We start from the raw sequence: 57,671 nt of genomic DNA, 5'->3' as shown, positions 1-57,671 counted from the left end.
CGGAACGGTCGCGGAGCAGCTGCGTGCGTTGGTCGAGGCCGACGACGGACCGAAGCTGTCAGCCTATCTGCGGCGGCACGCGACGCTCGAGCAGTTCCGCGAGTTCGTCGCGAACCGGTCGGTCTATCAGCTGAAGGAGGCTGACCCGCACAGCTTCGGCATCCCGCGGCTGGATGGTGCGGCGAAGGCTGCGCTGGTCGAGATCCAGGCCGACGAGTACGGCGGTGGCCGCCCCGAACGCATGCACGCGGAGCTGTTCCGGACCACGATGCGCTGGCTCGGACTGAATGATGCCTATGGCCACTATGTCGCGACCGCACCCGCGGTCACCTTGGCGATCTCCAACGTGATGTCGCTGTTCGCGATGCACCAACGGTGGACACCCGCGCTGCTCGGCCACCTGGCGGCCCTCGAGATGACCTCGACGCTGCCCAACCGCCAGTACGCCGCCGGTGCCGCTCGCCTCGGCGCGACGGAGGCGCAGGCCCGCTACTTCACCGAACATGTCGAGGCGGACGCCGTTCACGAGCAGATCGCTGCGCACGACCTCTGCGGCAGCTACGTCAGCGAGCACCCGGCCGCGGCTGGTGACGTGCTCTTCGGAGCCAGTTGTTCGCTGACCTTGGACCGCCTGTTCGCCGAGCATCTCTTGACCACCTGGAAAGTCGACACGTACGACGCGCCTGCGCCGTCTGCGATCGCACGGTGACCTCCCGGCCTTTCGGAGGCGTTGCTCAAAGCGCTTGCTTGAGGGTGGCTGCGCGGTCGTAGTCGCGCTGCCAGTCGCCGGAGGGAAAGAGGATGACACGCTCGACGCCGGCCTGCTCGTAGGTCGCGAGCTGCTCGGCGGCACGCGCCAGGTCGTCGTCCAACGGCGGTGCGACCACGGTCGCGCGCAGTGCTGGGCGACCGAGCTCTGTGGCCAGCTGGTTGATCGTGTCGAGGTTGGCGCGGACCTCGTCAGGTGACTGCGCGATCGTCGCCCAGCCATCGCCGTACCGGGCGGCTCGCCGATGGGCGCGAGCTCCACTGCCTGCCACAAAGATCGGTGGTACGGCGGAGCCCGGCGCCAGCGTCGCCTCGGTGCCGTCGGCAAGCGTCGCCGAGTGGCCGGCGATCAGCTCAGGCAGTACGGCGAGGGCCTCGTCGGTCAGCCGGCCGCGCTCGGCGTACTCGACGCCCGCAGCTCGCCAGCCGATGTCGCCGTGGGCCGGGTTGCCCGTCCCGATGCCGAGGACCAGGCGATTGCCGGACACCAACTGCAGGCTGTTGACCTGCTTGGCCGCCCACGCGACCGGACGCAGTGCCAGCAGCATCACGTTGAACCCGACCGTGATCCGCTCGGTGACCGCGGCCGCGGTGGCGAGCACGACCGTACTGTCGAGCATCGGTCCACTGGCGATCAGGTGGTCCGTCGACCAGACGGAGTCCAGTCCCACCTCCTCGGCGTACCGGGCGCCGGCCCGTACGTCGCCCAGGATCGGCCGGCTCGGATCGGGCGTGGACGTGGGCAGGATGACACCGATGTCGACAGTCATACCTGCGCCAACCCAGCCCGATCCGCGCGCATTCCCGGCTCAGTCCTTGAGGCCGGCGCCGATGTCGGCGCTCATCACGTACTTCTGGAAGACCAGGTAGAGGGCGACGAGCGGGATCATCGAGAGCACCGAGGCGCCCAGCAGGACCGACCAGTTGACGTTCTCGGCGCCGACGATGGTCGCGACGCCGATCTGGAGGGTGTACTTGCTCGGCTCGTTCAGCACGACCAGCGGCCAGATGTAGTCGTTCCAGCGCCACTGGAACGAGAAGATGGCCAGGGTCAGCATGATCGGCCGTGACAGCGGCAGCATGATGCGCCACAACGTCTGCAACTCACCGGCCCCGTCGATCCGGGCCGCCTCCAGCAGGTCGTTCGGGACCGTGAGGAAGAACTGCCGGAACATGAACGTACCGGTGGCCGTGATCACCGACGGTACGACGACCGCCGCCAGGCTGTTGTAGAGGCCGAGGTTGCGCACCACCAGGAACAGCGGCGCGAGGATGACCTCGCCGGGCAGCATCGTGGTCGCCAGGATGCAGACGGCGAACGCCTTGATCCACCAGTTCGTGTACTTGGCCAGTGCGTACCCGCAGGCGGCACTCGCCACGATCGTGAGCACGGTGGCCGAGACGGCGACGATCATCGTGTTGAAGAAGTACTGCGCGACGTCGAAGCTCGTCCAGGCCTGGGTGTAGCCCTTGATCGTCGGATGCTTGGGGAACACCGTCAGCGGATAGGAGAACAGTTCACCGGCCGGCTTGAACGAACTGAGCAGGAACCAGAGGACGGGAACGCCGTACACGGCGACCAGGAGCCACATCAGGGCGGTCGCCCAGATCTTCTTCGGGAGTTCGCCCGTGGCGGAAGCGGTGGCGGCCATGTCAGGATTCCTTCCGCCGGTTCAGGGCGAGCTGTACGAGCGCGATCACCATCAGGATCAGCATCAGCACGAACGACGCCGCGCTCGCATAGCCGATCTGGGCCCGCTGGAAGCCCTTGGTGTAGATGTACTGGACGAGCAGGTTGTTCGCCGTCCCCGGGCCACCGCCGTTGATGGCCTGGATCAGGGCGTACTCCTTCATCGAGCCGAGCACGCTCAGCAGCACCACGATGAAGGTCGTCGGCGCGATCGCGGGCAGGGTGATGTGCCGGAACTTGGCCCACCCACCGGCGCCGTCGAGGGACGCTGCCTCGTAGTACGCCGTCGGCACGTTCTTGAGCGCGGCAACGAACAGCAGCATGTTGAACGCCGTACCGCCCCAGGCCGCGGCCACGATGACGACCAGCATCGACAGGTTCGCGTTCGACTGCCAGGGCACCTCGCTCCCGCCGAGCGCGGTGATGACGTAGTTGACGAGCCCGAAGTTCTCGCCGAACATCCAGCGCCAGATGACGCCCGCGATGATCGGCGAGATCAGCCACGGCAGGAAGAAGATGATCCGGGCAACGGACTTGCCCTTGGTGTAGTTCGTGACCAGTAGCACCGCCGTGCTCAGCGAGAGCACGAGCGTCAGCGGGACGACGCCTGCCGTGAACACGAGAGTCCGGACCAGCGCCGCGTAGAACGCGTCGTCCTGCAACAGACGCTGGTAGTTGTCCATCCCGACGTACGGCGCGCTGCCGATGCCGGTGTAGCTCGTGAACGAGTAGAGCAGACCGGTCACCGCCGGCCAGACGAAGAACGTGACGAGCAGCAGCAGGTTGATCGAGATGAGCGCCAGCGGTGCCGCGGTGTAGCGGTTCAGGCGGCGTTCCGGCCAGAGTCGTCGCACCGGCGTCAGCCCAGCGTGGAGTTGAGGCCGTCGACGATGTTGGTAACCGTCTTCTGTACGTCCTGCTCACCGTTGACGAACTTCGCCAGCTCACCCTTCGTCGGGTCCTCACCGGCCTCCTTGCCCGCGAGCAACAGCTTCGTCCCGGCGGCCTGGCCGGACGACGAGATCGGGTCGGCGAGCTCGATCTCCTTGGTGTAGAGCGTGTAGGCGTCCAGCGCAGCCTTGGACTTGAACGGGTACTTCAGCGTCAACCCGGACTCGACCGGCAGGTAGCCGTTGGACTGCGCCAGCTTGGTGTAGTTGTCGCGCTGGAACAGGAAGTCGACCCATTTCTTCGCCGCCGCCGCAGTGTCCTTGTTGTTGAAGGCAACGACCTTGCCACCCAGGTTGATATCGGTCGCGTGCACCGGGCCCGGCGTCGGCGCGCTGGCCCACTCGAAGTTGGTGATGCCCTCGGCGAAGTCCGGGACCTGCCAGACGCCGGAGAAGTACGCGACCACCTGGCCGCTCTTGAACAGTGCGTTCGGGTCGCCGCCCGAGGTCCAGACCGACTTCGGCATCACCTTGTCGTCGTTCATCGCCTTGAACTTGGTCAGTGCGGCGACGGTCGCGGCGTCCGGCGTCTGGTACTTGTTGTCGGCGCCGAGCTGGAAGCCCTTGCCGCCGTTGTTGTAGATGAAGGCCCGGATCCGGGCCGCCGAGTTGTCGTAGACCAGGTCGTACTTCGCACCGGTTGCCGTCCGCACCTTGGTCGCGGCGGCGAGGAACTCGTCCCAGGTCCAGGTCTTGCTGGGATCAGCCGGTACGGCGACTCCGGCCTTGGTGAACAGGCTCTTGTTGATGAACAGACCGGCAGCGGTGAGGTCGGACGGGATCGCGAGCACCTTGCCGTCCTGCTCGGTGAGCAGGTCCTTGCGGATCTTGTTGGTCTCGTTGTTCGCGGTCGCACTCAGGTCCTGGAGCTGGTTGATCCACAGCGAGTCGAGCGAGGGGACGCTGGCGACATCGGGCAGCGAGTTCGCCTGGGCCGACTGCCGCAGCTTGTCCTGGTAGCCGTCGTACGGCTGGTTCACCACCTCGACGGTGATGCCTTCCTTGGCCTGGAACTCCTTGGCCAGGTCGGTGTACCCCTGGATCTGGGCGGCCGTGGACAGCCAGAAGGTGATCTTCTTCGCGTCACCTGAGGCGGCGTCGCCGGAGCCGGAACCGCACGCGGTCAGGACCGCCGCGGTCGCCATGCCTGCTGCCAACCACCGCCACCGCCGAAGGGATCCGCTCATCGTTTTCTCCTTGTGTTCAACGCAGCCTGGGTAGGCGACGCTCGGACGCTAGGAGGCAAGCGCTTACCGCGTCAAGAGCAAATGGTGTATCGATATACATTTAAGTCCTGACATAAGTCCCCTGAGCGTGAGGACACTGCGGTGGACCAAGAATTCGTCCGGTTGCTGACGGTTGCGAACGAGGCACAGATCACGCGGACGCTGCCTGCCGGGAGCGATCCCAGACGGGTCGGCCGCGAGCTCCGGCGGCTGGTGGCCGGGTACGTCGGGGAGTCGTCGTACCGTCATGATCCGGCGATTCTCGAGCGGTTGCGGGAGCTTTCCGGAGAACTCGTGGCGTCGCAGCACCCGGACGGGACCTACGACATCGGCAACCTGCACTCGCCGCCGGACACGGCCTTCCTGGTCCAGGATCTCTGTGTGGTCTGGGAGTTACTGGAGGGCAACGAACCAGCGGCTGGTGTTCGATCGGCCATTTTCGGGATCCTGCAGAAGGCCGGTCCCGCGCTGGCGAGTGGTGGTGTGCACACCCCGAACCATCGATGGGAGGTGTCGGCGGCGCTTGCCCGGATCAACCACATCCTCCCGGACCAGCGGTATGTCGACCGGATCGACGAATGGCTGGCCGAGGGGATCGACGCAGGCCCGGATGGGATCTACAGCGAGCGGAGCTCGATTTACGCCGCCGCTGTCACGAATCCGTCGCTGCTGACAATCGCGTGGCGGCAGGACCGGCCGGAGCTGATCGAGTACGTCCGGCGCAACCTGGAGGCGACGCTGCACCTGCTGGAGCCGAACGGCGAGGTGGACACGATCGCTTCCCGCCGGCAGGACCAGTTCGGTGTCTTTGACGGCTGGCCCTATCTCCTCCAGTTTCGCGAGCTTGCGCTGCTGGATGGTGACGGCCGGTTCGCGGCCGTTGCTCAGAGCATCGAGCGTCGCGGTAGTGGTGAGCTGGGTGCCAATGAATTAGGGGACAGTCTGGCCGAGGTCCTCGAACGTCCTGAGCTGGCCGCGCCGCTGCCGCCGGCGACCGAGCTGCCGGCGGACTTCGTCAAGGAGTTCCCGTCGCAGGCGTCGGTGCGGATCCGGCGGGGGAGCCGGACGGCGACGATCTTCGGCGGGACCGATTTCCACGAGGTGCCGGTGATTGCCTCCGGTCTCTCCGTCAACCCGACGTTCTTCAAGCTGCGCCACGGTGACGCGATCCTCGACTCCGTCCGGCTCGCACCACAGTTCTTCGGCACCGGGCACTTTCACAGCGAGTACCTGCGGCGGTGGTCGCAGTCCGTGGTCGAGCTCGGGGCCGAGCTCGCGGTGCCGTACTACCAGCCCTTGGCGCCGGAACGGCGTACCCCGGACGGCCGGTACGCGCTGACACCTGACGGCCGGTTCTACGCGTCCATGGACTTCGGCCAACGGTCCAGGGACTACCACAAGCTGCGTACGGCGATCACGGTGGCGGAGGTCGAGAACGGGTTCGACCTGACCTTCGAGTTGACCGGGTCCGAGGCGCCGTACGCGATCGAGCTCTGCTTCCGGCCCGGCGGAGTGCTGTCGGGGGTCGAGGAGCTCGATGAATCCGGCAACTACCAACTGGAGTCCGGGACGGGGGTGTACACGGTGGGCGAGGACCGGATCGAGTTCGGTCCGGGGTCGGGCGCGGCCCGCGTCATGATGGATCCGGGTGAGCGCTACCGGATGCTCAACGGCTCGCTGGTACCCGACGGACTGCGCGTCTATCTCACCGGCCGCGCTCCCGGCGTACAGAGACTCGCGATCCGTACGACGTAATGGTCCTTGACCAGGGCGTTGTTACCGCGAACACTGGCCTCTGGCGCACGTAAGCAGCAACCAGGGGGTTCGGATTGACCAGCGGTAAGCCAGCGAGCCTGACCGACGTTGCGGATCTCGCAGGCGTGTCGCACATGACTGTCTCCCGGGTGGTCAACAAGACCGGCCCGGTCAGCGCGGCGACCCGGGCCCGGGTGCTCGCGGCCGTCGAGAAGCTGAGCTACCGGCCCAACTCGGCGGCGCGCGCCCTGGTCACCGGCAAGACCGGCATCCTGGGCGTGGTCACGCTGGACTCGACCCTCTACGGGCCGGCCAGCACGCTGTACGGCATCGAGCACGCAGCCCGCGAAGCCGGGTACTCGGTCACGATCACGAGTGTCGGTACGCCGAACACCTCGGCCATCGCGGAGGCGATCGAAACCCTCCGGCGGCAGGCGGTCGAGGGGATCGTGGTGATCGCCCCGCACGCGGCCGCGAGCAAGTCCCTCGAGGTCGTACCGCGTGACATCCCACTGGTCGCAGTCGGTGGCGGTCAGCAGGCCCCGGTCCCGCTGATCGCCGTCGATCAGGTCGACGGCGCACGGCGCGCCACGGAGCACCTGCTTGCCCTCGGTCACAAGACCGTCTGGCACGTGGCCGGGCCGGTGGACTGGCTCGAGGCCCAGGATCGTGAAGCGGCCTGGCGGCAGACGCTGAAGCGGCACCGCGTGAGGGCGCCGCGTATCGTCCGCGGTGACTGGAGCTCGCGCTCGGGGTACGCCGCGGGCCAGGTGCTGGCGCGCGAGAAGGACCTGACCGCGGTGTTCGTGGCCAACGACCAGATGGCGCTCGGCCTGCTGCGGGCCTTCACCGAAGCGGGGATCGCGGTGCCGAAGGACGTGCACGTGGTCGGCTTCGACGACGTACCGGAGGCGGCGTACTTCAGCCCGCCGCTGACCACGGTCCGCCAGGACTTCATCGAGGTCGGCCGGCGAACGTTCCGGCAGCTGGCCGAGCAGATCGCAGGCCGCGAGCCGGCTGCTCGCGACCTGGTCCCTGCGGAGTTGATCGTGCGGGAGAGCACCGGACCTCGTTAGAGGTCGGTCGGGCCCAGATCCGCAGTTGGTGTGAAGCGGGCCGTGGTGTCAGCGAGCGTGTCCAGCTCCAGTACGACGAGTTCGTTGGCGCCTGCTCGCAGTGCGGGGCCGGGGATGTAGAGCGTGTGCTGGGGACCGCGCCGCCAGTAGCGGCCGAGGCAGAAGCCGTTGATCCAGGCGAACCCCTTGCCCCAGGCATCGGTCCGGAGGAACAGGTCGGCGGCTTGCTCAACGGTGAAGGTCGCCCGGTAGGCAGTGGGACCGACTCCTGCCGTAGAGGTCAGCGTTGCCTTCCACAGCTCCGGTACGGCGTCGAGGTCGATCGCCAGCGTCTGCCAGGCAGACGGCGTACTCGTGCCGACCAGAAGCGGCCCGATGAGCCCCTTGGCTTCGCCGATCCGCGGCCCGTAGTTGACGCGGCCCTGGTCCTCGACGATCAGGTCGAGCCGGCCGCTGCCACGGGGGAGCGTGATCGCGCGGTCGTGGTCCTCACGGCTCAGAACGCCGATCGGATCGCCGTCGAGGAACACGTGGGCCCGATCGCGGACCTCGTCGAGCTGAAGAACCACGGGACCGTCGAGGTCGAGCTGCGTGCGGTAGAGAGCGAACTGGGCGTCAAGGTCGTCCAGACTCGGGAGGTTCTCGTGTGCGCGCCAGGTACCCCAGCTGTCCGGCCGATCCAGCAGCCGGATCGGTTCGCCCAGCGTCACGCTGAACTCCGGCGCCGGCGGCTGCACCTCGAAGTCAGGCAGCGGCGGGACAGGCGCGTGCCGGGCGATGACGTCCCGGAACGCGTGAAACTTCGCCGTCGGTCGACCGGCCTCGTCGAGAGGGGCGTCGTAGTCGTACGACGTGACCGTCGGCCGGTAGACGCCCTTGTCGTTGGCGCCATTGGTCAGGCCGAAGTTCGTCCCGCCGTGGACCATGTAGATGTTCACCGAGGCGCCCGCCGTCAGGAGCGCGTCCAGCTCGGCGGCCGCCTCGGTGGCGGAGGTGGTGTGGTGCGGTCCGCCCCAGTGGTCGAACCAGCCGTCCCAGAACTCCATACACATCAGCGGACCGGTCGGTTGATGGGCCCGCAGTGTCGACAGGCGCTCGACACTGCGTGATCCGAACGAACCGGTCCGCAGTACGCCGTCGATCCCGCCCGCGGTCAGCATTGCGTCCTCGGGCTGGTCGACGGTGACCAGCGGCACCGTGATGCCCTGGGCACGGAACAGTTCGACCAGCCACTTCAGGTACGTCGAATCGTTGCCGAAGGCCCCGTATTCGTTCTCCACCTGGAGTAGCAGGACCGGTCCGCCTTGATCGACTTGCAGAGGGCGCACGATCCGCAGTACCTCGCTCAGGTACTCGCCGACCGCGGCGAGGTACTGCGGTTCGTACCGGCGAACCCCCACTCCTGGCTGCCGGAAAAGCCAGGCGGGGAGGCCACCGTTGTCCCACTCGGCACAGATGTACGGGCCGGGCCGGACGATCGCGTGCAGACCCGCTTCGGCGACCCGGCGCAGGAACAGCTCGAGATCGAGCATCCCGGTGGTGTCGAAGACACCGCGCCGGGGTGAGTGCGCGTTCCACGGGACGTAGGTCTCGATGGTGTTGAGACCCATCAGCCGTGCCTTCTCGATCCGGTCCGCCCACTGGTCCGGATGGATCCGGAAGTAGTGCAGCGCACCGGACAGGATCCGGAACGGCTTCCCGTCGAGCAGGAACTCGGACTCACCGATTGCGAAGTCTGGCATATCTCCCTCTTGTTAGTTGAGTAGCTAGCCGTTGACCTGGAAGCCCTGCTGGTTGCCATAGGCCACCAACGCGTCCTGCCAGGCCTTCAAGCCGGTATCGAGACCAGACTTGGCCTGGTACGACTTGCCGACGGTGTCACCGAAGATGCTGTTCGCGTACAGCTGATACGGCAGGTAGCTCCAGCCCGGCGCAACCGTGCCCGCGGCGCCGGTGAGCACCTCGTTGATCGCCTGACCACCGAAGTACGCGCTCTTCTTGCTGACGAACTCCGGCGCCTTCAGGTCGGCCGTGGTCGCGGGGAAGCCGCCGCTGGCCAGGAAGGTCTTCACACCGTCGCCGTTGTTGAGCCACCGGACGAACGCGGCGGCGAGGGCCGGGTTCTTGCTCTGCTTGAGCACGGCCTGCGTGCTGCCGCCGTTCTCCGCCGTCACCGGCTGACCGTCGTACGTCGGCATCGGGGCGACCCGCCACTTGCCGGCACCGGCCTTGACCGAGGACTCCATCACACCGGGCATCCAGGCACCGGTCGGCAGCGTGGCGATCGTTCCGTCACCGAGTGCCTTGAACCACGCGTCGGACCAGCCGGGGATGGTGGACACGAGCCCGCCTTCGACCAGCTGGTTCCACTCGGCGGTCCACTTCTTGGAGCCCTCATCGGCAAGGTTGATCGTGACGTTCTTGCCGTTGGTGCTGAACGGCTTGCCACCGGCCTGCCAGATCATGCTGGTCGTGAACCCGGCGTCACCGCTGTCGTTGGTGATGAACTTCTTCGGGTCGGCCGCGTGCAGCTTCTTCGCCGCGGCGATGTACTCGTCCCAGGTCTTCGGCACGGTCAGCCCGTACTTGTCGAAGACCTCCTTGTTGTAGAACAAGGCCATCGGGCCCGAGTCCTGCGGGAGGCCGAACAGTCCCTCACCGGCGTGGACCGCGGCCCAGGTCGACGGGGTGTACGCCGACTCGAACTGGTCGAAACCGTACTGACGCAGATCGACCAGCGAACCGGGCAGCGCGAACTGCGGCAGCGCCTGGTACTCGACCTGCGCGACATCGGGCGCGCCCGAACCGGCCTTGATCGTGTTCTGCAGCTTGGTGTAGTGGTCGTTGCCGGTTCCGGCGTTGACGTAGTTCACCTTGACGTTCGGGTAGGCCTTCTCGAACGCCGTGACCTGTGCCTGGGCGGACGGTGTCCAGCTCCAGTAGGTGAGCGTGCCGCCGGCCTTGAGCGCCTCGTCCACCGCAGCGGGGGAGCCCTGCTGCTTGGTGTCACCGCCACTGCCGGAGTCGTTGCCCGAACCGCAGGCCGCCAGGACGAGCGACAGCGCCGCGATCGTCGCACCGGCAACCACCAGCCGGCGTCGTTGGAATGACTTCATCTTCTTCCCTTTCACTGTTACGCCCGCACCCATTGCTGGTTCGGCTGCCCGCTACAGGGCTGGAGCTCGACCGGAGTGCCGTTCGCTGTTCCGGCGGCCTGCAGGCACACCGCCGGGTTGCTGATGCTGGAGATCGACTTGTCGTCGTTGAGTTGCCAGGTCTGGTTGGCAGCGCCGGTGCAGTCGGTGATGATCGCCGCGGTGCCAGTGCCTGGCGTCAGGCACTTGTCGGCGTAGATCGTGAGCTGCTTGCTCGCGGTCCAGTTCCAGCTCTGGTTGCCGCCGCCATTGCAGTCCCACAGGTCGAGCGCCGTACCGTTGGTCGTCGAGAAACCCGGTACGTCGACGCAGCGGTTGCTCTCGACTCCGCGCAGCGGCTCGCCGGGCGGGGCCGGCGGCAATGTGTTGACCGGCTCCTCCTTGAGCAGACCCCAACCCCATTGCAGCTGGGCCAGGCCGCTGGTGCTGTTCACCTTCAGATCGCGTTCGCTGACCTGGGTGGTCATCGAGTACGAGTCGCCGTTGCGCAGACCGGGCCAGTAGACGATGCCCATCTTCTGGGCGCGCGCTGTCTCGGTCAGAGCGCCCAGGTACGCCGTGGAGACGTTGCCCTCGTGGTTGCCGTAGTTCAGGCCGATCGTCATCGGGGAGCCGGCCTCGTCGATGATCGTGCGCCAGCCGTACTCGCCGATCCGCGGCTTCAGGTTCGCCAGCCAGGCGGCCTCGGTGGTGTCGGACGCCCAGAAGCCGTAGAAGTGCAGCGAGAGCAGCGTGCCCTTCAGCTCGGGCGCGGCACCGACACCGATGACGCTGTCGTTGTAGCCGGTACCGGAGATGACCAGGCGGCCGCGGGGGACGTTCGAGTGCCGGTCGGCCCAGGACGAGGCGAGCGACACCCAATCGGGAAGTGAGTAGCCGAACGGTTCGTTCATCGGCTCGAAGTAGACGCGCGGGTTCTTCCGGTAGGCCTTGAAGACCGTGTCCCACATCGCGGTGAAGGCGGCGGTGTCGTCGACCCGGCCGTCCTTGGCGTTGTCGGCCTCCCAGTAGCTCAGGATGACCTTGTAGCCCTGGTCGGTCGCGGCATCGATCGCCGCACGGTAGGACGACCACCAGTTCGTCCCGACGCTGGACGGGTTGATCGGCAGTCGCACGGTATTGGCGCGCAGCTCCTTACGGAACTCGCTGAGGATGCCGGTCGACTTGCGATACGTGGTCCAGTAGTTGTCCGCCGTACTGAGCCCGGAGGGGACGACCTCGTCGTCGGCGTAGTTGTCGCGGGGGTCGGCCCAGTTCACACCGCGGAAGTCGGCGGTGTTCGGCTGCGGTGGCGTCGCGGCCGCGGGAACCGTGAGGGTGGCGGCGACGGTGGCGAGGGCCACGGCGGCTCGCCAGAGTGTGGATTTCATCGGAACTCCTTTACTTGACGCTGCCGGCGGAGAGGCCGGACTGCCAGAAACGCTGGAGCAGCAGGAACGCCACGACGAGTGGCACGATGGTCAGCAGCGAGCCGGTGATCACCAGGTTGTAGATCGGGTTCGCGCCGACGCCGGTCGCCTGGCTGTTCCACTGGGTGAGGCCGACCGTGAGCGGGTAGAGATTCGGTTTGCTGAGCATGATCAGCGGCAGGAAGTAGTTGTTCCAGGTCGCCACCACCGCGAACAGCAGGACCGTCACGACCCCGGGCGCGAGCAGCCGAAGTGCCACCGTCGTGAAGATCCGGACCTCGCCGGCGCCGTCGATGCGAGCCGCTTCCAGCAGCTCGAACGGGATCGCCTCGGAGGCGTAGACCCACATCAGGTACAGGCCGAACGGGCTGATCAGCGACGGGATGATGATCGCCCAGACGGTGTTGGTGAGGCCGAGTTTCGAGAACAGCAGGAACGTCGGTACGGCGAGCGCCGTACCGGGGATCGCGATGGCACCGAGCAGTACGGCGAAGACTGCGCGTCGTCCGGCGAACTTGTACTTCGCCAGTCCGTAGCCGGCCGCGGTCGCGAGCAGGGTGGCGCCGCCGGCCCCGACCACGACGTACAGGAGGGTGTTTCCCAGCCAGCGCAGGAAGATGCCGTCGTTGTAGGTCAGCGTCTCCTTGATGTTGGCGAACAGCGCGAAGCTGTCGCCGAACCACAGACCGGGTGTCGACAGCAGGTCGTCCTGGGTCTTGGTCGCGCTGATCACCAGCCAGACGAGCGGTACCAGGGTGTAGATCAGGTAGAGCACCATCAGTCCGGTCAGCAGCCGTGATGGTTTGGTCCTGGTCACAGTGCCTCCCGGGATCCGCGGAGCTGGACGACGTACGCGATGATCGCCGTCAGGACGCCCATCACGATTGCGACCGTGGCGGAGTAGTTGAACTGCTGGCCGGCGAACGAGAGGTTGTAGGCGTACATGTTGGGCGTGTAGTACGTCGTGATCACGTTCGGCGCGAGGGTGCGCAGGATGTTCGGCTCGTTGAACAGCTGGAAGCTGCCGATGATCGAGAAGATCGTGGCGATCACGATCGCACCGCGCAGCGCGGGCAGCTTGATCGCCCGCACGGTCCGGATCGCGCCCGCGCCGTCGATCGCGGCGGCCTCGTACAACTCACCGGGGACCGTGCGCAGCGCCGAGTAGAAGATCAGCATGTTGTAGCCGACGAACTCCCAGGTGACGATGTTGGCGATCGACGGCAGCATCCAGGAACCGCTCAGCGGCTGGACCACCGTCGTACCGAACAGGTCGTTGAGATCGGCGGCCAGGCCGAAGGTGTCGCCGTACAGGAAGCCCCACATCAGGACCGCGACGACGCCGGGGACGGCGTACGGCAGGAAGAGGACGATCCGGAAGAAGCTCGCGCCGCGCAGCCGGGCGCTGTCGATCGCCAGCGCCGCGAGCAGCGCCAGGATCAGCATCACCGGGACCTGGACGACGAGGAACACGAGCACCCGGCCGGCCGACTCCCAGAACTTCGGGTCCCGCAGTACCTCGGCGTAGTTGTCCAGGCCGACGAAGACCGTACCGCCGAAGAACGCCTGGTCCCGGTACAGGCTCAGATACACCGCGTAGCCGATCGGGGCGAGAAACGTGAGCGCGAAGACGGCCAGGAACGGGCCGACGAAGACCCAGCCTTTCGCCTCCTGGCGGCGTGCCATCCGCAGCCTCCTTGCTGAATTGTTGACGTTAACACCGACGGCGGGGACGCTAGCTTGTTAACGTCAACATGTCTAGGGTGTGTCATCTATGAGACGGACGGGAGGTGCCGGATGCGCAGGCGAGGACCCTCGATAGCCGACGTGGCGCGGCTGGCCGGCGTCTCGGGACAGACCGTGTCCCGGGTCGCCAACGACCGGCCGAACGTCGACACCGCCACCCGCGACCGGGTGCTGGCCGCCATGCGTGAGGTCGGCTACCGGCCGAACAGCGCGGCCCGCGCGCTGCGCAACGGCCAGTTCCGGAACATCGGGGTGATCGTCTTCGAGCTGTCCAGCTTCGGGAACACCCGCACGTTCAACGCGGTCGGCCAGGCCGCGACCGCCGCCGGCTACGCCATCAACCTGATCCCGCTGCTGGACGCGGACCAGGGCAAGGTGACCGGCGCGTTCACCCGGCTCCAGGAGCAGGCGGTCGACGGAATCATCATCCTGATCGAGGCGCACCAGCTCGACGAGGCCGAGATCCATCTGCCGGAGGGGCTCCCGGTTGTGGTCGTCGACTCCAGCGCGCACTACGACTATCCGATCGTCGACACCGACCAGGCCCAGGGCGCCCGGATCGCGACCGAGCACCTGCTGGATCTCGGGCACTCCACGGTTTGGCATCTCGGTGGCCCGCCGACCTCCTTCGCGGCGACCCGTCGTCGCCGGTCCTGGGAGGAGACCCTGGCTGCGCGGGGATGCCGGGTCCCACCGCTCCTCGTCGGCGACTGGTCGGCAGCATCCGGGTACGACGTCGGTCGGCAGTTGGCCGCGGATCCGGCGGTCACGGCGGTCTTCGCCGCGAACGACGAGATGGCGCTCGGCCTGCTGCGCGCACTGCACGAAGAAGGCCGCGACGTTCCCGGTGATGTGAGCGTGGTCGGCTTCGACGATCAGGAATCCGCCGCGCAGTTCTGGCCGCCGCTCACCACCGTCCGCCAGTTCTTCCCGGAGGTCGGCCGGCGAGCTGTCGAGGCCTTGATCGCTGAACTCGGTGCCGAGGAACACCACCATCGGCCGGTCAGTGTGCCCACCGAACTCGTGATCCGGTCCAGCACCGCTCCGCCGCGGGCCGGCTGATGTCGCTTGCAGCTCGCTGGACTGCGCTGAGCCCGGCGATCCGCCAGGCTGCTGTGGATTCGGCGCGCGACCGAGTCGGCGTACCGGATCTGCTTGACCGTTCGTTGTGGGAGTCGCGCCCTGCGTTGGCTGTCTTGGCACAGGCTGCGGAGGATCGTGGTCAGCCGTGGCCGCGGCTGCTGCTCTCGGACTACGCGCGGTACTGGCGGGCCGGCGTACGGACAGCGTATGAGAATCCGGCAGGGGAGTTGCGGCGGCGGACGAGCACGGCGGTGCTTGCGGCAGTCTTGACGGCGGACGAGCGGTACGTCGATGAGGCGGCCGACGGACTGTTGTTGCTGTGTGAGCAGACGACGTGGTGCTGGGCTGCGCATGAGTCGTTCGCGACCGCTCGGGGTGAAGTCGTGGCGGATTCGAGTACGCCGTATCTCGATCTGGGTGCCGCCGAGACGGTTGAGATCCTGGCCTGGGCGGACCTCGTGCTCGGGCCGGCGCTCGATGATCGGGTGCCCGGACTGCGCCGGCGGTTGCGGGAGGAGGCCGATCGGCGGGTACTGCGGCCGTTCCTCGAGGATCGTCGGTGGCACTGGCTCGGGCTTGACGGGCACCTGCACAACTGGAACCCGTGGATCCACGGGCATGTGCTGGTTGCCGCGCTGTTCCTGGAGACCGACCCGGTACGGCGAACGCAGGTGGTGGACCTGGTTGTCGATGGCCTCGACCGCTACCTCCGCTCGCTCCCGGCCGACGGTGGTTGTGACGAGGGCTTCGCGTACTGGTGGAACGGGCCGGCGCGGCTCGCGAGCGCGCTGGAGGTGCTCGACCGGATCACGCTGGGCGCGCTGTCTCCGTGGTCTGTCGAGCCGTTGCCCGAGGTGGCCCGGTATCCGCAGCGGATGGCGCTCGGCGACGGATGGTACGTGAACGTCGGCGACGGATCGGCCCGGCCGAACCCCGACCAACCGTGGGATGTCCTGCATCGCTGGGGGCGCCGGACCGGTGACCGGGAAGTGATGGCCCAGGCGGCGGCACACCGCGATCAGTCGACCGCTGCCGTCGTGGGTCTCGGACGAGCCTTGGTCGCGCTGGTCGATGACGACTGGTTGCAGGCCACTGCCGCACCGTTGCCGTTGCCTCGATCGAGTTGGCTACCTGACGTGCAACTGCTGGTGGCGCGGCAGACCGATGGCTCGACCGAGGGCTGGACGTTGGCCGTGAAGGGTGGCCACAACGACGAGAACCACAACCACAACGACGTGGGCTCGTTCATTGCCGCGCTCGATGCCACGCCGGTGCTGATCGACCTGGGGCAGCCGACGTACACGGCGATCTCGTTCTCGGACCGCCGGTACGAGCAGTGGGTGGTTCGGAGCGAGTGGCACAACGTGCCGGTCGTCGATGGGCGCGAACAAGAGGCTGGTTCGCAATGGCGGGCAGCAGACTTCGCCGTACAGGGTGATGGCGTCGAGATTGATCTGTCGGATGCCTATCCGAGCGGGAACCTTCGCCGGGTGGTGACGCTGGATCGGTGCATCCGTGTTGTCGACACGTGGGCCGCGGGCAGCGAGGTTGTCGAACACTTCGTGATCGCCGGCGAACCGGTTGCGCACGAGCCGGGTCGACTCGTGGTCGAGACGCTCGGTGGCCGCATCGCCGAACTGCACTGGGACCCCGTTCTCGGCGCCGGGCAGCTGTCGCGGCGGGTCGTTGACGACGAGCTGCTGCACGCTGTCTGGGGTTCCGCAGTCCATCGCCTGATCATTGCGGCAGGCAACAATCGCTTCGAACTCAAGGTGACCTGATGACCGATGTTCCCTTCACCGGCCTGACCCGCGACTCGTGGGCTGCGGTCGCCGACCAACTGCTGCTGTCGCTGCGCGGTTGGGCCTCGCCCGAGCACGCCCGGATCGACCTGCCCGGACAGTCGAGCGCGTACGGGCCGGTGAGTGACTCTTTGGAAGCCTTCGCTCGGTCGTTCCTGCTGGCGGCGATCCGGCTGAAGGGGGAGGACGGCAAGGATCCGCATGATCTCGCCGGGTGGTACGCCGAAGGTCTGCGGGCCGGGACCGATCCCGCGTCACCACATGCCTGGCCGCGCCCCGACCAGCTCGGTCAGGCCAAGGTGGAGGCCTGCTCGATCGCGCTCGGCCTGCATCTGAGCCGGCCGTGGTTGTGGGACCGGCTCGACGACCGGGATCGTGTGCAGATCGTTGCCTGGCTGGCGACCGTGGTCGGTGAGCAGTACCCACCGATCAACTGGGTCTGGTTCCAGATCGTCGTGGAGACGTTCCTCAAGTCGGTCGGCGGGCCGTGGTCCCGCGACGACATCGAGAGCGGTCTCGCCGTGCACGAGGCGTTGTATCGGGGCCACGGCTGGTACGCCGATGGTCCGGAGCGCGCGTTCGATCACTACAACGGCTGGGCGCTGCACGTCTATCCGTTGCTCTGGGCATCGATGGATCCCGGGCTGAGTGACGTTGCGCTGCAGGATGCGTGGCGGGACCGGTTGTCCGCCTTCCTCGACTCGACCGTGCACCTGATCGGTGCGAACGGTTCGCCGCTGATCCAGGGCCGGAGTCTGACGTACCGCTTCGCCGCCGCGGCACCGCTGTGGATGGGCGCGATCACCGGCGCCACCTCGGTGACACCCGGTGTCCTGCGCCGGGCAAGTTCAGGAATCCTCAAACACTTCCTCGATCACGAGGTCCCCGATCAGCGCGGTCTGCTCACCCTCGGCTGGTACGGCGAGTGGCCGGCGATCGCCCAGTCGTACTCCGGCCCAGGATCGCCGTACTGGGCGGTGAAAGGCATGCTCGGCCTGATGCTGCCCGCGGACCATCCGGTATGGACTGCGGCCGAGGAGCCCTTACCTGTCGAGCGATCCGACTTCACCCGCGAACTCGCGGAGCCCGGCTGGCTGGTCAGCGGAACCCAGTCCGACGGCATCGTCCGCGTCGTCAACCACGGCACCGACCACTCGGTCCCCGGCGACGAACGCGCCGACTCACCGCTGTACGCCCGCCTCGGCTACTCGACCCACACCATGCCACCCCTGAGTACGCCGTACTGGGCCCAGCCGCTCGAGAACAGCATCACCATCGTCCACCCCGAACTGGGCCACTCTCACCGCAACGGCTTCACCACGGTCGGCCCGGGCAGCTCGGTTGCCTCGATGCACTGGGTCCGCACGACCGACGACACCGGCCCCGAACACGGCTCAGGCCGCGGGGGAGCAGTCGTGCCCGGCCCAGTCGTCGCCATGACCTCGGCCCTCCACGGCAGCCACGAAGTACGAGCCGCCCGCATCGACCCGAACGCCGAGCTAGGCCCCGACTGGCAGATCGAATTCTCCGGCTGGCCCCTCACCGCCGACCACATCACCACCGTCTCACCAGCCGAAGCCCGAGCCAACAACCTCACCTCCACCATCAAACCCCACACCCCCTTCACCTCCACCGCCATCCGCCGTACCGCCGACTCCGAAGCCCTAGGCACCCACACCGCAACCCCCTACCTACAAGCCCCCGCCACCCCCGGAACCCTCTACGTAGCAGTCATCTCCCTCTCCGGCCCCACCCCCGACCCCGAACCCCAGATCCACCTGACCCCCACCCACCTCCACATCACCTGGCCCAACAACACCCAAACCACCCACCCCCTCCCCACACCGGTCAGCGGGGGATGGTGGAGTCCCGGATCACCAGTTCGGGGACGATGAGGACTCGTTGGGGTGGGCGGCGGCGGCCTTCGGTGAGGCGGGCTACGAGTTGTTCGACGGCGGTGCGGCCGACCATGGGTTTGGGTGGGCGGATGGCGGTGAGGGCGGGTTCGACGAGGTGGGCTATTTCGTCGTCGTAGGCAATGATCGCGAGCTGGTTCGGAATGGCGATGCCCTGTTCGGCGCAGTACTGGGCGACTGCCATCGCATCGGGGTCGGAGTGGACGACGAGGGCCGTGGTGCCGGCCGAGCGGCAGCGGCCGAGGACGTGGGCGAGGATGTCGCGGTGGCGGGGCTGGTCCATGTTCACCGACTCGCGGATCACCAGGTCGGGTGAGATGTCCAGGTCCTGGCAGACGAGGGCCCAGCCGGCGGCCAGGTGGGCAGAGGTCGGGCTGCCCTTGGACAGCAGGAGCGCGAGGTTGCGGTGGCCTTGGGCGTGCAGGTGCCGTACGGCGAGTTCGACGCCGAGGGCGTGATCGCTGCGGACCCACTCGACCTGGTGCTGGGTGGGTGTCCAGCGTGGCGGCTGTCGTTCGACCAGGATCACCGGGACCGGGAGCTTGGCGATCCAGTCGATCATCTCGCCGACGTCGGCGCCTTCCAGGTTCGGTGCGAGAAGCAGGCCCTGGACCTGCTGGGCCTCGATCAGCCGGATGATCTGCCGGCGGTCCTCGGCCCAGTCGTAGCTCGACCCGCGGAGCTGGATCGCCACTCCCAGAGCGGCGGCGGCCGAGCGGGCGCCGCCGACGATCGGCGGCCAGTAGTAGTCGAGTGACGGCACCACCATGCCGATGGTGAACCGGGGTGAAGCCGCGGTACGGCGACGTGCCACCGGCGCGAGTTCGGTCGGCAGAGTCGCGCCGCCGTGCACCTTGGTCAGCAGGTTCTGCGCGGCCAGCGCGGAGATGTCGCGCCGGATGGTCAGCTCGCTGACGCCGAGCAGGTCCGCGAGCTCGCGGACCCGGACCGAGCCGTGCCGACGGAGCTCGTCCATCACCCGTTCATGGCGCTGGACCCCGAACAGCCGATCGTCCGACACCCGCCTCACCTCGATGTTCGAGTCTGAATGTTTCCGATCAACTGTGCATTTGCCGTAGCGGAGCTGAACACTCTAGTCATCTCATGTTCACATGACAGCAACGGTAACCGCTTACCGCCGCGAGGCGCTGGTCGTGATGGATCGCGAGGTGTTCGCTGCACACTTCGACCAGTCCCGGCTCGACCGGCTGGCGAGCTTGGTGGCGCTGCCCGATCCGATCTGGACCGACGAGCTCGACTCGCCCCAGGCGCGGGCCCGGCTGGCGACGGCGGAGCTGCTCGTCACCTCCTGGGGTGCGCCGAGGCTGACGGCGGAGCGGCTAGCGGCGGCGCCCCGGCTCAAGGCGGTCTTCCATGCGGCCGGGAGCATCCGGTCGGTGGCTGACAACAGTCTGTGGAGTCGCGATCTCGTCGTGACCAGTGCAGCCGACGCGAACGCCGTGCCGGTCGCCGAGTACACACTGGCGGCCATCATCTTCGCCGGTAAGAAGGCGCCCTTCCTGGCGGCCGATGCCAGTACGGCGTACCAGGGCTGGTCCCGCCCCCAGGGTTTCGGCGACCTCTCGAACTTCCAGCGCACGATCGGGGTCGTCGGCTTCTCACGGATCGGCCGCCGGGTCGTCGACCTGCTCCAGACTCTCGAAGGCACCACAGTCCTGGTCGCCGACCCGCATGCCGACCCGGCCGCCGTGGCCGCTGCAGGTGCGCAGCTGGTGGACCTCGACGAGTTGCTCTCCCGCTCCGACGTGCTCTCGCTGCACGCGCCCGAACTGCCGAGCACCCACCAGATGATCGGCGCCGCCGAGCTCGCGCAGCTGCCGGACCACGCGACGGTGGTGAACACGGCACGGGGGAGTCTGGTCGACTCCGCCGCGCTCGCGGCCGAGTGCCGCACCGGGCGGCTGTTCGCGATCCTCGACGTCACCGATCCCGAACCGCTGCCGGCCGAGTCCCCGCTGCGGGCAGTCCCGAACGTGATGGTCACCCCACACATCGCCGGCTCGCTCGGCACCGAGATCCATCGCCTGACCGATCACATGCTCGCCGAGCTCACCCGTTGGGTGGCCGGCGAACCCGTCCGCGGCCGGATCACGGCCGACGCCTTCCCGCTGACCGCCTAGTCCGCTGACCGCCTAGTCCGCCTGACCCCCTGCTCGCAGTTCCGCTCCACCGAAAGTCAAGGAGATCGTTGTGAGGCGACACCTCGTCACCACCCTGGCCGGCGCGGCAGCGCTGGCGCTGCTCACGGCCTGCGGCGGCAGCTCGCCGGAGCCGGCCGCCGACGGGCCGCAGACCATCAAGGTCGCGCTCTGGAACTACGCCACCACGCCGGAGTTCAAGGCGATCATCGACGGGTTCCAGGCGGCCAACCCGGAGATCAAGGTCGAACCGGTGGACATCCTCGCCGACGACTACGCCGAGAAGGTCACCACGATGCTCGCCGGTGGTGACACCACCGACGTACTGACGATGAAGAACGTCATCGACTACTCGCGGTTCGGCACCCGCGGCCAGCTGCTGCCGCTCACCGACGAGGCGGCCAAGCTCGACCCCGCGAAGTACTCGGGACTGAAGGCCTACGACCTGGAGGGCAAGTACTTCGCGCTGCCCTACCGGCAGGACTTCTGGGTGCTCTACTACAACAAGACGATGCTGAAGCAGGCCGGCGTGGCCGAGTCCAAGCTGCAGAACCTGTCCTGGGCGGACTACGCCACCTTGGCCAAGAGCCTGACCAAGGGTGACGGAGGCTCCAAGCAGTACGGCGCCTATCAGCACACCTGGCGTTCGATCGTCCAGGCGACCTCGGCCGCGCAGACCGGTGGCAACCTGCTCGGCGGTGACTACGGCTTCATGAAGGATCAGTACGCGATGACGCTCGGGCTCCAGCAGAGCGGCACGCTGTTGCCGTGGGCAACTGCGTCCAGCCAGAAGGTCTCCTACAACACGATGTTCTCCACCGGCAAGGCCGCGCTGCTGCCGATGGGGACCTGGTACGCCGCGACCCTGCTGGCCGACACCAAGGCGGGGAAGACGAAGGTCGAGTGGGGAGTGGCGCCGCTGCCCCAGCTCAAGGCCGACGGCAAGGTGACGAGTTTCGGCTCGCCGACCGCGTTCGCGGTGAACAAGAAGTCCAAGCACTCCGAGGCCGCGAAGAAGTTCGTCGAGTGGGCCGCGAGTGAGGCCGGCGCGACCGCGGTGGCCAAGGCGGGTGTGACGCCGTCGCTGCAGAGCCAGCAGATCCTCGACACCTACTTCGCCCTGCCGGGTGTGCCGAACGGCGACGTGGCCAAGAAGGCGTTCAAGCCCGACACCGTCGTCCTGGAGATGCCGGTCAGCGACAAGTCCTCCGACGTCGACCAGATCCTGACCGAGGAGCACGAGCTGATCATGACCGGGCAGAAGTCCCTCGACGACGGCCTGGCCGAGATGTCCAAGCGGGTCAAGAACGAGGTCGGCTGACCCGTGACCACCAGCAGTCGCAGCCGGACCTGGGTCGGCTGGAGTTTCATCCTGCCGAACTTCCTCGGGTTCGCCGCGCTCACCCTGATCCCGGTGGTCGCCTCGCTCGCGTTGTCCTTCCTGGACTGGGATTCGTACAGCACGCCGCGCTGGGTCGGGCTGGACAACTTCGAGCGGATGATCCACAACGAGAACTTCTGGACGGCGCTGCGCAACACGGCGTACTACGCGGTCGGGCACGTGCCGCTGACACTGGCCGCGGCCCTCGGGTTCGCCGTACTGCTGAACCAGAAGCTGAAGGGTGTGCGGTTCTTCCGGACCGCGTTGTTCTTTCCCTACATCACTTCGCTGGTCGCCGTGGCCGTGGTCTGGAACATGTTGCTCAGCCCGGATCTCGGCCCGGTCAACCAGTTCCTACGGGCGATCGGCATCGACAACCCGCCGGGGTGGACCACCTCGACGACCTGGGCGATGCCGGCCGTCATCGTGGCGAGTGTCTGGCGTGATCTCGGCTACTACATGATCCTCTACCTGGCCGGGTTGCAGACGATCCCCGCAGAGCTCTACGAGGCCGCCCAGGTGGACGGGGCGACCGGCTGGCAGCGGTTCCGGCACATCACCCTGCCAGGGCTGCGGCCGACGACGTTCTTCGTGCTGATCATGCTGACGATCTCGAGTTTCAAGGTGTTCGACCTGATCCAGGTGATGACCGAGGGCGGCCCGGGCCGGGCCACGCTGGTGCTGTCCCAGGTGATCTACCGCGAAGGCATCGTGCAGGGCCGGTTCGGCTACTCGTCCGCGGTGTCGATGGTGCTGTTCGTCATCGTGCTGACCATCACCGTCCTCCAGTTCCGCCTCCAGCAAAGGAGAGCCTCATGACCGCGGAGGTACGGCGGGGGCTCGCCTACGTGCTGCTGGTGGCGTTGTCGGTGGCGGTGCTGGTGCCGTTCGCCTGGATGGTGTCGTCGTCGTTGAAGCTGGATGCCGAGGTCTTCTCGGTGCCGGTGCGGTGGATCCCGGCCGAGTTCCACTGGAGCAACTTCGCGACGATCTGGGAGCGGATCCCGCTGCTCACCTACCTGCGGAACTCGGTCTTCCTCAGCCTGACGATCACCGCGTTGCAGGTGCTGACCGGCAGTTTCGCGGCGTACGGGTTCGCCAAGGTGCGGTTCCCCGGCCGGGACCTGCTGTTCCTGGCCTACATCGGGACGATCGCGGTGCCGTGGCAGGCGTACATGGTGCCGCAGTACGTGATCATGGAGAAGGCCGGGCTGGTGAACACGCATCTGTCGCTGATCCTGCTGCAGGCGTTCAGTGCCTTCGGGGTCTTCCTGATGCGCCAGTACTACCTGACGATTCCCGACGAGCTCAGCGAGGCCGCGCGCCTCGACGGACTGAACGAGTACGGCATCTGGGCGCGCATCATCCTGCCACTGTCGAAACCGGCGCTGGCGAGCCTGGCCCTGCTCACCTTCGTCAACACCTGGAACGACTACATGGGCCCGTTCATCTACCTGACCGACAACAAGTTGTGGACGATCCAGCTCGGCCTGCGCTCGTTCGTCGGTCTGTACGACGCCGAGTACGCGATGATCATGACCGGATCGGTGCTGTCGGTCCTGCCGATCCTGGTGATCTTCCTGCTCGGCCAGAAGTACTTCGTCCGGGGTATCGCGACGAGCGGGCTGAAGTGACGTCCCCGTTGTCCCGGGTGAATGTCCGGGCCGATCTCTGGGAAACCCTGTGGTCGTTCGCGCATCGGGTCCTCGCGGTCAACCTGCTCCTTGCGATCGCCGGTGCACCCCTGATGCTGGCGCTCAGCCTGGTGGCGAGCCCTTGGCAGTACCCGATCTTCTTCGGACTGCTCGCGCTACCGCTGGCGCCGGCCGTCGCCGCTGCCTTCGGGTACTACGCCGACGACGACCCTCGTCCGCCGCTGCCTGTGCTCTTCCGCCTGATGTGGTCGCGCGGCCGCCGGTCGCTGCTGATCGCAGTCGTTGCCGGCGGCCTGATCGGCGTACTGGTGGCGGACATCAAGGTGCTCGCCACCTCGTTTCCAGGCGCTGTGCCACCGCTGGTCGTGTTGCTGTTGCTGGTCGCCGTCACTGCGCTCAACGCTCTCGCAGGGGCGACCGTGCGGCTCGCGATCTACAGCGGGGTGCGGGGGTGGGGACTGAGTTTGCTGTCGCTCGGCGTCCTCGCCGTCGCGCTGGTCATCGTCAGTCAGGCTCCGCTGGTTGGTCTCGCCATCGTGCCCGGTTGTGCGTTGTGGGTCGTACACACGAACTCCCAGGCTCAGCTCGCCCGAATCGTGAGGAGATTCCCTTGAAGCTGTTCAGACCACTCGCCGTCCTCGGCGCCGCCCTCACCATGTTCGCCCCAACCGCGGTCGCTGCCCCGGCAGCACCGGCGTACGACTCGTTCCGGCCCGGCGCCGAATGGCGTGACACCAGCGGCGAGGTGATCCAGGCGCACGGCGGGCAGGTCGTGCCGGCGACCGATCACCGCGGCCGGCGGATGTGGTACTGGTACGGCGAGGACCGCAGCAAGGGCTACTTCGACAGCCCGGGGGTGCACGCGTACTCGTCGTACGACCTCTACAACTGGAAGGACGAGGGACTCGCGCTGCGGGCGATGAGCTCACCGGACCAGTTCGAGAACGACAAGTACTTCAGCAAGCTGTACAAGAAGTACAGCCCCGCGCAGAAGGACGTCGTCTGGCGGGATCTGTCCACCAACAGCGTGCGCGCGGACGGATGGGCGCGGCCGTCGATCCTCGAACGGCCGAAGGTGATCTACAACCAGGCCACCCGCAAGTGGATCATGTGGGTGCACTCCGACGGACCCTCGTCACCGACCAGTACGTCGACCTACGCGCGAGCCGAGGCCGGAGTGGCGATCGCGGACTCGCCGACGGGCCCGTTCCGCTGGATCGATTCGTACCGGCTCAATCGGGTGCCGAGCGATTCGGTGCCGTGGTGCGGTACGTCGTCCGCGTTCGACCCGGCCGGTGGGATGGCGCGGGACATGAACCTGTACGTCGATGACGACGGCAAGGCGTACATCATCTACTCGTCCGAGGAGAACCGGACGATGTACATCTCCAAGCTCAACCGCGACTACACCTATCTGTCCGCGCGCCCCGAGAACGCCGTACAAGGGAAGGACTTCGTGCGCACGCTGGCCTGCAACCAGCGCGAGGCGCCGGCGATGTTCAAGTCCGAGGGCCGGTACTACCTGGTGACGTCCGGCGCCACGGGCTGGGATCCGAACCCGGCGCGGTACGCGACCTCCAGCACGATCCTCGGTCAGTACGCCGACCAGGGCAACCCGATCACCGGACCGGGAGCCGCGAACACCTACCGCTCCCAGAGCACCAACGTGATCCCGATCGATGCCAAGCGCAACAAGTTCGTCTACATGGGGGATCGCTGGACCCCGAGCGATCTCGCGAACGCGCCGTACGTCTGGATGCCGATGTCGTTCGGTGAAGGCGGCAGCCTGTCGATCGGTCCGGACACGGAGTGGACCCTCGACGACCTGCAGTCCTACCGGCGCTGGACGGTCGAGACCCCGCTGCCGGAAAGCGTCCAGCTCGGTGACACCAGCAGCCTGCCCAAGACGGTCAGCGTGCGAACGGGATCGCGGTCGACATCGGTCGCCGTGACCTGGGACGCCTCGACCGTGGCGAAGCCGGGGACAGCAAGTCTGCGCGGCACGCTGGCCGACGGCCGTACCTTCACCCGCTCGATCGTCGTCGTACCGAGCGGCCTGCGGTACGCCGTCAATGCCGGTGGAATCGCCACCACGGACTGGCAGGTGCTGACGCGCGCAGGCTCACTGCTGAACTCGACTCCGGAGCAGCCGTTGGGAACGGATCCGGCAACCGGCCAAACCTGGGGCTACACCGGTGACAGCGCACCGGCCGGTCCGGCGAACGGCGATCTCTACAGCACCCTGCGCTACGCCAAGAACCACGAGCCGCTCGTCTACACCTTCGGCGGTCTAGCACCCGGGACCTACACCGTCCACGCGGGCTACTTCGATCCGTGGCCGTGGGCCAACCGTGCCGCCCAGGTGACGGTCAACGGTGCCGTCGTCGACCAGCAGCGACTCTTCACCGGCACCAACGAAGCCGCGGCGTACGGCGGTGTCGTGGTCGGCGCCGACGGCAAGATCACCGTCACCATCGCGCCGACCCGATCACCCGACATCCAGGTCAGCTGGCTGATGATCCAGGCCAACTGACCGGACGCGGCCTCAGCTGCAGATGCTGGTGGGAGTGTTGATCAGCGTGAGGTTGCGGAAGACGGTGTTGGTACCGCAAGGGTTCTCGGTGATCCGGGAATCGCGGACGGTCAGGTTCTGAACAAAGATGTCGCGGTTGTTCGGAAACTCCGTGCGGGCGGCCAGGCGGATCTCGCCGCCGCCCGTAACGGTTCCGCTCACGCCGGCCAGCGTGACGTTGTAGCAGTTCTCGATCAGTACGGCGTTGTTGCCGGTGTTCTCGATGGTGACGCGGTCGATCACGGCACCACCGCTGCGGGAGACGCAGAAGATACCGCGGCCGCCGCGACGCGCGATCACCGTACCGACGCGGATGTTGGTCGGGTAGCTGGAACCGACCTGGCCGTTGTTGTTGGCCATCCGGAAGGCCGCGTAACCGGTGCCGGCGCCGGCGTTGTCGGCGTCGACCGTGCCGACGGTCGCGTTGATCGTCTGGTTGAGCAGCAGTCCGGACTCACCGACATTGCGGGCGGTGACGGTGCCGATCGTGATCCCGTCGACGCCGTACGTCTCGACCGCGTGGCTGCTCGCACCGGAGACGAACACCGTGTCGATGCGCACGTTGCGGGTCCACTGGCTGGTGTCGCCGCGGTTGTCGATCCGGACGCCCAGCCCGCGGGACAGCCGCATGTCGACCGCACCGATGACGACGTTGGTGACGTTGCGCAGGAAGATGCCGTAGACGGGTGTGCCGGTGAGGTTGAGGTGCTGGATCTCGATGTCGCGCGTGCCCCGGCTGTACACGGGGGCCATGTCACCGGATCCGGTGCCGGTGACGTTGATGGTCCCGCAGACATCCAGCACAGTGAAGCTGGGCAGGGACACCCGACTGCCGGCGCTGATGGAACCTGAGCCGCGGACGACGACGCGCTGCTTGCTGGTCCGGCCGGCGGTGAGCGAGTTGACGCCGGCTTGCATGGCGGCCTGCATGCTGGAGCCGGTGTAGACGGTGCTGGTACCGCGGCGGGCTGTCCAGCTACTGCCGCTGCCGGTCACCTCGGCGTGGAAGGTACCGGTGCCGCAGTCGGCGGCCGGGGCGGCTTGGGCGGGTTGCAGTGATCCGGTCAGCAGCACAGCGGCTGTGACGAGAACTGACAATGGGCGAAGTGGATTTCTCATGGCTGACTCCGGGGGCGCGGACGAGGCTGCCACACCGGCTGTGACACCGGATGGCTGGCAACCGCTTTCCATCAGTGAGTACTGGAGTCTGACGTTCGGCGACCGGCCTGGTCAACGGCCTGTCGAGGCTCGATCCTGGCCGGATCCGGACACCTTGTTGCGGCGCGGGCGGAGTGCACTCGCGGGACCAGGGACACCGAGCTTGCCCAGGTACTGCTCAAGGGTGAACGCCGCCATCCCGAGCGCGACCGGATTGCCGGGCACGGCCGATGCCTCGACGACCAGGCCGGGCAGTGACCCGGGCAGGACGTGACCGGGCAACTCGCGATGGACGGCGGGGATCAGCCACTGCCCGATCGCGGCAGTCGTCCAGCCGGTCAAGGTCAGGTAGGAAACGTTCAGCAGATTGACCAGGTCGCCGAGTGCCGCCGCCAGATAGTGCGCGGTGCGGTCGGCCAGCTCGGCCACCGCCTGGTCGCCCGCCGCGAGCCCCTCCGCGACGGCCTCGATGAACCCAGGCTGCAGCAACTGCTGAAGGGCCGGATGATCGGGGTCGATCTCGGCCAGCGTCATCTCCAGCCCGTGGACGCCGAGGTATGCCTCGACACAACCGCGCCGCCCGCACCGGCATTCGCGGCCGTCGAGCTGCAGCAGGGTGTGTCCCCACTCGCCCGCGTTGTTGGTCGCGCCACGGATCAGCGTGCCCTCGATCGCGAGCCCGGCGCCGACCCCGGTCCCGAGGTTGACCACGGCCATCGTGTCGGTGACCCGGCCGACGCCGAACCACATCTCCGCCAGCGTGATCGCCTTGAGTGGATTGTCGACGTACACGGAGATACCCAGCCGGTTCTCCAGCAGTTCCTCGATCCGTACGTCGTGCCATTGCCAGTTCGGCGCGAACACCGAGACACCGGAGTCCGGCTGGACCTGGCCGGGCATGCTGACGCCGACTCCGATCAGCTCGGCCGGATCGGCATCGACGGCCGCCAGCGCGCTCTCCGTCGCGGTCACGATGCCGTCCACGACGTACGCGGGGTCGTTCTTGTGCTCGTCGAGCGTGATCGTGCTGTTCGCGAGGGGGCCGAGGTTGAGGTCGAACACGGTCGCGTCGACATAGGTCTCGGCGACGTCGACCCCGACGATCCGCCCGCGGTCGGGATCGATGCTGAGCCGTTCGTACGGGCGTCCGACAGTACGGCGTTCCACCGTCGCGATCCGCAGTACGCCGGCTGCCAGGAACTCGTTCACGAGTGTCGCCACCGTGGCCGGGCTCAGCCCGGTGTGCCGGGTGAGCTCCTGCCGCGTCGACGGGCCGAGCGTGAACAACGCATGGAGTACCTCGAACCGGCTCTCGTTCCGCAGGTCGTGGGAGGTCTGCCGTGGCACCAGGTCTCCCTTCAGTCCGTCGGTGGCTCCAGCGTTAGCCTACGCAGTTCGGCCGCTCCAGCACCGCCAACCCCGCCGAGCAGCAAGGTAAGTCCCGACCAGCTAGGCGGGATCCAGAGTCGGTCCGGATCGCCACCTGAGAACGCCGGCCGGTCACCCAGCCAGACTCGGCCGATGCACTCACCGCCGGACCACGCGGTCACCCGGAGCTGGGTGCCCTCGAACCTCAGCACGTGGCCGGACTCGGAGGCGGGCAGGTCCACATCGAGCCAGGCCTCTTCGCCGGCGTCGAGTGCGAGCGGCAGCTCGACTGTCTGGCCAGGGCTGGCGGAGACCGCGAAGGCGGTCAGCAGCTCGTCGTCCTGGGCGGTGCAGGACCACCCGGTTATTGGAGTCAGCGTCAGCAGTTCGGCGCCGAGACCAGGACGGCTCGCGTCGTGCGGCAGTGTCACGGCGACCTGGCTGGACCCGGCCGGCAGCAGGACCCACGGGTTCTCCGCCGAAACAGTCATCGGGTCCGCGCTGTCGATGCGGACGAACGCGGGTTCGTCCAGCCCTCGCAGCAGCAGCGCCGCGGGGGTGGGGGAGTGCACCAGCCGGGTGTAGGTGACGCGTTCACCACCTCGCGTACTGCTCCAGCCACCGAGCTGACGAACCGGCGCCGGCTGCGTCGCCCAGTGACCGCCGACCGTCCACAACGCCGACACGTCCTGAACCGCGTTGATCTTCCAGACGGTGCCGAGACCACGCAGCGCACCGAGCCTCAGCGCGGGCAGCCGGGTGTCGTCGAAGTTCGCATGCCCCCAGATCTCAACGGCCGCCTCGATCGGCACCGGCCCGCTCACCTCTCGGACGTCGATCCGCCGATTCGCTCCGTACGTCACCAGCGGCGGCCGAACGTCGCCCGCGATCGTGAGGTCGAGGATGTCGGCGGCTCCGGCCACGAGCAGTTCGTCGACGCCGGTCAGATCCGTCGTCGTGCTGTACGTGCCGCGCCCACGAAAGACGCCGAGCGATTCGAGCGACGGTGGCACTTCATCGACACCGGCAACGGCAACCGGAGCCTGCCCCGAGCGACGACGTACGGATGTCACGTCTGTCGCTGCGCTCACCGGCTCCCTCGCAGCCTCGGTCGGGCGCACTGCGACCAGCTCGAGGTCGGCAACAGTCACCCGCTCGCCGACCGGCACCACGACCGTGGTGTCATCAATGACGACGGTCACCGGTACGGCGGACGAGAACTCCAGCACCCCGTCCGTGACACTGACCAGGTCTGCCGAAGCAAGCGTGAGTGTGTGCGCCGCACCGATCGGAAGCCCGACCGGCATCAATGGGCAGGCACCGGCCGCCACCTCCACCTGCACACCGGCCACAGTCGCGTGTCCATCGACCAAACTGAGATTCGGTACGGCGATCACCTGACCACCACCACTGAGCTTCAGGGCGCCGATCACCGAGCTGGTCGGAAAGTCTGTCCGCACCTCAACGGCCGGCTTGGCAACGGCCGGTCGCGGACCCAGTACGTCGATCACCCGGGCCAGGATCTGCGCTTCGGCGTACTCGGGCCGCTCCTGGCCGGTCGGCGAAACATACCCGCCGAAGTCGTACCAGTGCGTCATGAAGTTGCCGGGGTCACCCCAGTTCCCAGCCGACGGCGTGTAGCCGAAGTTCCAGCCCGACGACTGCAGGTACGGCGCGATCAGCGTGGCACCGGAGACCAGCAGCCGGCGCAGAGTCCGGTGCCGCCGGTTCGTCTCGGTCACCAGCAGCGGGAGATCGCGCTCAGCGAGCAGATCCCGATACCGCCGTACCTCAGCCTCGATATGCGGGGAATCGTCGTCGGGGTAGAAGTTGCACGCCGGTACGACGCCTGCCACCGCACCGGTGGCGCCGAAGAGATCGCCCTGTCCCGCGCAAGCGATCAGCGGCACCGTGATGCCGTGCCCGAGCGCCAGGTCCCGCAGGGCGGTCAGGTAACCCGGGCGGTCCGTGCAGTCAAAGAAGTCGAGCTCGTTCTCCAGCTGAACCATGATGACCGGGCCGCCGACCGAGTGCTGCCGGGCGGCCAGGATCGGCAGCACCTGGTCGAACCAGGCCGCCACCTGCTGGAGGAAGCGCGGTTCGTTCTGCCGAACCTGCAGCTCGGGGTCGAGCCCTAGCCAGGCCGGCAGCGCGCCGCCGTCCCACTCCGAACAGATGTACGGTCCGGGCCGCGCGATCACCTTCAGGTCGGCTGCTGCGGCCAGATCGAGGAACGCCGCGACATCGCGACGGCCTTCGAAGTCCCAGCGCCCGGGAGCGAGCTCGTGGAAGTTCCACGGCAGGTAGACGTCCACACAGGTGTAGCCGGACGCACGGACCTGGTCGAGCCGGGCGCGCCACTGCTCCCGCGGCAGGCGGAAGTAGAACAGCGACGCACACAGCACGACCTGCGACCGGCCGTCGATCTCGATGCCCTGGGCATCCAACCGGATGGTGCTCACTTGACCCCCGCGCTACCGCCGCTGATGTCCATCTCGTACAGGTACTTCTGCCCGAGGTAGTAGACCAGGATCATCGGCAGCGTGAGCAGGATCGACCCGACCATCACCAGGTTCCAGGGTGGCGCCTGCAGGGCTTGCGACGTACTGGTGATGTACTGCACGCCGAGGGCGAGCGGCATCTTGGACTCGTCGTTGAGGTAGATCAGCGGGCCCATGAAATCACCCCAGGTAGCGGTCAGGGTGAAGATGCCGATCGCGATCAGCACCGGGGCGAGCATCGGCAGCATGATCCGCCGGTAGATACCGAAGAAACCGAGCCCGTCCACCATCGCCGCCTCGTCGATCTCGCTCGGCAGCCGGGACACGAACTGCCGGACCAGGAAGACGTTGAAGGCGTTCGAGAAGAAGTTCGGCACGATCAGCGGCAGGAACGTGTTCACCCAGCCGAGCTCCTTGAACAGGATGAACTGCGGGATCATCGTGATCTGGGCCGGGATCATCATCGTCGCGATGACGATCAGGAACAGGCCGTTCTTGCCGGGCGCTCGCAACCGCGCGAACCCATACCCGACCAGGCCGCTCGACAGCACCTGCCCGGCCACCGCACCGACCGAGATGATCACCGAGTTCAGCAGGAACCGCTGCATCGGCAACTCGGTGCTGAACACCCGCGTGAAGTTCTCCCAGTGGAACTCGCGCGGAATGATCGTGAAGGTGTTGGCGTTCACCGTCTGATCACTGGACAACGCGATCGACACAACCAGCACCAGCGGCACACAGAGCACCGCCGACACGATGATCAGCGTGGCATAGCTGAACGGGGTGGCGCGGAACGCACGGACCGACATCTACCGGACCTCCGTCTCGTAGAACACCCACCGCCGTGCGCTCCGGAACGCGATCAGGGTGAAGACCATGATCACGGCGAAGAGCAGCCACGACAGCGCGGACGCGTAGCCCAGGTGGTAGAAGGAAAAGGCCTGGTCGAACAGCAGTGGAACCATGGTCTGGCTGGCGTTGTTCGGCCCACCCTTGGTCAGGATGTAGACCTGGGAGAACACCTGGAAGGCGCCGATCAGCCCCATGATCAGGTTGAAGAAGATGATCGGTGTCAGCTGCGGAACCGTGATACTCCAGAACTGCCGGAGCGAGCTGGCGCCGTCCACCTCGGCCGCCTCGTACAGCTCGCGTGGGATGCCCTTCATTGCTGCCAGCAACAATACGGTCGCGCCGCCGGCGCCCCAGACCGACAGCAGGATCAGCGCCGGTTTGACCCACGCCGCCTCCAGCAGCCAGGACGGGCCGGGGATACCGACTACGCCGAGCAGGTCGTTCAGTGGGCCGGATGGCGCGAGCACCATCTTGAAGATCATCGCGGTCGCGACCAGCGGCACCAGCGTCGGCAGGTAGATCAGCGTCCGGAACAGCTTGCGCAGCCCGACCCCCTTGTTCAGCAGGTTCGCCAGCCACAACCCGAGGACCAGACCGAGTGGCACCGAGATCGCGGCGTAGTAGAACGTGTTCCACAACGCCTTCCAGAAGATCGGATCGTCGGTGAGCAGGCGCCGGTAGTTGTCCAGCCCCACCCACTTCGGCGGGGTGAAAGAATCCCAGTCGGTCAGCGAGAAGTAGATCGAGGCAACCATCGGCCCGAGCAGGAACACCACGAAGCCGATGATCCACGGCGACGCGAACAGGTAGAACCAGAGCGCCTCCCGGCGCCGCAGCCTCGACATCAGGCCGGCTTGACGACCGACTCGAGCTTCGCCTGGATCGCGGTCAGCGCGCTCCGGGCGTCGGTCTTGCCCAGCCAGAAGTCCGCGAGCCCGTCGTCGAAGGTCTTCTGCATCTCGTTCCAGGCCGGGATGAACGGCGCCCGGTAGATGAACTCGCTGGACTCGCCGAACACCTTCATGTTCACCGGCTTGGTCATCCAGGCCGGCTTCAGGAACGCGTCGCTCTTCTGCACCTCGACGGCGGCCGGCACGTCCTCGCCGGTGGCGATGATCTGCTGCTGGGCCGGCGGTGAGGTCAGGAACTCGATCGCTTTGAACGCAGCGTCCGGGTTCTTGACGGTCCGGGAGATCGCCAGGCCGCTGCCGAATGCGGTCACTGCCTGCTGCTTGCCCCGCCACAGCGGTGCGATGTCCCATTCGATCGTGGCCTTCGAGAGACCGTTGATCGCCCAGAAGCCGGTCGTGTTGACGGCGGCCTTGCCGCTGGCGAAGGCCGCATCGCCACCGACATCGGCACCCATGTCGGCGTACTGCTTCTGCGTCGGTACGACGCCGTGCTTCGTGACCAGGTCGCCGGCCCACTGCAGGGCCTCGATCACCTCGTCGGTGGCGACTGCGGGCTTACCCGCGTCGTCGATGATCTTGCCGCCGTTCTGGTACACGAGGCTCCACCATTGCGCCCACCAGCCGGCTCCGGTGTAGCCCCACTGCTTACCAGGCACAGTGAGCTCCTTGAACGCGCTGAGGGCGTCGTCCCAGGTCCAGTCGGCGGTCGGTGCCTTGATGCCCTTGGCCTCGAACAGCTTCTTGTTGTAGTACAAGATCATCGCGCCGGAGCGGTCGGGGATCGCGTACACCTTGTCCTGGTAGCTGTAGATCTTGCCGATCGAGCCGAACCGCTGGGTGAGGTCGAGGTTCGCCTTCTTCGCCAGGTCGTCCAGTGGCAGCAGTTGGCTCTTGCTGGACAGGACATTGACGTTCTCGGCCACCTGCATGATGTCCGGGCCCTTACCGCCCGCGATCATCGTCTGCACCTTCTGGGCGTAACCCTCGCTGGGGATCAGCTGCAGTTTCACCTTCAGCTCGGGGTACTTGGCGACCAGCAGATCGATCCGCTTCTGGTATGTCGCCTTGTCGTTCTCGCCGCCCCAGACAGTCATCACGAGTTCGGCGGGCTCGTTGCCACCCGACGGCTTGTCGCTGTCTGCACCGCAGGCGGTCAGCGTGATCATGCCCGCGGAGATGCCCAGACCGAGGAAGCCTCGGCGCGAGAGACCCCCGTTCGACGTCGATGTCATCGCCGTGCCTCCTTCTGCTCAGGGGTTGAGGTGGGGGTTAAGCTAACCGTCAGAAAAACCCTTGGGAAGACCTCGGACGGGATCCGGGCGAATCGTGACCTGATTCCTGTTAGCGTGAACAAAGCTCACTACGCCAAGGAGTTTCATGCCAATCGATTCCGTCCCGGGCCGGCTGCGATGGACCAGCGGCGACGTCGAGCTCGAGCTGCTGATCGACGAGGCGGCGCCGGTCAAGGTCTGCTCGTTGCGCCCCACCGGCGTGCAGCCGCCGACCGAGGACCTTGCGGTCAACCTGGTCGAGCTGAACCTGTCCGGTCACGGGCGGATCCATGAGCCACCCGGCACGCGGCACCGCACCTACGCGGCAGCCGACGGCCTCCGGCTGGTTGAGGTCAGCGAGCAGGCGGATGCTTCGGGCAACGAAGTGCTGCTGGTTCGGCAGGCCTCCGCGGACCTCGAGACAGTGAGCCGGATCGAGAGCTGGGCCGGTACGTCGGTGCTGCGCGCAACGACCGAGGTGATCAATCGTGGCGTCGGCGAGCTCACCTTGACCTACCTCTCGTCCCTCGCGCTGGCGGGCTTCGGTGGTGGACTGAGGACCGGTACGCGGATCCACCAAGCGCGGAACTCGTGGTGCGCGGAGTTGCGCTGGCAGGTGCTGAGTCCGGAGCAGGCCGGTCTGGTGAGCATCCTGGGTTCGGGGATCTCGAAGGACCGGTTCGCCGCTACCAGCCTCGGCAGCTGGTCGAGCGCCGAGCTGCTGCCGATGGGTGCCGTCGAGAATGTCTCCGACGAGCTGACGTGGACCTGGCAAATCGAACACCAGGGTGCATGGCATTGGGAGCTCGGCGGGCTCAAAGAGGATCTGTACCTACAGGTGTCCGGGCCTACGGACGGTGAGCACCAGTGGCGGCAACGCCTGGCGCCGGGGGAGTCGTTCACCACGGTCCCGGTCGCCGTGGCGGTAACCCGGGGTGGTCTCGACGACGGGTTGCGCGCGCTCACGTCGTACCGGCGGTTGATGCGTCGGCAGCAGGCGGACCACAGCAACCTGCCGGTGATCTTCAACGACTACATGAACTGTCTGTGGGGCGATCCGTCCGCAGCCAAGCTCACTCCGCTGATCAAGGCCGCGGCCGAGGTCGGCGCGGAGTACTTCGTGATCGACGCCGGCTGGTACGCCGACGACTCGGGCTGGTGGGACACGGTCGGGGCCTGGGAACCGTCGCAGGTCCGCTTCCCCGACGGCCTCGGCAAGACGATCCAGGAGATCCACGACGCCGGCCTGGTGCCAGGCCTGTGGCTGGAGCCCGAGGTGGTCGGCGTGCGGAGTGAGATCGCCGAACAGTTGCCGCCGGACGCGTTCTTCTGGCGGGACGGACGCCGGATCGCCGAGACCGGCCGCTACCACCTCGACTTCCGCTCAGCGGCCGTCCGCGAGCGGATGGACACCGTGGTCGACGGACTGATCGAGCAGTTCGGCATCGGCTACTTCAAGCTCGACTACAACATCAACCTGCCCGGCACTGACGCTCTCGGTGAGGCTCCCGGCGCTGGACTGCTCGGCCACAACCGCGCCTACCTCTCCTGGCTCGACGACGTACTGGATCGCCATCCCGCCCTCGTCCTGGAGAGCTGTGCCTCCGGAGGCATGCGAGCCGACTACGCGATGCTCGCGCGGATGACGCTGCACTCCACCAGCGACCAGGTCGATCTCCTCGCTTACGCCCCGATCGCCGCTGCCGCACCGAGTGCAGTCACGCCCGAGCAGGGCGCGGTGTGGGCGTACCCGCGGCCCGTGCACACGCCGGAAGAAGCATCGTTCGCCTTGGTGAACGCGCTGCTGGGCCGGATTCACCTCTCCGGTCGACCTGACGAGATGAACACCGAGCAGCTCACCCGAGTCGCCGCCGCAGTCTCGACGTACAAGGAGCACCGCTCGCTCATCGCGCGCGCCGAGCCGCATTGGCCGCTCGGCCTTCCCGGCTGGTACGACGAACAGCTCGCGCTGGCGCTTGTTGCCGACGACACCGCCCTGCTGGCGGTCTGGCACCGTGGCGACGGTCCGACGACTGTCGACGTACCGCTGCCAGGTGCTTGGCGAGCCGCCGACGTCCTGTTCCCGGCCGATCTGCCGACCACTCTCGACCTGGCGGGCAGCCGGCTCGGTGTGAGTCTGCCCGCAGGTCCCGCCGCGCGGCTCATCCGGTTGCAGCGCTGACCGGTCGAGGACTTGACCAATACCACTGTGAGCGCAAACATGTGAGCGCTAACAGTCGTGTGGGGCTCGGGAAGGTAAAAAGTTGTGAACAAGAGGTTTGTGGCTACGCTGAGTGGCGCTCTGCTGGTGCTCGGGCTTGCGGCCTGTGGGGGCGAGGGCGCGGGCGGAAGTACCGACACCACGAGTCAGAAGCCCGGGGACCTGACCATCGGGGTCGCGATGCCGACCCAGACGTCGGAGCGCTGGATCGCGGACGGCAAGGCGGTCAAGGAGAAGCTCGAGGCCAAGGGCTACAAGGTCGATCTGCAGTACGCGAACGACGACATCCCGACCCAGTCCCAGCAGGTCGACCAGATGATCACGCAGGGTGCCGACGTCCTGGTGATCGCGGCCGTCGACGGCACCGCGCTGAGTGGGCAGCTGCAGGCGGCGGCGGACAAGAAGATCCCGGTGATCTCCTACGACCGGTTGATCCGCGGCAGCCAGAACGTCGACTTCTACGTCAGCTTCGACAACTACAAGGTCGGCGTGGCGCAGGGCAAGTCGCTGCTGCGCGGGCTCGGGCTGGAGAACGCCGACGGCTCGAAGGGCGCCAAGACCGGCCCGTTCAACGTCGAGCTCTTCGCCGGATCGCTGGACGACAACAACACCAGCTTCTTCTTCCGGGGCGCGATGGACGCCCTCAAGCCCTACCTCGACAGCGGCGCGCTGGTCGTGAAGTCGAAGCAGACCAAGGTCGAGCAGATCGCGACCCTGCGCTGGCAGTCCGAGACCGCGCAGAAGCGGATGGAGGACCTGCTGACCTCGACGTACAACGACGGGAGCAAGGTCGGCGGCGTCCTCTCGCCGTACGACGGCATCTCCCGCGGCATCATCACCGCACTGCAGAACGCCGGCTACGGTACGGCGGCCAACCCGCTGCCCGCGGTCACCGGTCAGGACGCGGAGATCGCGTCGGTCAAGCTGATCAACGACGGCATCCAGAGCTCGACGATCTTCAAGGACACCCGCGAGCTGGCCGCGCAGGCCGTGGCTGCGTCCGAGGCGTTCCTGCAGAAGAAGACGCCCGAGGCCAACGACACCAAGTCCTACGACAACGGCGTCAAGGTGGTCCCGGCGTACCTGCTGCCGATCCAGGCCGTCTTCAAGGAGGACGTGACGAAGGCGCTGGTCGACTCCGGCTACTACACGGCCGAGCAGGTGGCCGCCGGTAAGACCAAGTGACCGACGTACTGCTCGAGATGCGGGGAATCACCAAGAGATTCCCCGGCGTCACCGCGCTGCAGGATGTCTCGCTGGCCGTCCGGCAGGGCGAGATCCACGCGATCTGTGGCGAGAACGGGGCCGGCAAGTCGACCCTGATGAAGGTGCTGTCCGGCGTCTATCCGAGCGGGAGTTACGACGGCGAGATCCGGTTCGACGGTGAGCCGGTGCACTTCGGCGGGATCCGCGACAGTGAGGCCGCCGGGATCGGCATCATCCATCAGGAGCTGGCCCTGGTGCCCTACCTGTCGATCGCGGAGAACATCTTCCTGGCCAACGAACGGCGTGGCCGGAGCGGGCTGATCGACTGGAACCGGACCAACGCCGACGCCGCTGAGCTGCTGGCGTCGGTCGGGCTGGACGAGAATCCGGTCACGCCGGTGATCCAGCTCGGCGTCGGCAAGCAGCAGCTGGTCGAGATCGCCAAGGCGCTCTCGAAGGATGTCCGGTTGCTGATCCTCGACGAGCCGACCGCCGCGCTGAACGACGTGGACTCGGCGCACCTGCTCGACCTGCTCCGCCGGCTGCGCGACCGTGGCATCGCCTGCATCATGATCTCGCACAAGCTGAGCGAGATCACCGCGATCGCGGACTCCACCACGGTGATCCGGGACGGCCGCACGGTGGAGACGCTCTCCATGGCTTCCGGAGAGGTGACCCAGGAACGGATCATCCGCGGCATGGTCGGGCGCGACCTGGAGAGCTTCTACCCCGAGCGCGACTCCGCGCCCGGGGACGAGGTGCTCCGGATCGAGGACTGGACGGTGTGGCACCCGGTTCAGCAGCGCAAGGTGGTCGACGGTGCCGCTCTGAACGTGCGGGCCGGTGAGGTGGTCGGGATCGCCGGCCTGATGGGTGCCGGGCGGACCGAGCTGGCGATGAGTGTCTTCGGCCGGTCGTACGGCCGCAACATCAGCGGCCGGCTGTTCATGCACGGCCAGGAGGTCCGGGCGCGTTCCGTGGCCGAGGCGATCGGCAACGGCATCGCCTATGCCACCGAGGACCGCAAACGCTACGGTCTGAACCTGATCGCCGACGTCCGCACCAACGTCTCGGCCGCGGGGCTGGACAAGCTCGCGCGGGCGGGCTGGGTCGACGGGCACGAGGAGATCAAGGTCGCCGAGGCCGGCCGCCGGGACCTGAACATCAAGACCCGCACCGTGCTCGATGTCGTCGGCACGTTGTCCGGCGGCAACCAGCAGAAGGTCGTGCTGTCGAAATGGCTCTTCACCGATCCCGACGTACTGATCCTCGACGAGCCGACGCGCGGGATCGACGTCGGCGCCAAGTTCGAGATCTACACGATCATCAACCGGCTCGTCGCCCAGGGGAAGGCGGTCATCGTCATCTCCTCGGAGCTGCCCGAGCTGCTCGGGACGTGTGACCGGATCTACACGCTGTCGGCCGGCCGGATCACCGGTGAACTGCCGGTCGCCCAGGCGACCCAGGAAGAGCTGATGGCGCTCATGACGATGGAGAAGGAGCTCGCAGGATGACCAGGACCGAACCGGAGCCCGCGGTGGCCGAGAGTGCCCCGGCCGCGGCGCTGCACGCCGGTACCAGTGATCCGCGCACGCTGATCCTGCGCAACCTGCGGCAGAGCGGTATCTACATCGCCTTCGTCGCGATCGTGGTGCTGTTCGCCGTGCTGACCGACGGTGTGCTGCTCAGCCCGGGCAACATCACCAACATCGTGCTGCAGTACTCCTACATCCTCGTGCTCGCGATCGGCATGGTGATCCTGATCATCGCCGGTCACATCGACCTGTCGGTCGGTTCGATTGTCGCGTTGACGGGGGCGGTCTCCGCCGTACTGGTCATCCAGCAGGGACAGCCGTGGGCGATCGGGGCGGTGGCCGCGGTGGCGGTCGGCGTCGCGGTCGGTGCCTGGCATGGCTTCTGGGTGGCGTACGTCGGCATGCCCGCCTTCATCGTGACCTTGGCAGGCATGCTGCTGTTCCGGGGGCTGACCCTGCAGGTGCTGGACAACGTCTCGTTGTCACCGTTCCCGCCCGAGTACCAGAAGGTGGCCGGCGGCTTCCTGAACGGCCTGCTCGGCGGCCAGGGGTACGACGCGTTCACCTTGCTGATCGCGGCAATCGCCGTTGCCGGCTACGCGGTCAGCGTCTTCCGGACCCGGCTGGCCCGGATCCGGTACGAGCAGCCGGTGGAGTCGTTCCCACTGTTCGTCGCCCGGGTGCTGGTGGTCGCGGCAGTCGTCCTGTACTTCGCCTGGCAGCTCGCCCACGCCCGCGGCCTGCCGATCGTCCTGATCATCCTTGCCGTGCTCGTGATCGCCTACGGACTGATGACGAGGAACAGCGTCTTCGGCCGTCAGGTCTATGCGATCGGCGGCAACCTGTCGGCCGCAATGCTGTCCGGAGTGAAGGTCCGCAAGGTCAACTTCTGGATCTTCGTCAACATGGGCTTCCTGGCCGGCGTCGCCGGTGTCATCTACTCGTCCCGCTCGAACGGCGCGCAGCCCGCGGCCGGCAACATGTTCGAGCTTGACGCCATCGCAGCTGCCTTCATCGGCGGCGCCGCAGTAGCAGGCGGCGTCGGCACCGTAGTCGGCGCGGTGGTCGGCGGTCTGATCATGGCCGTGATGAGCAACGGCATGCAGCTGATGGGTGTCGAGCAGTCGACGCAGTCCATCGTGAAGGGCCTGGTGCTGCTGCTGGCCGTTGCCTTCGACATCTACAACAAGCGCCGGGCGGGAACGACCCGGTGACCGTCCTGGGGCCGGCCGCACCACGAAGGCGTCCGTACGTCGCGCCGTTGCCGCTCAGCGCGGCACGGCTCGACCCGGCATCGCTGCTGGGCAACTGGCAGAAGCTGAACGCGGCCGCCACCATTCCACATTGCCTGGCGAACATCCGGCGTACCGGTGTGATCGAGAACTTCAGCCGGCTCACCGAGGACACTCCGCAGGGCAAGTTCGTGGGATTCTGGTTCGCGGACTCGGACCTCTACAAGACCCTTGAGGCGATCGGCTGGGAGATGGGCCGCAGCGGCACCGACCAGTGGACAGGGATGCTGTCCGAGGTGGCAGATCTCCTCGAGAGCGTGCAGGAATCCGACGGCTACCTCAACTCCTACGTGCAGGGGAGCCCGGACCAGGAACGCTTCGGCCGGCTGGAACACAGCCACGAGCTGTACTGCGCCGGGCACCTCATGCAGGCTGCGGTCGCTCTGCATCGGGGTGGTGGTGACACGCGCATCCTTGCGATCGCGCGGCGAGTGGCCGACCTGATCGTCACCGTGCCGCTCATCGACGGGCATCCCGAGGTGGAGACCGCGCTCGTCGAGCTCTACCGCGAAACGGGCGAGGAGTCCTATCTGCGCGCGGCCGAGCTGCAGGTCGAGCGGCGTGGGCATCGGACGCTGACCGGTGGCTTCGGTCCGCAGTACTTCCAGGACCACTTGCCGGTGCGCGAGGCAACCGAAGCCATCGGGCACTCGGTGCGGCAGCTGTACCTGGCCGCGGGAGTCACTGACCTCTACCTCGAGAACGGGGACGAGTCGCTGCTGAAGGCGATGGAACAACTGTGGGACAGCGCCTTCGGCAGCAAGCTGTACATCACCGGCGGACACGGATCCCGGCACCGGGACGAGGCCTACGGCGATCCCTACGAACTGCCGCCGGACCGCGCGTACGCCGAGACCTGCGCGTCGATCGCTGCCCTGCAATGGTGTTGGCGGATGCTCCTCGCGACCGGCCAGGCCCGGTACGCCGAGGAGATGGAGCGTGCCCTCTTCAATGCCATCGCCGCTTCGATGACGACGGACGGCACCGCCTTCTTCTACTCCAACCCGCTGCAGCTCCGCACCGGCCACGACGGCTCCAGCGAGGACGCGCCCAGTGAGCGACTGCCGTGGTACGACTGCGCTTGCTGTCCGCCGAACCTGGCCCGCCTGCTCGCTTCGCTGCACGGCTATTCGGCGACCGCGGACGCAGCTGGGCTTCAGCTGCACCTGCTCACCGCGGGCACGTTCAGCACGGACACTTTGACCGCCGTCGTCGAGACCAGCTATCCCTGGGACGGCGACCTCGTGGTGACCGTCAGCGGGCACGGCGAGCTGGCGATTCGCGTGCCCAGCTGGGCGACTGAGGCCAGTCTCGCGGTGACCGGTGCGAAGGTACTCGTCGAGCCGGCCCCAGGTGCGTACGTGCGCGTGGCTTGCGATGACGGCGCGACGGTGCGGCTCAGCCTGCCGATGACCGCACGACTGACCCGCGCCGACGAGCGGGTCGATGCCGTCCGTGGCTGTGTGGCGATCGAGCGCGGACCACTCGTGTACTGCGTCGAGCAGGCCGATCTGCCCGACGGCGTACTCGTCGAGCAGCTACGCATCGACCCGTCGGTACCGATCTCCGAAGAACGCACACCCGGCGACCTGACTCCCGTCAGGCTCCGCCTCGGAGCCGTCACCAGATCGCTCGAGGCGGAGTTGTACCAGGCCTACCAGCCGGACGCTCAGGCCGGTACGGCGATCACGGTCACCGCGATTCCGTACCACGCCTGGGCCAATCGTGGCCCCGGTGCCATGCGCGTCTGGCTGCCCCTCAGCTAGCCGTTGTTGGCGCGACCGACGTACACGTTGCGGGCGCGGTAGTAGGTGTCACCGGAAGGGCCGGATGACCCTGACGCGCCTTCCATCTGCAGGTTGATGATGAGGTTCATCGGTTTGCCGACGAAGTTGCTCCCGCGGTGCCGGCCGACCCACTTGCCGTCGAGGTAGTAGTGGATCTCGACGTCGGTCGCGCTGATCTTGTTGATCCACGCGCGGTAGCCGTGCCAGCCGCCGGGGTTCGACACCGGCACGATGGTGTTCTCCCACCCACCGTCGTAGGTGTTGAACCAGTTCCGGGCGTCACCCTTGAACTCGAGGATGTCGCTCTCCGGCGGCCAGCTGTTGACCCCGGTCAGCCAGAACGCCGGCCAGGTACCGCGACCGGAGGGCGCCTGGAACTCACCCTTGACCTCCCACTGCGGGTAGCGGTCGTTGACCACCACCTGGAGCTTCGAGTGGATCGCGCCGGCGTGGTAGTGGATCGGCAGGTAGGGGTCCTTACTGCTCTTGCCCTCGTCCCAGTTGATCCGCGATCCCTTGAGGACCAGCACTCCGCCGGACTCGAGGTAGACGTGGTTGTGGTCGGTCCGGCTGGCGTACATCCGGGCGGTGCCGTTGTGGTCGGAACCCCACGGGTAGAGGTAGTTCCAGCTCGACTCGAGGGCTGAGTAGCTGGCGAAGCTGTTGGCCGGAAGGGCTGTTTCCCAAGCCAGTTCTTTGGCTTGCGCGGTCACGGGAGCGGCGGCTGCCGCTCCCGCGATCGTTGTGCCGGCGGCGAGCAGGAAGGTGCGTCGGTTGAGGGCCATGGGGCGATGTCTCCTCACTAGGTTGGTGCAGGACAGTCAGAAGCCTCGGGCGAGGCGGTAGTAGGCCTGGCTCCAGCGGAGTTCCTGGGTGAAGCGGCGGGTGGTGGTGTCGGCGTCGATGACTGCGAGTTCGGTGTGCGTCATCTCGGCGAGGTCGGCGAGTTCGTCGATACCGAGCGCCGTACTGAGCACTGTGTGGTGCGGGCCGCCCGCGGTCAGCCAGGCCTCGGCCGACGTGCGCAGGTTCGGGCGCGGCGTCCACACGGCCCGGGCCACCGGGAGCTGGGGGAGTGCGTGGTCGGCGACGACCACGTCGATCTCGTTGGCAACGAGGCGGAAGCGATCGCCCATGTCCGCCATCCCGATCACCACGGCCGGGCCGGGTGCCGCGTCGAAGACCAGGCGGACCGGGTCCTCGCGGCCGCCGATGCCGAGCGGGTGGATCTCGCAGGTCGGGGTGCCGGCGGCGATGGACGGGCAGACCTCCAGCATGTGTGCACCGAGGATCCGCTCCGCGCCCGGGGTCAGGTCGTACGTGTAGTCCTCCATGAACGACGTACCGCCGGGCAGGTCGCCGGCCGCAACCTTCAGCGTGCGCAGCAGGACGGACGTCTTCCAGTCGCCCTCGCCTCCGAAGCCGTAGCCATCGGCCATCAGCCGCTGGACCGCGAGGCCGGGGAGCTGCCGCAGTCCGCCGAGGTCCTCGAAGTTCGTCGTGAACGCGGTGAAACCACCGTCGGTGAGGAAGGCGCGGAGTCCGGCCTCGATCCGGGCGGCGTATCGCAGCGACTCGTGCCGCTCACCGCCAGGACGCAACTCCGGTACGACGTCGAAGTCGTACTCCTTGAGCAGCGTATCGACGGCTGAGTCGGAGATCTCGTCGACGACCGCGACCAGGTCGTTCACTCCGTACGTGTTGACCGAGACCCCGAAGTGCAGCTGGGCCTCGACCTTGTCGCCCTCGGTCACCGCGACATCGCGCATGTTGTCACCGAAGCGAGCGACCCGCATGGTCCGCATGGCCGCGTACCCTGCCGCCGCGCGGGTCCAGACCCCGATCCGGGCGCGGACGGCCGGGTCGGCGACGTGACCGGCCACCGTGGTCCTGGCCACGCCGAGGCGGGTCTGCACGTAGCCGAACTCGCGGTCGCCGTGCGCGGCCTGGTTCAGGTTCATGAAGTCCATGTCGATCGTTGCCCACGGCAACTCGACGTTCGCCTGCGTGTGCAGGTGCAGCAGCGGCGTGCGGAGGGCGTCGAGGCCGGCGATCCACATCTTGGCGGGGGAGAAGGTGTGCATCCACGCGATCACGCCGATACAGGAGTCGCTCGCGTTCGCCTCCAGGCAGACCCGGCGGATCGAGTCCGCGTCGGTGAGCACCTCCTTCCAGACCACTCGGGGAGCGAGGTCCCCGGATGCTTCCAGCTGCTCGGCCAGGCTGCGCGACTGGTCGGCCACCTGGCGCAGGGTTTCCGCGCCGTACAGGCCCTGGCTGCCGGTCAGGAACCAGACTTCGGTCGAGGTCATAGGTGTCTCCGTCATCGTTGGCCGTACACGTTCTGGTACCGGTCGTAGAGCCGGTCGATGTCTTCCGCGGCGATGGGTGTCAGGTCGCCGGCCTGGCGGGCGAGGTGCACGGTGCGGGCGACGTCCTCGCACATCACCGCCGCCTTTACGGCCGCCTTCGCGTCCTTGCCGATCGTGAACACGCCGTGGTTCTGCATCAGAACCGCGGGGGAGCGGTGCCCGGACAGCGTGGCCACGATGCCGCGGCCGATGTCGTCGTTCCCGATCAGGGCGAACGGCCCGACCGGGATCTCGCCGCCGAACTCGTCGGCCATCGCGGTCAGGACGCACGGGATCGCCTCGGCCCGCGCGGCCCAGGCGGTCGCGTACGTCGAGTGCGTGTGCACGACGCCACCGATCTCAGGCATCTCGCGGTACACGTAGGCGTGGGCCGCGGTGTCGCTGGAGGGATCGAAGTCGCCCTCGACCACCTTCCCGTCCAGGTCGCACACCACGATCGCGTCGGGATTGAGGTCGTCGTACGAGATCCCGCTCGGCTTGATGACGAACAGGTCCTCGCCGGGGACCCGGCCAGACACGTTGCCGGCCGTCCAGGCGACCAGGCCGTTGCGGACCAGTTCGTTGTGCAGCGCGCAGACTTCTTCGCGGAGCCGGTTGACGGTCACTTGGCTACCTCGTTCCGGAGAGCGCGGAGCCGGTGCAGTACGCCGCTACCGCCGTGCCGCTCGCCTGCGAAATAGTCGTGCAGGTCGCGGTACTCGGCGTACAAGCGGTCGTAGACATCGGCACGGTCAGAGTCTGGGACGAAGGCGGCCTCGGTGCGGCCGCCCATCGCGGCCGCTGCGCTGGGCACATCCGGATAGGTGCCAGCGGCAACGGCCGCGTGGATCGCGGACCCAAGGGCAGGCCCCTGGGCGGACTTGATCACCGACAACGGGCGCCGCAGCACGTCGGCGTAGATCTGCATCACCAACCGGTTCTTGAGCAGCCCGCCGGCGACGATGAACTCGTTGACCGGTACGCCGGACTTGTCGAAGGCATCGAGGATCGTGCGGGTTCCGAACGCGGTCGCCTCGATGAGTGCGCGGTAGGTGTCTTCCGGCTTGGTTTCGAGCGTCTGGCCGATCACCACGGCGGACAGGTCGTGGTCGACCAGGACGGACCGGTTGCCGTTGTGCCAGTCGAGGGCGATCAGCCCGTGCCGTCCGACCGCCTGCTGCTCGGCGAGCGCGGCGAGATGGTCGTGCACCGTCACACCGCGACGCTCGGCTTCGGCGTGATACTCACGCGGTACGCAGGTGTCCACGAACCAGCCGAAGATGTCGCCCACCGCCGACTGCCCGGCCTCGTAGCCCCACAGACCGTCGACGATGCCGTCCCGGACGACGCCACACATCCCGGGAACCTCGGCGAGCTGCTCGGACGACATCACGTGGCAGGTCGACGTACCCATGATCGCGACCAGCTGGCCGGGTCGTACGGCGTCGGCCGCGGCCGCGGTGACATGGGCGTCCACATTGCCGATCGCAACGGCGATCCCTGCGGGAAGGCCGGTCAGCGCCGCGGCTTCGGTGGTCAGGCGGCCGGCCAGTCCGCCGAGCGGGGACAGGGGATGCTCCAGCTTGGCGGTGAAATCACCGAACGCGGGGTTCAGGGCCTCCAGATACTCCCGGGACGGGTAGCCGTCCTCGGTGTGGATGCCCTTGTAGCCGGCCGTGCACACATTGCGGGTCTCGACACCGGTCAGCTGCCAGACGATCCAGTCGGCCGCCTCGATCCAGCGATCGGCACGCCGGTACGTCTCCGGATCCTCCTCGAGCACCTGCAGCGCTTTGGCGAACTGCCACTCGGACGAGATCCGGCCGCCGTACCGCGAAAGCCAGGGCTCGCCCCGCTGTTCCGCGACGGCGTTGATCCGGTCCGCCTGCGGTTGCGCAGCGTGGTGCTTCCACAACTTGGGCCACGCGTGCGGGCGGAACCACATCCCGCGCACCTCGCACAGCGGCGTGCCGTCGGCGAGCGTCGGCAGCACGGTGCACGCGGTGAAGTCGGTGCCGATACCGATCACCTCGTCCACCGGGATCCCGGCCGCCGCGACCGCCTCCGGGACCGCGTTCCGCAGTACGTCGCGCCAGTTGCTCGGCGCCTGCAACGCCCAGGCGGGCCCGAGGGCGATATCGGACCCGGGCAGCCGGTTCTCGATCACGCCGTGCCGGTACTCGTACACCGCCGTGCCCACTTCGGCGCCGTCCGAGACCCGGACGACCACGGCCCGGCCGGAGAGCGTTCCGAAGTCGACCCCGACGACGTACTGACTGTGAGCGTTAACATTCTCGGTCATTGCGTGCCCTCTGTGGTGATGGCCGGGTGTGGTGCGGCTGACGGTCGGCGGACAACCGCCAGGAGTTAACGCTAACAGTCAGCGCGCTGCAACGTAATAGGCATCCCGAGAACGACGGGCGCGACGGTGATCTTGTCGACGTCGGGCGCGAAGGCTTCGGCGTTGCCGAACACCAGTGATCCGCCGGCCGTCCTCAGCTGCACCGCGATGGTTCGTTCGAGGAAGCTGTCCCAGGCGTAGGTGTACCGGAAGTACGCGTGCGCGGAGGCGCCGCCGGTCTCGGTCACCTCGAGTCGCCGGTCGACTACCTGCGGGTTGTAGGCGTGCGCGCCGCCGAGCTCGGCGTTCGCGTAGCTCACGGTGATGTCATAGGCACCGGGCTTGTCGAACCCGGGTCCGCGCGGGATCTCGAACGTGTTGCCGGCGCCCTTGCCGACGTACCCGAGCGCCTTCAGCCCGGACGCGTTGCTCCCCGACGCCGGCGGATAGGTGTTCACGACTGTCGTGCCGTGCCGTACGGCGTTCTCGGCCTCAATGGTGATCGCCGCACTGTCCGCTGCCGGGACCCGAGTCGTGGTGACCTGCTTCAGCAGGATCCCGGCGGACGAGCTCAGCTCCAACTCGTTGATGCCCTGCGCCAGTCGCACCCGTGCAGTGGACCGCCAGCCGCCGGCGCGCGCCGCGGTGAGCTTGGCGACGGGGCGACCGTTCACCCGGAGGTCGGTGGATGCCGCGGCGGAGGTCCGGTAGTCGAGGGAGATGTCGTAGTACCCGGTCTCCCAGGCGTTGGCGTAGACATCGGCCCGCTGACCGGCACCCCGCACCGAGCCGTAGCCGCGGGCTCCGGTCGTGCCGTACGTGACCTTGGCGCCACCGGCGTACCGCAGGGTGGAAGCGGGATAGACAGTCGGCTCACCGTCGGTGACATCGGTGAGCAGGAACTTGTCCAGGGTGATGTCCGAGTTCGGCAGTACGGCGATGCCGTCAGCGCTCGCGCGTAGTGACAGGGTGTGTTGCCCGGCGGTCAAAGGGATCGTTACCTCGGAGCTGCCGCGGTACTGCCACTTCTGATAGTCCGTCAGGGCCAGATCGGCGGCGTACTGGACGATCGTCGACTGCGTTCCGTCGACGAACAGTGCATGCCGCCCGGGTTTGCCGGGAGTCGCGCCGATCACCTGGAACCGGTACTTACCGGTGCGCGGAACGGTGACGGTCCAGTCCGCTTTGGAGGTCGGCTGGTTGAACGACCCGACATCACGGCCGCCGGAGGCGAGGAACTTCCAGCCGCCACCGGCCTGCGGGTCCTGGGTGTAGACCGTGGCCGCGGTGAGCGCCGTGTTCTCCGCCTCGGTCCGGGCCGACCAGACCGCCCCGGCCGCGAGCGTGCGGTCCTGCTCCGGGGTGACGACGACCTGGTAGGCGGCGTACCGGTCATAGGTCGGTACGTCGAAGGCGACGGCGCCGTTCACCAGGGCGACACCGTCGAGCACCTTGATCACCGGCGGGGTACCGGCCACACCTTCGGTACCGGAGAGCGTGTTCTCGCGGATCTCGACATCGACCTTGCTGCCGAAGACCGCTGGGTCGAGCCCGGTCAGGTTGAGTGACACGGTTTTGCTGCCGCCGCCGTACAGGACGGTGGCGCGCTTGTTCGTGGTGTCGACGGCCCCGATCGCTTGCAGGGTGTCGACCGTGTTGAGCGCGGGTGGGGTCACCTTGACGGTCCGGCTGCCGGCGAGGTCGCCGTACCACTTGTAGAGCCACCAGCCTGCGTTGGCGGAGTTGGTGCGGGCGCTGTTGTCGTTGAAGTTGCCGGCGTAGTTCCAGTACGCCGTCTGCCCGTCGACCTTGAGGTCTTCCATGATCGACAGCCACTGGACGAGCTGACCGGGAGTGCCCATGTCGCGGAGCATCCCGTACTCGGTGATGTTGATCGGGATCGGCCCGATCCCGAGGCTGGACTCCAGCCGGCGGTAGTCGGCGGCGTGCGACCGGAAGGTCCGGAGATTGTCGATGCCGAGCTCGTGCCAGATGAAGACATCGGGCAGCACGTTGTTGGCCTTGGCGTAGCTGAGGATGTCCGCGGACCGGGCCGGCTGCCAGCCGGTGTCGCCAGGGCCACCGATGCGGGCGTGCCCGAGACCGTGCCGCGCGTACACCTCCTGGATCTTCGTGTACGCCGCCTTCCAGTCCGCCAGGAACGTGTTCTTCATCGTCGACCAGTTCGCGTACCAGTTGCCGCCGTCCGGTTCGTTGAACGGGATGAAGACGTAGTCCTTCGGCCGCGCGGACTTGGTCGCGACTGCCTCCGCCACGACCTCGACGATCTCCAGGTAGTTGTCCGGCCGGACACCACCGTGGTACGGCCAGTCGGGGTAGTAGTCCTGGACGTAGATGTACATGTCCTTGCCGTGCTTGGCGAAGAAGCCGTCCTCGACCTTGAGCGCGTCACCGCTCGGATGCTGGGTCCCGTACGGCGCCTTCTGCGAGATGTTCGTGATGGCGGCACCGTTGACGAGTGCTTGGGTCGGCGCACCCTCGTCTCCGAACCCGTACAAGGTGCCGGTCGCGCCGCCCCGGAAGGCTCCGGTCGTCTGCGCGAAGTCGACGCTCAGGACGTCGGTGCTGGGATCCGCGGCGGCGGCCGGGACGGACAGGCCGGCGGCAGTGATGGCTACAGCTGCTGTGGTGGCCATGATCTTGACGAGACTCCTCATTGCGCGCTCCTGTCTCCGACAGCCAGGACGACTGCTTGGTGGGTGTGGGGGAGGGTGATTCGCACAGCGGGTACACCGTCGGCCTCGACACGCTCGATCGTCGCGTCGGTCGCCTTCGGGTAAAGCACTTCGAGCTCGCCTCCGGACGGCAGCGGAACGAGGCAGCTGTCCGAGCCGCCACGTCGCCAGACGGCCAGCAGTGCTTGCTGGTCGTCGCGCAGGCCATGCGCGATCCACTCGTCCTCCCACCGGGGCAGACCCAGCGGCCAGAACGGTACGGCGGTGGCGACGAACGGACGGAAGGTCCGATAGGTGTCGATCGCCTCGGTGACGAGGGTGCGCTGGTCGTCGGTCATCTTGTCCAGATGCCCTGATAGATGCAGGCGGCCGAGTAGTCCGGCTGTCATCGTGAACGCGATGAGCTCATCGGAGAACGTGGGCTGAGGGTAGACCCAACTGGCGGCCTGCTCCGGTGTGATCGCGGCGGCGGCCGCGGCAGCGATGGGTGGGTAGTACAGCGGATCCTGCTGGTCGCTGGTGGACTGCAGTTGCAGATGCGACAGCATGGCGTAGTCCACCCGCATGCCACCTGACGAACAGTTCTCGAGAGTCAGATGTGGGTAGCGGTCGAGGATGCCGTCGATCCATTGCAGGAACGCCCGGTTGTGGCCAAGCAGACCGGCGCCCGCCGAGATCGCGTCGTGGTCGGTGCCGGAACCGAAGTTGATGTTGTGGTCGAGTTTCAGGTAGCCGACGCCCAGACCGCCGACGAGCCGGTCGATGACCTGGTCGAGGTGTTTGCGCGCAAGTGGGTTCCGCAGGTCGAGTTGGTAGCGACCATGCTCCACGACCCGGCGGCCGTGCCGCTGGAAGAAGGCCTCGTCCGGCAGGCTCTCGGCGATCGGGCTGCGGACCCCGACCATCTCCGGCTCCAGCCACAGCCCGGAAACCATGCCACGGTCGCGGATGTGATCCAGTACTTCGGACAGCCCGCCAGGGAAGCGATTCGGCGCGGGCTCCCACGCTCCGACGCTGTCCCACCAGCCTTGGGCATCGTCGTCGTACCAGCCCGCGTCGATGCAGAACGTCTCGGCGCCGACCGCGGCCGCGGCGTCGATCAGCGGCAACAGCTTGGCCGTGGTGGGGTCGCCCATCAGCGTGTTCATGTAGTCGTTGAAGACGACCGGGAGCCCGGTGTGGTCCGGGTGCGGACGCCGGCCGTGCCGCCGGGCTGTCGTCAACGCGGCGACGATGCCCTCGAATCCGTTGCTGGCAAAGGCTATGGTCACCGGCACGGTGGTGAACTCCTGACCGGGAGCCAGTCGGCAGTACCAATCGTGCTCGGTCTCGGTCGGGCCGAGCAGACTCACATACAGTCCGTCGGCGCGTTCACCGGCCTGCCAGTGCCAGCCTCCGTTGTGCTCCAGCTGCCACCCGACGGCCAGGCCGCTCACTTCGTCGGTGACCACGCCGAGCGGCAGGGTTCCGTCGGTCGACCAGGCCCCGAGCGCCGTCCGGGCGAAGGTGCCGCGTGGATCGATCTTGTGCGCCTCCCAGTTGAGGTCCGGCAGGACCTCGCGGGTGGCCGCCGAGGTCCAGCGGTTCTCAGCGAGCCAGTCGTTGTCGGCCCACCACACTCGCAGGGATTCGAAGGGTGCGCCTGCCAGCGTCCCACCCCAGACTGCGGAGGTGACCCACGTCAGGTCGACGTCTTCGGTGCCGCTGTTGAGTAGCCGGGTGCGGATCCGCAGAGCGCCGGAGTCGGGCACCGCGGACAGCGTTGTGGTGACACTGAGGCCGCTGCTTTCGTCGAGGCTGGTGACGACGAGCTCGGCTCCATCGGCTTGCAGGGTGTGGTGTTGATAGGCGAGGCGGTTGCCGGCGAGTGAGTCGACGTACCGGCGGGCCGACCACGATCGGCCGGAACCGACCACGCCGAGCTCGACCAGCGGTAGGGGAGTGGCGGGGTGAACCACGTCCTGCCCGTCGAGGTGGACGCGGCTGAGCCGCGGGGTGCCGTCCGCGAGAGACAGAACCAGGGTGAACGTGCCGAGGGACCAGACGATCTCGTCGTGGGACATAGGACTCCAGGTGGCGGGAGCGGATCCGTAACAGGGGCTTGCGCTCGATCCTGTTATCGCTAACACTCTAGCCATGATTGTGAACGGTCACAATGACGGAGGAGCTGCGGATCCGGATCCCGCCGCCGCATCGATCCGCGATGTCGGGGCGGCCGCCGGGGTGTCCTACCAGACCGTCTCACGCGTGATCAACGGTCATCCGAACGTCAGTGAGCGGGCCCGGGAGAAGGTCAACGCGGCCATCGCCGTGCTCGGCTACCGGCCGAGCCGGGCTGCGCGGGCACTGGCCCACGGCAGCGATCGGACGGTCACCGTGCTGACCTCGAACACCCGCCTGTACGGCTACGCGGAGACGCTCGGCGGAATCGAGGAGGCGGCCAGAGCGGCCGGCGTACAGGTTGCTATCCGGGTGCTGGAATCCGATCGCCCGGACGACATTGCGACTGCTGTCGAAGGGGTCAGCGATCCGCGTGCGGGTGCGGTGATCGTGCTGGCCTTCGACCGGGCCGGTGCTCGTGCGCTGCAGGCTCTGCCGGCGAACGTGAGGTCGTCGGCTGCGGCCGAGTCCTACCTGGGGCGACGGACACCGTCCGCGGACAGCGCGCGCTGGACCTGGTTCGACGACATCCTGGCCGCGCAGCACGCCACCGAGCACCTGCTGGGCCTCGGGCATCGCACCGTGCATCACATCGCGATTCCCTCGACCACCGGTGTCGGTGATCGCCAGCGTGGCTGGAAGCGCGCGTTGCAGGCGGCGGGTGCTCCGGTTCCGGACGTAGTGCGCCTGCGCGACTGGAGTATGGCGGGCGCGCACGAGGCCGCGCTGGAACTCCTGCTCGACCCCACGGTGACAGCAGTTCTCTGTGGAAACGACGACCAGGCACTCGGAGTCATGCGTGCCGCCCACGATCGCGGCCTCCGGATCCCTGATGACCTCAGTGTCGTCGGCTTCGACGACGTACCCGGTGCTGCCTTCCTCACTCCTGCCCTGACCACGGTCAGGTTCGACTTCGCCGCACTCGGCCGCCGCGCGTTCGAGCTGCTGGGGGACGGCCCGGATCCCGAACAAGTCGCGGCACCGGCTCTCGTCGTACGGGAGAGCACCGGCCCAGCACCTCAAGACAAGGACCACCGATGAACAGACTGCGCAATCCCCTGATCATGGCCACGGCCGTCGTGCTGCTGGCCGCAGCCTGCAGCGATCCCGGCGCCGGATCGGCTGGTGCGAGTACGGCGGCCTCGTGGCCGGCCGAGACGACGAAGCTGGACGGGGTGAACCTGACCATCTGGGCCGCTCAGAACAGCAACGCTGTGGCCAAGAAGGTCAGTGCGGACTTCTCGGCGGCCACCGGCGCCAAGGTGAACATCCTCACCGTCCCGGATCCGTACGAGCAGAGCGTCCAGACGAAGGTTGCCTCCGGCGACAAACCGGACCTCGCGTTCTGGCAGCCGACCGCGTCCCAGCTCACCGCAATCAACGCCAAGCAGAACCTGCAGCCGCTCGACGGCGCGCCGTTCGTCGGCAAGTACACGCCCGCGCTGAAGGACTCCACCGGCATCCTCGACAACACCCGGTATGCGGCCCTGGTGACCGTCCCCGCAGTGGAAGGCGTCTGGTACAACAAGGAGGTCTTCGCGAAGTACGGTATCGCCGCGACCCCGAAGAACTTCGACGGGATGCTCGCCGACGCCCGCAAGATCAAGGCGCAGGGTGGCGTGCCGTTCTACGAGATGGGCGGCGAGAAGTGGGCGACCCAGTGGTGGGTCCAGGTGCAGCTCGCCGACGCCGCGAAACAAGGGCTGTGGGACAAGGTGAACACGGGGCAGGAGAAGTTCACCGATCCGGCGATCCTGGGCGCGATCACGAAGTACAAGAGTCTTGTGGACGAAGGGCTGTTCAACAAGAACATCACGTCCGCAACATTCGTCGACCAGGGCAAGGCGTTGCTGGCCGGTGAGGCCGCGATGGCGATCCAGGTCAACACCTTCTTCAGCCAGCTGCAGGCACAGTCGACGACAGCCGAGCTGAACAAGAAGATCGGCTTCTTCCCGATCTCGCCGGGCGGCAACGTCGGAACCGTGATCCCGGACCAGTCGAACGCGCTGATCGCCTTCAAGACCGGTGACGCCCAGCGCGAGGCGGCGGCCCGGCAATTCCTGTCGTACTGGCTCGGTACGGCGTACCCGGGGTTCGTGAAGGAGCTGAACACCGTGTCGATCCAGACCGGCGTGGAGACGCCCGCGACCGTCCCGGACGCGCTGAAGGCCAATGCCGCCTCGCTCGGTGACTCGGTCGGCTCGATGCAGGTGCTGGCCATCGTCAACCCGGACCTCTACCTGAACCTGGCCAACATGCTGGCCGGCCAGGCGACCCCGGAGAAGGTGGCATCCGCGACGCAGGCCCAGTTCGAGCAGCTCGCCCAGGCCATCGGCGCGCCCGGCTTCTGAGAGGGACCGGATGTCCGCGGGAAAGACTCAGCGACCGGCACAACCTCTGACGTTTCTCGTGCCGGCGCTGGCGATCATGCTCGTCTTCTTCCTGGTACCGAGCGTCTACAACCTGGTCTACGCCTTCACCGACTGGTCGAGTTTCAAGAGCTCCATCAACTTCGTCGGCACCCGCAACTTCGCCAACGTGCTGAACAACGGCGTACTGCTCGGTGATCTGAAGGTCAACGTCATCTATGCGATCCTGGTCGCGGTCTTCCAGAACCTGTTCGGCCTCGGTCTGGCTCTGTTGCTGGAACGGGACACGAGGGTGAATCGGTTTGCCCGCACGATGATTTTCATCCCGGTGCTGATGTCGGCTCTTGCCGTCGGCTACATCTTTCAGGCACTGCTCAAACCGACCGGCCCGGTGAACGCGCTGCTGTCGTTCGTCAGTGGGCAGGACGTCGGCTATGCCTGGTTGAACGATCCGGACCGAACGCTGGTGTGGTTGACGCTCATCCATGCGTGGAAGTGGATGGGGCTGGCGATGCTGATCTACCTGGCCGGTCTGAAGACCATCACTCCCGAGGTCCTTGAAGCGGCGCGGATCGACGGCGTGAACCGGTGGCAGGCCTTCCTGCATGTGAAGGTGCCCTTCCTGGCGCCGGCCGTCACGTTCAACGTGGCCACCGCGCTGCTCGGATCGATGAACAGCTTCGACATTGCGCAGGCCACCACCGGCGGCGGTCCCGGGCAGACCACCGAGATCCTGAACATCTTCATCTACCGCACCTTCGGCCAGGGACTGTTCGCCCAGGCCACCACGATGAGTCTGGTCCTCGTGCTCGTCATCTCGCTGATGGCGTTCCCGACGATCATCCTGCTACGACGCCGGGAGCGTGTTCTGTGAGGACCGGCCGAAGCCTGATCCAGCCCGTGGTGGCGCTGCTGCTGGTCGCGGTGGTGATCGGCGTCCCGTTGTGGCTGGTCATCGTGACCTCGGCCAAGTCCCAGGGCGACGCTCTCGACCCGTCGCTGGCACTCCCGGCCGACGGCTGGCACTTCGCCCAGAACTACGCACGGGCATTCACCGAGGGCCGGGTGATCCGGGCCTTCCTCGGCAGCGCCTCGATCGTCGTACCGGCCGCCGTACTGGTGCTGTTGTTCGGATCGATGGCCTCCTGGGTGCTGGCCCGCCGGACCGGCCCCTGGCTGGCCGGCGTGTACGCCGTCGCGATCAGCGGGATCGTGATCCCGCCGGCCGTGATCACCCTGGTCCTGCTGCTACGGCAACTCCGGCTCGCAGGCACGCTGCCCGGGATGGTTCTCGTGTACGTCGGGATCTACCTGTCGACCGCGATCTTCTTCATCACCGGGTTCATCCGGACCATCCCGCCCGAGGTGGAAGAGGCGGCCCGCGTCGACGGCGCCGGCCCGGTCCGCACCTTCTTCACGATCATCCTGCCCCTGCTGCGCCCGGTCCTGGCGACCGCCACCATCCTGATCTGCCTGTACATCTGGAACGACGTCTTCTTCGCGTTCTTCGTCATCGGCGGCCGAATGGACACCCTGCCCCTCAACCTCTTCCAGGTCGCCAGCGCCGGCGTCTACCTGAACAACTGGAACCTCATCTTCGCCTACGTCGTCCTGATGAGCATTCCGCTACTCGTCGTCTTCGTCATAGCCCAACGCCGCATCATCTCCGGCATCACCGGCGGCGCCGTCAAGTAGCCCCGGTACGACGTTGAGCACGGTTCAACCATCCGCGCGCCCGAACCGCGGTCGATGGCTGCTCAAGGTGGCTGCGATCTCGGGTTCGCAGCCTGTCCCGCGCGCTATCCGATGGATTTTCGTCACCGAGTCCCCAAAATCCATCGGATAGCGCAGACCTCCAGCCTCACGCACCCCAGCCACAGCCCGTCAGCCCCAGACAACGTGAAACCGCGGTAGACGGCCTCGCCATCCGGCCTAGCCATCTGCTCGGCGCGCCCTCTTGTTTTGTCGGCCGCCTTTGGCGGTCGAGTGGGCTGAGGTCCGAAAGGACTCGGCCGGTGACGTGCGCTGTGGCTGGGGTGGATGGCGAGGCCGCGACCGAGCGCCCCCCGGGGGCATTCGCTCCGGCATGCCGCAACGTCCGACGTTTCGGAGACCACGCTTTCGGGTTCTTCGGACGTCGGCAGTGGGGAGCCGTATCAGGTGAGCGCGACCGAGATGGTGACGTAAGAGTGGGGCGGTAGCTCGAGCTGCAGGCCGGTCGGGTGGGGGGTGACGGACTCGAAGGACTGGGGGGCGACTGTGTCGGGGTTGGCGGGGGTGTTGTGGGCTTGCGGGGTTTTGGCGGAGAGGATGCGGGCGGTGTGGCGGGAGACCTCGCGGCCGCGGAGGTCGAGGATGATGGGGCGCGACTCTTCGGCGTCCAGGTTCGACAGGGAGATCAGGGCGGTGTTGCCCTTGGTGGATGCCGAGGCTGAGATGAGGGACATGTCGTCGCGGGTGGGGGCGTCGAGGAGGTGGACGGCGAGGCTGTCGGCGTCGTGGTGGCCGGTGTTCATCTCGAAGACGTGGTACGTGGGGGTGCGGACCAGGGCGTTGGTGTCGGGGTCGGTGAGGATCATCGCCTGCAGGACGTTGACGGTCTGCGCGATGTTGGCCATCGTCAGCCGTGCTGCGTGCCGGTGGAAGGTGTCGAAGTGCAGGCTGGCGACGAGTGCGTCGCGGATGGTGTTCTGCTGGTAGAGGAAGCCCGGGTTGGTGCCCTCGGCAACATTCCACCAGGTGCCCCACTCGTCGAGCACGAGGCCGACCTTGCCGCAGGGGTCGAACATGTCCATCACGGTCGAGTGCCGGCGCAGCAGTTCGTCGATCTTGCCGGCCTTCGCCAGCGTCGCGTAGTACTCGTCGAGGCTGAAGTCGGTGGCGTGGCCCTTGTCGTCCCAGGTGCTGGCGATCGTGTAGTAGTGCAGGGAGAGTCCCTGGAGCGGGCCCTTGCCGCAGCCGCCGATGGTGCGCATCAGCGTCTCGGTCCAGGCGTAGTCGTCGGAGTTCGCGCCGGTGGCGATCCGGTACAGCTTGTTGTCGCCGTGGTCGCGGCAGTAGGTCGCGTACTGCCGCGCCAGGTCGGCGTACGCCTCCGCGCGCATGTTGCCGCCGCAGCCCCACGACTCGTTGCCGATGCCCCAGAACGGGACCCGCCACGGCTCGTCCCGGCCGTTGGCGCGGCGGAGGTTCACCATCGGTGACTCGCCGACGCCGGTCAGGTAGTCGACCCACTCGCGCATCTCGCGGACCGAGCCCGATCCGACATTGCCGCTGATGTAGGGGTCGGCGCCGAGCAGTTCGCACAGG

At 67.2% G+C, this 57,671-nt stretch carries 44 protein-coding genes (2 of these 44 running past the window's edge); 21 read left to right on the top strand and 23 right to left on the bottom strand.

From position 1 onward, the window contains the following. Window positions 1–709, top strand: partial view of an iron-containing redox enzyme family protein gene (locus ACFCV3_RS12505; protein ID WP_376029409.1) — the 3' portion only. It extends 278 nt beyond the left edge of the window; 709 of the gene's 987 nt are visible here — the last part of the coding sequence; its start codon lies beyond the left edge, outside the window; the stop codon is at window positions 707–709. Between the two features lie 25 nt (window positions 710–734). On the opposite strand, the gene ACFCV3_RS12500 is transcribed toward ACFCV3_RS12505, so the two are convergent. The 4 genes from ACFCV3_RS12500 to ACFCV3_RS12485 are packed head-to-tail and all read right to left on the bottom strand — an operon-like array spanning window position 735 to window position 4,595. After that, a complete protein-coding gene (locus tag ACFCV3_RS12500) occupies window positions 735–1,538 on the bottom strand; it encodes an LLM class flavin-dependent oxidoreductase (protein WP_376029407.1) in 804 nt (267 codons plus the stop codon). Between the two features lie 39 nt (window positions 1,539–1,577). Beyond that, a complete protein-coding gene (locus tag ACFCV3_RS12495) occupies window positions 1,578–2,420 on the bottom strand; it encodes a carbohydrate ABC transporter permease (protein WP_376029406.1) in 843 nt (280 codons plus the stop codon). A gap of 1 nt (window position 2,421) precedes the next feature. After that, complete coding sequence (locus tag ACFCV3_RS12490) at window positions 2,422–3,312, bottom strand: carbohydrate ABC transporter permease (RefSeq protein WP_376029403.1); 891 nt, start codon at window positions 3,310–3,312, stop codon at window positions 2,422–2,424. Between the two features lie 5 nt (window positions 3,313–3,317). Next, entirely contained in the window at window positions 3,318–4,595 is a 1,278-nt protein-coding gene (locus ACFCV3_RS12485) for an ABC transporter substrate-binding protein (RefSeq protein WP_376029401.1), read from the bottom strand. Window positions 4,596–4,736: 141 nt separating this feature from the next. On the opposite strand from ACFCV3_RS12485, the gene ACFCV3_RS12480 reads away from it, so the two are divergent. After that, window positions 4,737–6,389 (top strand): hypothetical protein, encoded by a 1,653-nt coding sequence (locus ACFCV3_RS12480; protein ID WP_376029399.1) that lies wholly within the window; start codon window positions 4,737–4,739, stop codon window positions 6,387–6,389. Window positions 6,390–6,463: 74 nt separating this feature from the next. Beyond that, window positions 6,464–7,465, top strand: coding sequence for a LacI family DNA-binding transcriptional regulator (locus ACFCV3_RS12475; protein WP_376029397.1), 1,002 nt, complete (start codon window positions 6,464–6,466; stop codon window positions 7,463–7,465). Here ACFCV3_RS12475 and ACFCV3_RS12470 read toward each other — a convergent pair. Genes ACFCV3_RS12470 through ACFCV3_RS12450 form a run of 5 tightly spaced genes read right to left on the bottom strand, consistent with a single transcriptional unit; the run spans window position 7,462 to window position 13,715 of the window. Then, a complete protein-coding gene (locus ACFCV3_RS12470) occupies window positions 7,462–9,207 on the bottom strand; it encodes a beta-galactosidase family protein (RefSeq protein WP_376029396.1) in 1,746 nt (581 codons plus the stop codon). The genes ACFCV3_RS12475 and ACFCV3_RS12470 overlap by 4 nt on opposite strands. Window positions 9,208–9,231: 24 nt before the next feature. Then, window positions 9,232–10,581 (bottom strand): ABC transporter substrate-binding protein, encoded by a 1,350-nt coding sequence (locus tag ACFCV3_RS12465; RefSeq protein ID WP_376029394.1) that lies wholly within the window; start codon window positions 10,579–10,581, stop codon window positions 9,232–9,234. Between the two features lie 17 nt (window positions 10,582–10,598). Then, entirely contained in the window at window positions 10,599–11,990 is a 1,392-nt protein-coding gene (locus ACFCV3_RS12460; protein WP_376029391.1) for a ricin-type beta-trefoil lectin domain protein, read from the bottom strand. 10 nt (window positions 11,991–12,000) lie between these two features. Next, window positions 12,001–12,846 carry a carbohydrate ABC transporter permease gene (locus ACFCV3_RS12455; protein WP_376029388.1) on the bottom strand — a complete coding sequence of 282 codons (846 nt, stop codon included), beginning with the start codon at window positions 12,844–12,846 and terminating at the stop codon, window positions 12,001–12,003. Beyond that, entirely contained in the window at window positions 12,843–13,715 is an 873-nt protein-coding gene (locus ACFCV3_RS12450; RefSeq protein WP_376029385.1) for a carbohydrate ABC transporter permease, read from the bottom strand. Before ACFCV3_RS12450 ends, ACFCV3_RS12455 begins: the two co-directional genes overlap by 4 nt. A gap of 111 nt (window positions 13,716–13,826) precedes the next feature. Here ACFCV3_RS12450 and ACFCV3_RS12445 point away from each other — a divergent pair, with 111 nt between their 5' ends. From ACFCV3_RS12445 to ACFCV3_RS12435, 3 genes are read left to right on the top strand one after another with little or no spacing between them, the layout of a single operon-like run. Continuing rightward, window positions 13,827–14,837 carry a LacI family DNA-binding transcriptional regulator gene (locus tag ACFCV3_RS12445; protein ID WP_376029382.1) on the top strand — a complete coding sequence of 337 codons (1,011 nt, stop codon included), beginning with the start codon at window positions 13,827–13,829 and terminating at the stop codon, window positions 14,835–14,837. After that, a complete protein-coding gene (locus ACFCV3_RS12440) occupies window positions 14,837–16,639 on the top strand; it encodes a heparinase (protein WP_376029380.1) in 1,803 nt (600 codons plus the stop codon). Before ACFCV3_RS12445 ends, ACFCV3_RS12440 begins: the two co-directional genes overlap by 1 nt. Beyond that, on the top strand, window positions 16,639–18,555 hold the full coding sequence (locus tag ACFCV3_RS12435; protein ID WP_376029378.1) for a DUF2264 domain-containing protein: 1,917 nt from the start codon (window positions 16,639–16,641) through the stop codon (window positions 18,553–18,555). The genes ACFCV3_RS12440 and ACFCV3_RS12435 overlap by 1 nt, the downstream gene beginning before the upstream one ends. Here ACFCV3_RS12435 and ACFCV3_RS12430 read toward each other — a convergent pair. Further along, complete coding sequence (locus ACFCV3_RS12430; protein WP_376029376.1) at window positions 18,509–19,597, bottom strand: substrate-binding domain-containing protein; 1,089 nt, start codon at window positions 19,595–19,597, stop codon at window positions 18,509–18,511. The two genes, ACFCV3_RS12435 and ACFCV3_RS12430, sit on opposite strands and share 47 nt — an antisense overlap. A 91-nt stretch (window positions 19,598–19,688) precedes the next feature. On the opposite strand from ACFCV3_RS12430, the gene ACFCV3_RS12425 reads away from it, so the two are divergent. The 6 genes from ACFCV3_RS12425 to ACFCV3_RS12400 all read left to right on the top strand — a co-directional run bounded on the left by ACFCV3_RS12425 (window position 19,689) and on the right by ACFCV3_RS12400 (window position 26,304). Next, window positions 19,689–20,717, top strand: coding sequence for a hydroxyacid dehydrogenase (locus ACFCV3_RS12425; RefSeq protein WP_376029373.1), 1,029 nt, complete (start codon window positions 19,689–19,691; stop codon window positions 20,715–20,717). A gap of 70 nt (window positions 20,718–20,787) precedes the next feature. After that, window positions 20,788–22,056: an ABC transporter substrate-binding protein gene (locus ACFCV3_RS12420; protein WP_376029370.1), complete on the top strand. Its 1,269-nt coding sequence runs from the start codon at window positions 20,788–20,790 to the stop codon at window positions 22,054–22,056. A gap of 3 nt (window positions 22,057–22,059) precedes the next feature. Then, entirely contained in the window at window positions 22,060–22,935 is an 876-nt protein-coding gene (locus ACFCV3_RS12415) for a carbohydrate ABC transporter permease (RefSeq protein WP_376029368.1), read from the top strand. Continuing rightward, window positions 22,932–23,750 (top strand): carbohydrate ABC transporter permease, encoded by an 819-nt coding sequence (locus tag ACFCV3_RS12410; RefSeq protein WP_376029365.1) that lies wholly within the window; start codon window positions 22,932–22,934, stop codon window positions 23,748–23,750. The genes ACFCV3_RS12415 and ACFCV3_RS12410 overlap by 4 nt, the downstream gene beginning before the upstream one ends. Continuing rightward, entirely contained in the window at window positions 23,747–24,385 is a 639-nt protein-coding gene (locus ACFCV3_RS12405) for a hypothetical protein (RefSeq protein WP_376029363.1), read from the top strand. Before ACFCV3_RS12410 ends, ACFCV3_RS12405 begins: the two co-directional genes overlap by 4 nt. Continuing rightward, entirely contained in the window at window positions 24,382–26,304 is a 1,923-nt protein-coding gene (locus tag ACFCV3_RS12400; protein WP_376029362.1) for a family 43 glycosylhydrolase, read from the top strand. Before ACFCV3_RS12405 ends, ACFCV3_RS12400 begins: the two co-directional genes overlap by 4 nt. 12 nt (window positions 26,305–26,316) lie before the next feature. Here ACFCV3_RS12400 and ACFCV3_RS12395 read toward each other — a convergent pair whose 3' ends face one another. From ACFCV3_RS12395 to ACFCV3_RS12370, 6 genes are all read right to left on the bottom strand, one after another. Next, window positions 26,317–27,462 carry a hypothetical protein gene (locus tag ACFCV3_RS12395; protein ID WP_376029360.1) on the bottom strand — a complete coding sequence of 382 codons (1,146 nt, stop codon included), beginning with the start codon at window positions 27,460–27,462 and terminating at the stop codon, window positions 26,317–26,319. 111 nt (window positions 27,463–27,573) lie between these two features. Continuing rightward, window positions 27,574–28,848, bottom strand: a complete 1,275-nt coding sequence (locus tag ACFCV3_RS12390) for an ROK family protein (RefSeq protein ID WP_376029357.1) — start codon at window positions 28,846–28,848, stop codon at window positions 27,574–27,576. Window positions 28,849–28,859: 11 nt separating this feature from the next. Further along, on the bottom strand, window positions 28,860–31,331 hold the full coding sequence (locus tag ACFCV3_RS12385; protein WP_376029355.1) for a beta-galactosidase: 2,472 nt from the start codon (window positions 31,329–31,331) through the stop codon (window positions 28,860–28,862). Beyond that, window positions 31,328–32,179, bottom strand: a complete 852-nt coding sequence (locus ACFCV3_RS12380) for a carbohydrate ABC transporter permease (protein WP_376029353.1) — start codon at window positions 32,177–32,179, stop codon at window positions 31,328–31,330. The genes ACFCV3_RS12385 and ACFCV3_RS12380 overlap by 4 nt, the downstream gene beginning before the upstream one ends. Next, a complete protein-coding gene (locus ACFCV3_RS12375; protein ID WP_376029351.1) occupies window positions 32,180–33,067 on the bottom strand; it encodes a carbohydrate ABC transporter permease in 888 nt (295 codons plus the stop codon). Next, entirely contained in the window at window positions 33,067–34,365 is a 1,299-nt protein-coding gene (locus ACFCV3_RS12370; protein ID WP_376029348.1) for an ABC transporter substrate-binding protein, read from the bottom strand. The genes ACFCV3_RS12375 and ACFCV3_RS12370 overlap by 1 nt, the downstream gene beginning before the upstream one ends. 145 nt (window positions 34,366–34,510) lie before the next feature. Between ACFCV3_RS12370 and ACFCV3_RS12365 the strand changes: the two genes are divergently transcribed. The 5 genes from ACFCV3_RS12365 to ACFCV3_RS12345 all read left to right on the top strand — a co-directional run bounded on the left by ACFCV3_RS12365 (window position 34,511) and on the right by ACFCV3_RS12345 (window position 42,424). Then, window positions 34,511–36,586 carry a glycoside hydrolase family 36 protein gene (locus tag ACFCV3_RS12365; protein ID WP_376029345.1) on the top strand — a complete coding sequence of 692 codons (2,076 nt, stop codon included), beginning with the start codon at window positions 34,511–34,513 and terminating at the stop codon, window positions 36,584–36,586. Between the two features lie 99 nt (window positions 36,587–36,685). Continuing rightward, window positions 36,686–37,810 carry a multiple monosaccharide ABC transporter substrate-binding protein gene (gene chvE / locus ACFCV3_RS12360; RefSeq protein WP_376029342.1) on the top strand — a complete coding sequence of 375 codons (1,125 nt, stop codon included), beginning with the start codon at window positions 36,686–36,688 and terminating at the stop codon, window positions 37,808–37,810. Further along, window positions 37,807–39,345, top strand: a complete 1,539-nt coding sequence (gene mmsA / locus ACFCV3_RS12355) for a multiple monosaccharide ABC transporter ATP-binding protein (RefSeq protein WP_376029340.1) — start codon at window positions 37,807–37,809, stop codon at window positions 39,343–39,345. The genes chvE and mmsA overlap by 4 nt, the downstream gene beginning before the upstream one ends. Further along, window positions 39,342–40,580 (top strand): multiple monosaccharide ABC transporter permease, encoded by a 1,239-nt coding sequence (gene mmsB, locus ACFCV3_RS12350; protein ID WP_376029337.1) that lies wholly within the window; start codon window positions 39,342–39,344, stop codon window positions 40,578–40,580. Before mmsA ends, mmsB begins: the two co-directional genes overlap by 4 nt. Further along, window positions 40,577–42,424, top strand: a complete 1,848-nt coding sequence (locus tag ACFCV3_RS12345) for a glycoside hydrolase family 127 protein (protein WP_376029336.1) — start codon at window positions 40,577–40,579, stop codon at window positions 42,422–42,424. Before mmsB ends, ACFCV3_RS12345 begins: the two co-directional genes overlap by 4 nt. On the opposite strand, the gene ACFCV3_RS12340 is transcribed toward ACFCV3_RS12345, so the two are convergent. The 6 genes from ACFCV3_RS12340 to ACFCV3_RS12315 form a co-directional block, all read right to left on the bottom strand. After that, a complete protein-coding gene (locus ACFCV3_RS12340; RefSeq protein WP_376029333.1) occupies window positions 42,421–43,230 on the bottom strand; it encodes a hypothetical protein in 810 nt (269 codons plus the stop codon). The two genes, ACFCV3_RS12345 and ACFCV3_RS12340, sit on opposite strands and share 4 nt — an antisense overlap. Before the next feature lie 36 nt (window positions 43,231–43,266). Next, window positions 43,267–44,772: an L-arabinose isomerase gene (gene araA / locus ACFCV3_RS12335; RefSeq protein WP_376029331.1), complete on the bottom strand. Its 1,506-nt coding sequence runs from the start codon at window positions 44,770–44,772 to the stop codon at window positions 43,267–43,269. Beyond that, window positions 44,769–45,422, bottom strand: a complete 654-nt coding sequence (locus ACFCV3_RS12330) for an L-ribulose-5-phosphate 4-epimerase (RefSeq protein ID WP_376029329.1) — start codon at window positions 45,420–45,422, stop codon at window positions 44,769–44,771. Before ACFCV3_RS12330 ends, araA begins: the two co-directional genes overlap by 4 nt. Next, window positions 45,419–47,098: a ribulokinase gene (gene araB / locus ACFCV3_RS12325; RefSeq protein ID WP_376029327.1), complete on the bottom strand. Its 1,680-nt coding sequence runs from the start codon at window positions 47,096–47,098 to the stop codon at window positions 45,419–45,421. The genes ACFCV3_RS12330 and araB overlap by 4 nt, the downstream gene beginning before the upstream one ends. Window positions 47,099–47,169: 71 nt before the next feature. Then, window positions 47,170–49,815, bottom strand: a complete 2,646-nt coding sequence (locus ACFCV3_RS12320) for a CBM35 domain-containing protein (protein WP_376029325.1) — start codon at window positions 49,813–49,815, stop codon at window positions 47,170–47,172. Next, on the bottom strand, window positions 49,812–51,896 hold the full coding sequence (locus tag ACFCV3_RS12315; RefSeq protein ID WP_376029322.1) for a glycoside hydrolase family 36 protein: 2,085 nt from the start codon (window positions 51,894–51,896) through the stop codon (window positions 49,812–49,814). Before ACFCV3_RS12315 ends, ACFCV3_RS12320 begins: the two co-directional genes overlap by 4 nt. A gap of 73 nt (window positions 51,897–51,969) precedes the next feature. Between ACFCV3_RS12315 and ACFCV3_RS12310 the strand changes: the two genes are divergently transcribed. From ACFCV3_RS12310 to ACFCV3_RS12295, 4 genes are read left to right on the top strand one after another with little or no spacing between them, the layout of a single operon-like run. Continuing rightward, window positions 51,970–53,034, top strand: coding sequence for a LacI family DNA-binding transcriptional regulator (locus tag ACFCV3_RS12310; protein WP_376029320.1), 1,065 nt, complete (start codon window positions 51,970–51,972; stop codon window positions 53,032–53,034). Continuing rightward, window positions 53,031–54,344 (top strand): ABC transporter substrate-binding protein, encoded by a 1,314-nt coding sequence (locus ACFCV3_RS12305; protein WP_376029318.1) that lies wholly within the window; start codon window positions 53,031–53,033, stop codon window positions 54,342–54,344. Before ACFCV3_RS12310 ends, ACFCV3_RS12305 begins: the two co-directional genes overlap by 4 nt. Before the next feature lie 10 nt (window positions 54,345–54,354). Then, window positions 54,355–55,236: a carbohydrate ABC transporter permease gene (locus ACFCV3_RS12300; protein ID WP_376029317.1), complete on the top strand. Its 882-nt coding sequence runs from the start codon at window positions 54,355–54,357 to the stop codon at window positions 55,234–55,236. Continuing rightward, a complete protein-coding gene (locus tag ACFCV3_RS12295) occupies window positions 55,233–56,057 on the top strand; it encodes a carbohydrate ABC transporter permease (RefSeq protein ID WP_376029314.1) in 825 nt (274 codons plus the stop codon). The genes ACFCV3_RS12300 and ACFCV3_RS12295 overlap by 4 nt, the downstream gene beginning before the upstream one ends. A gap of 461 nt (window positions 56,058–56,518) precedes the next feature. Here ACFCV3_RS12295 and ACFCV3_RS12290 read toward each other — a convergent pair whose 3' ends face one another. Next, on the bottom strand, window positions 56,519–57,671 hold the 3' portion of the coding sequence (locus tag ACFCV3_RS12290) for an alpha-N-arabinofuranosidase (RefSeq protein ID WP_376029311.1). Its footprint extends 341 nt past the window's final position; the window shows 1,153 of its 1,494 coding nt (coding positions 342–1,494); its start codon lies beyond the right edge, outside the window; its stop codon occupies window positions 56,519–56,521.

It is taken from the genome of Kribbella sp. NPDC056345, from assembly GCF_042262745.1.
GTDB lineage: Bacteria > Actinomycetota > Actinomycetes > Propionibacteriales > Kribbellaceae > Kribbella.
Note: the sequence above shows the minus strand (reverse complement) of the source record. Positions and strands in the feature narration are given on the sequence as shown.

What these genes read in the sequence shown, in the direction of transcription:
- ACFCV3_RS12380 (WP_376029353.1), bottom strand. Translation starts at nt 32,179, where the DNA reads ATGTCGGTCCGTGCGTTCCGCGCCACCCCGTTCAGCTATGCCACGCTG.
- ACFCV3_RS12375 (WP_376029351.1), bottom strand. Translation starts at nt 33,067, where the DNA reads ATGTCGAGGCTGCGGCGCCGGGAGGCGCTCTGGTTCTACCTGTTCGCG.
- araB (WP_376029327.1), bottom strand. Translation starts at nt 47,098, where the DNA reads ATGACCGAGAATGTTAACGCTCACAGTCAGTACGTCGTCGGGGTCGAC.
- ACFCV3_RS12495 (WP_376029406.1), bottom strand. Translation starts at nt 2,420, where the DNA reads ATGGCCGCCACCGCTTCCGCCACGGGCGAACTCCCGAAGAAGATCTGG.
- ACFCV3_RS12435 (WP_376029378.1), top strand. Translation starts at nt 16,639, where the DNA reads ATGACCGATGTTCCCTTCACCGGCCTGACCCGCGACTCGTGGGCTGCG.
- ACFCV3_RS12300 (WP_376029317.1), top strand. Translation starts at nt 54,355, where the DNA reads ATGTCCGCGGGAAAGACTCAGCGACCGGCACAACCTCTGACGTTTCTC.
- ACFCV3_RS12315 (WP_376029322.1), bottom strand. Translation starts at nt 51,896, where the DNA reads ATGTCCCACGACGAGATCGTCTGGTCCCTCGGCACGTTCACCCTGGTT.
- ACFCV3_RS12465 (WP_376029394.1), bottom strand. Translation starts at nt 10,581, where the DNA reads ATGAAGTCATTCCAACGACGCCGGCTGGTGGTTGCCGGTGCGACGATC.
- ACFCV3_RS12365 (WP_376029345.1), top strand. Translation starts at nt 34,511, where the DNA reads ATGCCAATCGATTCCGTCCCGGGCCGGCTGCGATGGACCAGCGGCGAC.
- ACFCV3_RS12440 (WP_376029380.1), top strand. Translation starts at nt 14,837, where the DNA reads ATGTCGCTTGCAGCTCGCTGGACTGCGCTGAGCCCGGCGATCCGCCAG.
- ACFCV3_RS12340 (WP_376029333.1), bottom strand. Translation starts at nt 43,230, where the DNA reads ATGGCCCTCAACCGACGCACCTTCCTGCTCGCCGCCGGCACAACGATC.
- ACFCV3_RS12445 (WP_376029382.1), top strand. Translation starts at nt 13,827, where the DNA reads ATGCGCAGGCGAGGACCCTCGATAGCCGACGTGGCGCGGCTGGCCGGC.
- ACFCV3_RS12425 (WP_376029373.1), top strand. Translation starts at nt 19,689, where the DNA reads ATGACAGCAACGGTAACCGCTTACCGCCGCGAGGCGCTGGTCGTGATG.
- ACFCV3_RS12370 (WP_376029348.1), bottom strand. Translation starts at nt 34,365, where the DNA reads ATGACATCGACGTCGAACGGGGGTCTCTCGCGCCGAGGCTTCCTCGGT.
- ACFCV3_RS12485 (WP_376029401.1), bottom strand. Translation starts at nt 4,595, where the DNA reads ATGAGCGGATCCCTTCGGCGGTGGCGGTGGTTGGCAGCAGGCATGGCG.
- araA (WP_376029331.1), bottom strand. Translation starts at nt 44,772, where the DNA reads ATGACGGAGACACCTATGACCTCGACCGAAGTCTGGTTCCTGACCGGC.
- ACFCV3_RS12470 (WP_376029396.1), bottom strand. Translation starts at nt 9,207, where the DNA reads ATGCCAGACTTCGCAATCGGTGAGTCCGAGTTCCTGCTCGACGGGAAG.
- ACFCV3_RS12395 (WP_376029360.1), bottom strand. Translation starts at nt 27,462, where the DNA reads ATGAGAAATCCACTTCGCCCATTGTCAGTTCTCGTCACAGCCGCTGTG.
- mmsB (WP_376029337.1), top strand. Translation starts at nt 39,342, where the DNA reads ATGACCAGGACCGAACCGGAGCCCGCGGTGGCCGAGAGTGCCCCGGCC.
- ACFCV3_RS12305 (WP_376029318.1), top strand. Translation starts at nt 53,031, where the DNA reads ATGAACAGACTGCGCAATCCCCTGATCATGGCCACGGCCGTCGTGCTG.
- ACFCV3_RS12310 (WP_376029320.1), top strand. Translation starts at nt 51,970, where the DNA reads ATGATTGTGAACGGTCACAATGACGGAGGAGCTGCGGATCCGGATCCC.
- ACFCV3_RS12320 (WP_376029325.1), bottom strand. Translation starts at nt 49,815, where the DNA reads ATGAGGAGTCTCGTCAAGATCATGGCCACCACAGCAGCTGTAGCCATC.
- ACFCV3_RS12450 (WP_376029385.1), bottom strand. Translation starts at nt 13,715, where the DNA reads ATGGCACGCCGCCAGGAGGCGAAAGGCTGGGTCTTCGTCGGCCCGTTC.
- ACFCV3_RS12410 (WP_376029365.1), top strand. Translation starts at nt 22,932, where the DNA reads ATGACCGCGGAGGTACGGCGGGGGCTCGCCTACGTGCTGCTGGTGGCG.
- ACFCV3_RS12500 (WP_376029407.1), bottom strand. Translation starts at nt 1,538, where the DNA reads ATGACTGTCGACATCGGTGTCATCCTGCCCACGTCCACGCCCGATCCG.
- ACFCV3_RS12460 (WP_376029391.1), bottom strand. Translation starts at nt 11,990, where the DNA reads ATGAAATCCACACTCTGGCGAGCCGCCGTGGCCCTCGCCACCGTCGCC.